This is a genomic window from Clostridium sp. TF11-13AC, from assembly GCF_003481065.1.
In the GTDB taxonomy this organism is placed as follows: domain Bacteria; phylum Bacillota; class Clostridia; order Lachnospirales; family Lachnospiraceae; genus Otoolea; species Otoolea fessa.
Map to the genome: position 1 here is coordinate 64,147 of NZ_QUKJ01000008.1, position 56,361 is coordinate 120,507.

Below are 56,361 nucleotides of genomic sequence, written 5' to 3' on the forward strand. Positions count from 1 at the left end.
TAAAAGTATCATAACATAAAAAGAAGCAAAAAAGGCATAGTTTTTACATCTTATGAAACAGACTTGATACGCTCTGCCGATCATGCGAAAATGTGTGATCGGCAGAGCTCTTTTTTGATGTCTGACAATCCCTTACAAATTTATGAAAAACCTATGAAAAATCCCCCCGCCCCCTCGCCAAGAGAAAAAAGTTATGTTATAATTTATGGAAGAATGCGTTTTTGGCGCAGCGGTTTCAGAAACGGGACGTATCGGACCGGAAGCCGCGGCATATATAAAAAAGGAACCATGTATGCTCAACGAAGACAAGATAAAATTAATGACCGAACTGGCACTGTTTGAGAAGAAGCATGCTTCCCAGATGAAAACAGTCAATCAGTATTTTAAAAGCGACTATATCAGCCGCAATCTGCTCCGGGGATTTATAAGCTATACATTGTGCAGCATACTTCTCTTTGGAATGTGGGTATTATTTAATGTAGAAGTAGTTCTGAGTTCGATAGGAATGGATGAACTGAAGGGACTGGCTTTTCGAGGAGGAGCTTTATACCTCGGGGGGCTTTTTCTGTATGTCGTCCTGACGATCATCGTGTATGGCGGGCGGTATGAGTACGAGGAAAGGATGAACCGGATCTACATAGCGAAACTGAAACATCTGGATAAGCGCTACGATATACACCGGCGCGCCAGAAAAATGGAGAGAGAGAGGAGAGGCAGATGAGAGGACTCCTTGCAGGGAAAGAAGCACTCAAGGCTTTCTATGCGAGATACAGTGCATTTGTGAATGCATTCCTGCGTTTTATAACTGCCTTTGCGGCGGTGTTTCTGATTAACCAGAACATCGGACTGATGCCGAAACTGAGCGGCGGTCTGGTGCCGCTGTTTGCGGGAATTATATGTGCATTTCTCCCATTTGGAGCCATTGCGTTTCTGATTGGGATTTTTTTGCTGGCACAGCTCTTTGCAGCATCGATGGAAGTGGCGCTCATCACCTTGGTGTTCCTTCTGATCGTGGTGCTGCTGTATTACGGATTTCAGCCGGGTGACAGCGCGTACCTGATTGTAACGCCGATCTTGTTTTTTCTGAAGGTGCCGTTTGCAGTCCCGATGATTCTCGGACTGACTGGAAGCCTCGTATCGGTGATTCCGATGAGCTGTGGGATTTTTCTGTACTACGTGATTCTGTATGTGAAGCAGAACGGAAGCTTCTTGGCAGGCAGTGAGCAGACTGAGATCACGCAGATGCTGGCGCAGGTCATCAAAAACCTGCTGGCAAACCCGGCGATGCTTGTCATGATTGCGGCATGCTGCCTGGGGGCGCTGACGGTCTGTGTGCTCAAGAAACTGTCGATCAACTACTCCTGGGGGATCGCGATCGGAGCTGGCCTTATTTTACAGATTCTGGTTGTGTTTATCGGCGATTTCCGCTTTGGCGTTCCGGTGTCAGTGCCGGAGCTGGTTGTGGGAATGATTGGTGCGGTCATTGCATCGCTGATCTATCAGCTGTTTGTTTTTTCGGTCGATTACAGCCGGACCGAGTACACGCAGTTTGAGGATGACGATTATTATTACTATGTGAAAGCGGTTCCAAAGATTGCGATCTCGAGGACGGATGTAAAGGTACAGGAAATCAATAAAGTAAAGAGAAGATAGACTATTTTATAAAAGAAACTTGTTGTTAAAAGAAATGCGTGACGGGTCATATGTACGTGACTGGTAACAGAAACGCAGCCCGAAAGGGAGGGAAAAGAATGGCAGAGATACTGACGGAGATTTATTCGTGGATCTCGTTCGTACCGAAGATAACCTTTAAAAATTTAATAGAGATCGCGATTATAGCAATTCTGGTATATGAAATGCTGATCTGGATCAAAAATACGCGGGCGTGGACGCTTCTGAAGGGTATTGTTTTTATTCTTGCATTCTTTCTGGCAGCTGCGATCCTGGAACTGGATACGATTCTGTGGCTTCTGGAAAAGACATCGTACATTGCGGTAACGGCGATCATCGTTATTTTCCAGCCGGAGCTGCGGAAAGCACTGGAGCAGATCGGAAGCCAGAACGTGCTGACGACGCTGTTTTCAACGGATGATACGAAGAAAAATGAGGATTTCAGCGAAAAGACGATTGCAGAGCTGGTGCGTGCTTGTTTTGAGATGGGAAAAGTCAAGACGGGCGCCCTGATCGTCATCGAGAGGGGCACGCCGCTCGGAGAGATCGAGAGGACGGGCATCGAGGTCGATGGTATCGTGACGAGCCAGCTTCTGATCAATATTTTTGAGCACAACACACCGCTGCACGACGGCGCGGTCGTGATTCGCGGTAACCGTGTGACAGCGGCGACCTGTTATCTGCCGCTCTCGGACAATATGGATATCAGCAAGGCGCTGGGAACCAGACACCGTGCGGCAGTCGGAGTCAGTGAGGCGACCGATAGCGTGACGCTGGTTGTATCGGAAGAGACGGGGCGTGTGTCGGTGGCTGTGTCCGGACGGCTTAAGAGTGTCAAGGATGGAGATGAACTGAGAGATATATTGTCAGTTCTGGTAAAACGGGAAACGGAAAACACAGGTCGTTTCAGAATATGGAAGGGAAGACGCAGAAATGAAAGAAAAGCTGACGAATAATCTTGCGATCAAGCTGATTGCCCTGTTCTGTGCTTTCTTTGTGTGGCTGGCGGTCGTGAATGTGGCGAACCCGATCAAGGTATCGACGAGGGAGGTTCCGGTCACGATCACGAACGATCAGGTGCTGGAGCAGGCGGATCTTGCCTATGATGTGGTAGGCAAAAAAACGGCGACGATCAGTTTCAAGATCCGGACGAAGGATGATTATAAGGTAAAGGCGTCGGATTTCAACGCCTATGCGGATTTATCGGAAATGTATGATGTGACGGGTGCGATCCCGATCCGAGTGGAAGTGGTGAACAATGAGGAACTGCTGGAGTCCACGCCGGTTGTGAAGTCCCCGGAGGTCATCAAGATCACGACCGAGGCTCTGCAGACCAAGGCATTTACGCTGAAAGCGTATCCTCAGGGCAAGGCGGCAGAGGGTTACGAGGCGGGTGAGGTGACAATGGTGCCATCTCAGGTGACGGTCAAAGGACCAACCTCCCTGATCGGACAGATCAGCAGCGTGGGTATCCGTTTTAATATTGACGGTGCTGCGGCGGATGTCGGTGGAACAGCAACACCGGAGTATTTTGACGCCAATGGAAATGTGCTGTCAGATTTGGGAGATTCTGTCAAGACGGTTGGCGGAGATGTCTCTTATACGATGCAGATCCTGAAAGTAAAAGAAGTACCGCTTGATTTTGACGTCAGTGGTGAAGTGGCGGATGGATACCGCTATACGGGTCCGAAGACGGATATCAAGTCGGTGTCTGTGGCGGGGCTTAAGACGGATCTGGCATCGGTCAGCACGCTCACGATTCAGGGACCGTCCCTTAATGTGCAGGGCGCGACGAAGAATGTGGAGTGCGAGATCGATCTGGATGATTATCTGCCGTCCGGGCTTACGATCGTGGGACTGGACAGCACGACGATCAACGTGACACTACAGGTCGAGAAGTTGATAGAGAAGACCTTTACGGTCAAACCGGAGGATGTGACTCTAAACGGAAAGAACAGCAGCTACAGCTATACCGTCGAAGATACGAAGATGGAAGTCAAGGTACAGGGACTTGAGGAGGATTTAAGCAGCCTGTCGGCGGCGAAGATGAATATCCGGGTCGATGTATCAGGCATGGGACTGGGCGAGCACACGGCAGCGGCGCAGTTCCAGCTGGGGGACGCGTATAAGATGCTGTCGGCGCCGGCTGTGACAGTGCGGGTCAGCGAACATGGAAGCTCCAGTGCCCAGACGACGGAAAGCACCGAGAGTGACCGTGGAGACATGGGCAGCCAGAGCAGTTCCAACCGGGAGAGCGGGGCAAGCTCGGCAAAAGAAAATGTGGATGCAGAGAGCGGCAATGCTGCATAAAGTATGGTATGCCATCCACAAATGAGGAGAAAGAAGTTAAACAATGGTAAAAGCAAAAATTAAATTAAAAAACCCGACTGGTCTGCATTTGAGACCAGCGGGAATCCTGTGTAATGAGGCGGTAAAATTCGATTGTTCTGTCCAGTTCCAGTTCCGTGGCACCGTGTCCAATGCAAAGAGTGTCCTGAGCGTGCTTGGGGCGTGCATCAAGAGCGGTGATGAGATCGAGTTTATCTGTGATGGAAAAGACGAGGAGGAAGCTCTGTCGGCGATGCTGAAAATAGTTGATGACGGGCTGGGCGAGTAGGAAAAACCGGTGCGGTAAAAGAATGTGTACAGACGTACAGATAGGATGAAACTATGATCGTTTATTTGGTTTGCTATGCGGCTTCGCTGCTTCTGGCGCTTGGCCGCCATTATCTTTTATCCGGCGCAGGGCTTCTGGCGGCGGCGGTGTATCTGTATGCGTCAGACTATATCCGGAGTGGAAATCTTCTGCATCTGCGGGGGATTTTCGCTCTTTCCTTTGTAGGTGGACAGGGACTGGCGTGTATGAAGCTTAGTTATTTAAGTCAGGCATGGAGTGCGGGAACGTGGCTGGGACTTTTGGCGGCGTTTGCGGGCTTTTATCTGGCTTTTTATTATCTGGAAGCATTTTCCGGTGAGGCGTCCGTCCGCGTGGGCGGTCATTCCGGCGCGGTGCAGCGCCGGGGGTTGGAATCTTATGCCGGAACCGTCTTTTTCTGCGCGGTGGCGCTGGCGGCGCTATCGGCAGGCTGTTTCGCGATCGAGGCGGTCTATATGGGCTATATTCCGCTGCTGCTCCGGGGCGTTCCGCATGCTTATTCCTATTTCCATGTGACCGGGCTTCATTATCTGACGGTGTCCTGTGTGCTGGTTCCGGCGCTCTCTGTGATCTATTTTTGCATCGAGGGCGGTCGCAGCCGGGGACGGCTGGTATGTATGCTTCTGGCAGATGCAGCGGCGGTGGCGATTCCGCTTCTGTGCGTGTCGCGCTCCCAGCTTCTGTTTGCGGTACTGCTGGCATTGATTACCTACATACAGATGGAACACCAGCTGAATCCGATTTATGTTGTTTTTGCGCTGGCTGGGCTGATTGTGCTCTACATTCTGCTGACGATCGCGCGCAGCCATGATACTGCCTACTTGAATACGGTTTTTGAGATGAAACGGCACCTGCCGATTTTTGTGACGCAGCCGTATATCTATATTGCAAACAATTACGATAATTTCGACTGTCTGGTCAAGGGACTTGTGAAGCACAGCTGGGGCATGAAGATGCTGGCACCGTTCTGGACGCTGACGGGACTCAAGTTTCTGGTTCCGTCGTTGACGGCATTTCCGTATTATGTGACGAAGGAAGAGCTGACGACGCTGACGATGTTTTATGATGCGTACTACGATTTCGGCATAATTGGCGTGTTCATCTTTTCTGCCATATTAGGAGCGGCGGCGTATCTGCTGATGCGGATGATGCGCCAGGTGCAGAATCCGATTACCTATCTTCTGTACGCACAGTTTGCACTTTACATGCTCTTATCGTTTTTCACAACCTGGTTCAGCAATCCGTCCACATGGTTTTATTTCGCGGTGACAGCGGTTGTGACATTTCTGGTATCGCATAAGGTTGCAGGGCGGTAAAAATATATGGATTAAGATATAAAAGTGAAATAAAATCTGCTATAATAACAAAAAGACGACAATTCAGTAAGTTAAAGTGCTGCTTGTATACAGATAGAATTGCCGCATTGATCAGTTTTACAGAAAAGAGGGCAAGCCAATGATTTCAGAAAAAATGATACCGCTTATGAAAAATAACTCCGCCATCCGTATGATGTTTGAAGAGGGCAATAAGCTGGCGGCGAAATATGGACGTGAGAATGTGTTTGATTTCAGCCTTGGAAATCCGAGCGTACCGGCTCCGGCAGAGGTAAATCAGGCAATTCAGGATATCGTAAAGGAAGAAGATTCCCTGTTTGTACACGGATATATGTCCAACGCAGGCTATGAAGATGTGCGTGAGACGATCGCTCAGTCGTTAAACCGCCGGTTCGGCACCTCCTTTCACGCAGGCAACATCCTGATGACGGTCGGTGCGGCAAGTGGTTTGAATGTCATTTTAAAGACCCTGTTAAATCCAGGAGAGCAGGTCATTACCTTTGCACCATACTTTGTAGAGTATGGTTCCTATGTCCGCAACTATGACGGCGAGCTGGTGGTTGTATCTCCGAATACGGTGGATTTCCAGCCGAATCTCGTTGAATTTGAGGAAAAGATCAACGAAAAGACCAAGGCAGTGATCATCAACACCCCGAACAACCCGACCGGCGTTATTTATTCCGAGGAAACACTGCAGAAGATTGCAGCAATTCTGGAAAAGAAACAGAAGGAATTTGGTACATCGATCGTGCTTCTGTCCGATGAGCCGTATCGTGAGCTGGCTTACGACGGCGCGGTTGTACCGTATGTGACAAAATATTACCGCAATACAGTGGTTTGCTACTCTTACAGTAAGTCTCTGTCCCTTCCGGGCGAGCGTATCGGTTATCTGGTAATCCCGTCTGAGATGGATGAGAGCGCAAACGTATTCCAGGCGGCAACGATTGCGAACCGTGTTCTGGGCTGTGTCAATGCGCCATCCCTGATGCAGAGAGTCATCAAGCGCTGCGTAGATGCGAATGTGAATCTGGAAGCTTACGACCGCAACCGTAACCTGCTTTACAACGGATTGAAAGAGTGCGGATTTTCCTGCATCAAGCCGGAGGGCGCGTTCTACCTGTTTGTGAAATCTCCAGTGGAGAATGAGAAGGAATTCTGTGAGGTATGCAAACAGTACAATGTACTGGTAGTACCGGGAAGTTCATTCGCTTGCCCAGGTTATGTGCGCATTGCATACTGCGTATCATATGGACAGATCGAGAGATCGCTTCCGGCATTCAGAAAGATTGCGGAACACTATAATCTGGTATAGCGAAATTGTATCATCGTCTTGGAAAGGAAAAGGATGAGATGAAACGATATTTTAGAATGATTCTGAATATTGTGATTCCGCTCCTTGGTTTATGTCTGGTCATCTTTTTAGGTCCCAGACTTCTGCATTTTTTCATGCCGTTTGTGGTCGGATGGATTCTGGCACTTTTAGCAAATCCGCTGGTGCGGTTTCTGGAACGGCGCGTGAAGCTGGTGCGGCGCCACGGCTCGATGCTGATCATTATTGCGGCGCTGGCGATTGTGATCGGTCTTTTTTACGGGGCGGGTCTTCTGGTTTACCGGGAAATGGGAAGTTTTCTGGCGGATGCACCGGAAATATATCAGAGTGTGATCGCTGAGATCGAGAATGCATTGCAGAATGGGCGCAAGCTTGCAGAATATTTTCCGCAGAATTTACAACCGCCGCTGCTGGCATTTTCGGATAATCTGGATGGTCTGTTTGGAAAACTGGTATCGCGGGCGGCGGAACCGACCGTGCAGATCGCCGGACATGTGGCGAAGAGTATTCCGAATCTTCTGGTAAATATGGTCATTATTATCCTGTCTTCGTACCTGTTTCTGGCGGACCGGGAGTCCATCATGCGGTGGCTGAAAGAGCATCTTCCGGCATTTGTATTCCGCTATATCGAGTATATGAAACGGGACGCAAAGGGACTGATTGGTGGATATTTTCTGGCACAATTCCGTATCATGTGTGTGGTGGCGCTGATTCTCGCGGCAGGATTTTTGGTGCTGGGTGTCCGCTACGGTGTCCTGTTGGCGTTTTTGACGGCGATTCTGGATTTTCTGCCGATCTTTGGAACGGGAACGGTGCTGTTCCCATGGGCGGTTGTGAAACTGTTTGCGGGGGAGTATGCGTATGCGACCGGGCTTATCCTGCTCTACATCCTGACGCAGGTCGTCCGTCAGATCATCCAGCCGAAGATCGTCGGGGAGTCGATGGGATTGCCGCCTCTGATGACGCTGTTTCTTTTGTATCTGGGATTTAAGCTGCGCGGGCTGACAGGCATGATTCTGGCGGTGCCGGTGGGGCTTGTCTTTATCAATTTTTATAAATATGGGGCGTTTGATTCGATGATCCGGAATTTCAGAATGCTGATGGAGTCGATTCAGAAATTCCGGAGGGAAGAATAGGGGGAAGTTTCCTTATTATATAGTAAAATTTTCTTGGTAATTTAATCTGGATAAATTATGCGGCGTATCGCGATATTTTTTCTTATATGCCCGGAGGAACGCAGCATAATTGCGGAATCCGGATTGATAGCAGGCTTCTGTGACGGGGGTGCCCCGGCGCAGGAGCTCGTTTGCGTTTTGGAGGCGTTTTTCAGTCAGGTATTCGGTAATGGTGTAGCCGGTTTCCTGGCGGAAGAGGCGCATCATGTGGTATTTGCTCATGTAAAAGCGGGCGGCGAGCTGGTCGATGGTGTGGTCTTCTTCTGGGTGTTCAGAGAGGTAGCGCATGAGTTCCAGGATTTTTTCGCCGGAAGGGGAGGTCGGAACGTATTCCCGATGGTTTTCGGAGGCGGCGCGATCAAGGTGTACCATAAATTCCAGGAATAATAAACGCAGAAGAAGCTCGGATCCATAACTGCTGCCACCAAGGGATTCAAAGTTAGCATTGTCTGTGCCATTGTCATTTGTACCACCTGCCTGATAGGCATTTTCCAGTCTTGACAGCGCCTCTAAGAGCGGCGTCATGGTAAGGGAACCGAGGCGCAGAACATCGGACTGCTGTTCTCTGGCAAGCTGGAAACAGAGGTCGAGCGCACAGTCAGCACAGGAGAATGCATCCAGGCATTCCGGCGACAGGTAGAGGATGATGCGCTCATATCGGCTTTTGTATGGCACGACCGGCTTGTGCAGGCAGTGCGCGCCGACGAGGACGATGTCGAGCGGACGGAGGTGGTAGGAACGGCCTTCCACGATGTAGTCTGCTTCGCCATTTAACAGGATCAGGACTTTGTGGAAATCATGATAGTGGTAGGCAACCGGTGTATCCATCTGCCCGCGCAGGTGGAAGAGGCGGAATTCGTGGTTGAGGTAGCCGCGTTTTTCGTAGGCGGGGGATTCGTGGGTGGTATTTTCTGACATAAGGGGACTCCTTTTTTGAGTGTATTGCAGGTTGATTGTTGCGGGAAATTATATCTTGTATAAATGCATTGAGTTTGTTGTTTTCCTCTGAGATAAATATGTTTTGAAACACAGATATTTCATTTCTTAGTTCATATTATATAGCATTATATGCAATATTTAAAGCATGATTCTTCTATTAAAAGCTGCTATATTTTCTTAAAATTGAAATTAAAGAAAGCATAGATGGAATATTATGAAAATGCAGACATATTCAAAATATAAATGGATATGCATGATAAAGTGATTTCGAGAACGGAAGTAGAATAGAAATCATTGATGAAAGGTAACTGTTCAGTAGGTCTGCGCATTTACTGCGCTGACCGTACGAAAACATGGGTCAGCAGGCAAAAATCCCATTGCCGTAGGCAATTTTAATGGATTTTTGCGCGTGACTGTGAAGGTACTGAACAGTTACGATGAAAGATTTTTATGGTATTGATTAAAAGGGGCAGGAGGTATCGCGATGAAACAGGTTGTGCTTGAAAAATATCACTGTATGGGAAATGATTACCTGGTGTTTGATCCAAATAAGAATGATTTGGAATTGAATGCGGAGAATATCAAGAAGATGTGCAGCCGTCATTTTGGCATCGGCGCGGATGGCATTCTGGCGGGCCCATATCTGGGGGAGAATGATTTTTATGTACGCATCTACAACGCGGACGGCAGCGAGGCGGAGAAGAGCGGCAACGGCATGGGTATTTTTGCAAAATATCTGCGGGACGCGGGATATGTGCAGAAAACGACGATCTCCTGGAAAACGCTGGGAGGCGAGGAGACAGTCTTTTATCTCAACGAGGATGCGACCCGTGTGAAAATTTCGATGGGACATCCGACGTTCTGGAGCGATGAGATTCCGGTGACCGGCGAGCGGCGGGAGATGGTAAACCAGACGATGGTATTTGGAAAGATTCCGTATGTCACGACTTGTCTTTCAATGGGAAATCCGCACTGTGTTATCTGGATGAATGAGATTTCGAAGGAAATGGTGTGCCGGATCGGCGAGCATTCGGAAACATCCGAATATTTCCCGGAAAAGGTCAATACGCAGATTTTAAATGTCCTTGACCGGACGAATATCCAGATCGAGATCTATGAGAGAGGCGTTGGATATACGCTGGCGTCCGGAAGCTGCGCCTGCGCGGCGGCGAGTGCGGCATACCGCCTGGGACTTGCCGATCCGCATATGTACGTCCATATGCCGGGTGGCACGCTGGAAGTGGAAATCAAGGAGGACGGCATGGTTTACATGGTCGGCGAGGTCGGCTATGTGGGACATATCCAGTTGGGAAATGAATTGAGCGAACAGCTGCGGATTAAATAAAAAAGTATTTGACAGAAAAATATCGGACTGCTATATTTTATTTATAAAAATTGTGAAAAGAATGACAGGGGCATTCTCACACAGCAAAACGATCATAAACGTATGCTTGAAATTTTTGGGGCTGTATAGGCAGGAAAATTTTGGGCGTATATGAAAAGAGGGCGAGGGGGCTGACTGGAAACAGAGACAGCTGCCTCGTTTTTTATAGGAGGAAATGGCGATGGGAGAGAATACGAACCGATCCGAACCTTTTTTTGATGAAGATGTTGATTTGGTAAAGCTGCAGTTTACCGATATTTTTGGACAGTGCAAAATGGTCCAGATGACGCGGAGGCAGGCGGAAAAAGCGATGAAAGAGGGGTATGCAATCAACCGGTTTGCGCTCGGCGGCTTACAGAAAGCTGGGATCGAGGGCGCGGCGGCGCCGGAGTATCTGACGGACCAGAGCGAGAGTGTGGAATTGTACTTGAAGCCGGATGCATCAACGTATCAGGTTCTTCCGTGGGATTCCGGGCAGGAAAATGTAGCGCGCGTGATCTGCCAGGTCTGCAATGCGGATGGGACGCCGTCCTGGACGGATTCGCGTCATATTTTACAGGAAACGGTAAAACGTGCCGAGAAGATGGGACTGGACTTTGATTTTGATTTCCAGTGTGAGTTTTATCTGTTTCACACGGATGATGATGGGAGACCGACGACGGTGACGCATGAGGTTGCCGGGTATTATGACGCGGGACCGATCGATTTGGCAGAGGGCGTCCGCCGGGACATGGTTCTGAGCCTGGAGGAAGCAGGATTTGCGGTCGAGAGCACGCATCATGGTCTGACTGCCGGACAGCACAGCTTCGTCCTTCCGGCGCGCCGGGGCATTGAGGCAGCAGATTATTTACAGACGTTCAAGGCGGCGGTCAAACGGATTGCGAAACGCCATGGTCTGCATGCGACTTTTATGCCGAAGCCAAACATGAGCGGCGACGGATCGGGGCTTCATGTGGGCGTGTCGATCTCTTCCAGACGGGGCGCCGAGGCGATGGCGCAGGCGAAGCAGTTTGCGGCAGGCGTGCTTAAAAATCTGAGCGATATGATGATTTTCACGAATCCGACCGTCAATTCATACAAACGTCTGGCGGCAGAGCGGAGCACGGTGTTCCAGCCGGAGTTCCCGGCGGCTGTGTGGGAAAAAGGAAGTGAAAAGGCAGTTCATGTGAAGGAAGACCGGAACGGACGTATTTCCGTGGAAGTGCAGTTCCCGGATCCGTCTGCGAATCCGTATCTGGCGCTGACGGCGATCCTGGCAGCAGGACTGGAAGGAATCGAGAAGGCGCTGGTGCTGGATGAAGAAGCGGGCGATGAGAATGCGCCGCGGTTCCCGGAGACATTGGGGATATTGCTCCAGAAGCTGGATCAGAATGAATTTGCACACCGTGTATTTGGGGAAAAGTTCTGCCGGATGTACGGCGAGGGCAAGAAAGAGGAGTGGGAACGCTTCTGTGCCTATGTGACGGATTGGGAGACAGCGGAATATCTGTATCGTTGTTAGGGGGTACGAAATCGCAGTGAGGTGAGACCACGTGGGAAACATCATAGTAGCATTTTCGAAGCCGCAGGACGGACGAAATATTAGAAATATACTCGTAAAACATGGAATACAGGTCACAGCCTCCTGCACATCGGGCGCGCAGGTTTTAGCGTCAACCGATGATTTGCGAAGCGGGATTGTGGTGAGCGGCTACCGGTTTGGTGATATGACCTGCCGGCAGCTTGCCGACCAGCTGCCGCCGGGATTTGATTTGCTTCTCATTGCTTCCCCGAGCCGGTGGAGCGGCGAAGCGATGGGAAGGATTGTCTGCCTGCCGGCACCGTTTAAAATGGGAGATTTAGTTTCGACGGTCCGCATGATTGAGCAGTCACAGACGGAAAAAAGACGGCGGATGCGTCGCCAGCCGCCGCAGAAGCGCAGGGAAGAGGATCAGAAAGCGATCGACACCGCAAAGGCTATTTTGATGGAGCGGAACCGGATGACGGAGCCGGAGGCGCACAAATATCTGCAGAAATGCAGCATGGACAGCCAGGTCAGCCTTATTGAGGCGGCACAAATGGTAATCAGTCTTTACAAAATGGCGTAAGATCCTTTACAATAGGATCAAAAAGGCAGAAGGAGCAGCAAAAACGATGAAATTTACAAAAATGCAGGGACTGGGCAATGATTATGTCTATGTCAACTGTTTTGAAGAAACGGTAAACGATCCGGAGAAGCTGGCGATTGCCGTCAGTGACCGCCATTTTGGAATTGGTTCCGACGGATTGATTCTGATTACCCCATCCGAGGTGGCAGACTGCCGCATGGATATGTACAATCTGGACGGTTCCCGAGGCGCGATGTGCGGCAACGGCATCCGCTGTGTGGGAAAATATGCGTATGACCACCATATTGTGGACAAGCCGCAGATTTTTGTTGAGACATTGTCCGGGATTAAATATCTGGATATGAAGGTCGAAAATGGCAAAGTAACGGCGGTCACCGTCGATATGGGCGAGCCGGAGCAGACTTCCGAGCTTCCGGAGAAGATCGAGGTAGATGGAACGGGGTACGAATTTACCGGAATTTCCATGGGAAATCCGCACGCCGTTCTGTTTATGGATGAGATTGATTCCCTGGAACTGGAGACGATCGGACCGAAATTCGAGTTCCATAAGCGTTTCCCGGATCGTACCAACACCGAGTTTGTCAAGGTCATTGACCGCACACACGTAAAAATGCGTGTCTGGGAGCGCGGATCCGGCGAAACGATGGCATGTGGAACGGGTGCCTGCGCGGTTGCCGTTGCATCTATTCTGGCAGGACATACGGAGGATGAGGTTGAGGTCGAGCTGTTGGGCGGCTGCCTGCAGATCCGCTGGGACCGCGAGAAAAACCGCGTGTTCATGACTGGACCGGCGGTGGAAGTGTTTAGCGGGGAGTATGAGGAATAATTAAACAGGAAACTTTGGGACTTCTTTCACATATGGTAGTAGTACAACGATATGTGAGAGGAGTCTTTTCTTTTGGAAGAAAAAAAGAAAGTGATGATAGATGCCGGGCACGGCGGAACGAAAGATCCGGGAGCAGTATTTGAGGATCGGATGGAAAAGGACGATACCCTGCGTCTGGCGTTGGCAGTAGGGCGGATTCTCGAGGAAAATGGGGTGAATGCCGTCTATACGCGGACGACGGACGTCTATGACACGCCTTACCAGAAAGCAGAGATGGGGAATGAGGCGGAGGCGGACTATTTTGTTTCCCTGCACCGCAATGCGGCGAGTGAGCCGGGAAAAGGTTCGGGCGTCATGACGCTGGTGTACAAGACAGGCAGGGAATCAGAACAGCTGGCGGATTCAATCCAGAGAGAGCTGGCGCGCACCGGATATGTGGATCTCGGCGTGATCGAGCGCCCGGATTTGATTGTGCTGCGGAAAACGCAGATGCCGGCGGTTCTGGTTGAAGTCGGATTTATCGACAATCCGGAGGATAACAAGCGGTTTGACGCGCAGTTTGACGAAATTGCGGCGGCGGTTGCATCTGGGATTCTAAATGTAATCGATGACGACATGGATCGCCGTCCGGTGGAAGAGAGCGACTATTATTACCAGATCCAGACGGGGGCGTACCGCATCCGATCGCTGGCAGAGCAGCAGTTAGAAGAACTGCGCCGTATGGGATTCCCTGCATTTCTGGTGTACGATGGGACGTATTTCAAGCTTCGGGTCGGTGCGTTTAAAAATCTCGACAACGCTGTGCGGATGGAACGGGAACTGCGGAAGGCGGGATTTCCGACGGTGCTTTTGTATGAGAGGGAGGTGAAGTAGGGGAGAAAAGCTGAAAAACAGGCACTATCTGAAAATAAGAATAGAATGACTTATTTGATTGATTTTTGCTGTGCTTTTTGTAAAAATGAATGGAAAAAATCCCCTCATTATGGTATGCTGAAGATAGAAAGCAATATGCATTTTCTTGTAGATAAAGGGAGGGGTTTGGTATGTCAGAGAAGAAAAAAATTATCATCACGATTGCGAGGCAGTATGGAAGCGGCGGTGCGGATACGGGCAAAAAGTTGGCGGAAGATCTGGGGATCAGTTTTTATGATAAGAACATTCTCCGTATGAACTCAGATGAGAGCGGTATCAAAGAGAGCTATTTCCATCTGGCAGACGAGAAGGCGGGCAACCGGCTTTTATACAAGATTATCAATACATTGACACCGGAAAAGGGCGCACCGTCGTTCGGTTCCGATCTCATTTCAGCCGACAATCTGTTTCGCTTCCAGTCGGAAGTGATCCGGAAGCTGGCGGCGGAGGAATCCTGCGTCATCATCGGCCGCTGCGCGGATTATGTGCTGGACGGCACCGAGGGACTGATTCGCGTGTTCCTCTACGCGGATATCAAGGTGCGCGAGGAGCGCGTGCGTGAGCGGAATCTCTACGCGGACAAAGATGTCCTCAAAAATATCCACCGGATCGACCGGGAACGCCGCGATTATAATCGTTATTATGCAGGGCGCGACTGGGAGAAGCCGGAGAACTACGACCTTTTGATTAATACGACACAGATTGGTGTGGACGGGGCGGTTCAGTTGATTAAGGATTATTTAAAAATGAGGGGGCTTTTGTAAGGGAAAAAGAATGACTTCCACTTGCAATTCAATATAGTATCGTGTAAAATGGCACATACAGCCGGGCGAATACGAGAGTGTTTGGACGGCTGTATGTGCTGTTTTGCTATTATTACAAGTAAGGGGAAAATATGAAATATCAAAATGATATTGACAAAATGAATACGAACCGGAATTTATTTCTGATGTCGCTGCCGATCTTCGTGGAACTGTTATTGCAGCTTTTGGTCGGAAACGTCGATCAGATGATGGTAAGCCGGGTGTCGCAGCCCTCGGTGGCGGCGATTGTCAATGCGAACCAGATCATGAACTTGGTGATTATCGTGCTGAGCATGGCATCGACGGCGGTTACTGTGATTTTGTCCCAGTATCTGGGCGCGCAGGATGAAAAAAATGCATCCCGGACCTGCATGGTCTCGCTCGTGCTGATCGGCGGCGTCAGTCTTGCGGCAACGATTCTGGTTTTTGCCGGGCACACGCCGCTTTACCGGGCGATCCATGTGCCGGAGGAGGTTTTTGATGAGGCGTCGCTGTATCTGCTGATTGTCGGCGCATTTATTCTGGTGCAGGGACTTTATCTGACCTTCTCAGCGATGATCCGCGCATTTGCCATGGTAAAGGAAGTCATGATTATATCAGTTATCATGAATGTCATGAATATTGTGGGAAATGCGATTTTAATCAACGGCTGGTTCGGAATGCCGCAGCTTGGGGCGGTCGGGGCGGCGATCTCGACGGATATCAGTAAGTTAGTTGGTTTGGCATTGATGATCGGAATGTTTTTCAAGAGCCGCCGCGTTAAAATGGGAATGAGTTATCTGCGTCCATTTCCGGTGCAGATTTTAAAAAATCTCTGCCTGTTGGCAATTCCGACAGGGGTCGAAAGTTTTTCATACAATCTCTCCCAGATGATTATTCTGGGAATTGTTAATTCCTTTGGCACGCTGGTTACTGTAACCAAGGGATATTGTACGATTTTTGCCAATATTGATTATGTCTATGCGATGGCGATCGCGACGGCAACCCAGATTGTGCTGGGCTACCTGATCGGCGCGCGTCGTTTGAATGATATACAGAAACGAGTGAATGCGACACTGAAGGTTGCGATTGCGGCATGTGTCGGTATGGCGGTGCTGATGTGCCTGGGAGGCAAATACATTTTCCTGATTTTCACAGACAACCCGGAGATCATTGCGCTTGGACGGAGGATTCTGGTGATTGAGATTGTGCTGGAGATCGGGCGCGCGGTCAACATTGTTATGACCAAATGCCTGATTGCGGTCGGCGATGTCCTGACCCCGACCACGGTCGGAATCACCTTCCAGTGGGTCGTAGCTGCCGCCGGCTCCTGGTTGCTCGGCAGCAAGCTCGGCTGGGGGCTGGAAGGCGTCTGGATTGCAATGGCAGCTGATGAATGCGTGCGCGGACTCATTTACGCGGTGCATTTTAAGAAAGAACGTTGGAAGAAGAATTTTAAGGGCGTGAAGACGGAAGCAGAGTTGGGAGAGGCGTAGAAGATAAGCGAAGAAAGAAAGTGTGAGAAAAAATGAAAGAAACAGGATGGAAGAAGACGGCAGGGAATGGTTCTGATGGAAAAAGAACGGAAGGAAAGAAATCGTTTGGCCGGGGGGAGAAAACAACTGGATTTTCCAAGAATAGTGCAAAAGTGGGAGTCAATGGGGAAAAACAGGGAAAAGCTGCTCGTAAAGTGTCTGGAGTTGAGGATAAATGGGGCACACATGGGGACAGGAAACGAAATGTAGGGGAAAAAGACGGTCAGAAAACGGTTCGTGGTGGACAGCGTGGAAAAACAAAATGTCCGATTTACCGTGAGTGCGGTGGCTGTCAGTATCTCCATTTAACCTATGATCAGCAGTTAAAAGAAAAACAGAAGCGCATGGAAGAACTGCTGGGCGGTGTCTGTCCGGTTCGTCCGATCATTGGAATGGAAGAGCCGTATCATTACCGCAATAAAGTTCATGCGGTATTTGGATTGGATCGGAAAAATAATCCAATTTCTGGCATTTACAAAGAGGGGACACATCGGATTCTTCCGGTGGATTCCTGTCTGATTGAGGATCAGAAAGCAGACGAGATCATCGTGACGATCCGGAGTATGCTTCGTTCGTTCAAGATCCGTGTTTTTGATGAGGACACCGGATACGGTCTGCTGCGTCATGTATTGATTCGCCGCGGCTTCACAACCGGCGAGATTCTGGTCGTTTTGGTGACAGCATCCCCGGTATTCCCGTCGAAGAACAATTTCGTCAAGGCGCTTCGTGAAAAGCACCCGGAAATTACTACGATTGTCCAGAATATCAACGGCAGAAGCACCAGTATGGTACTGGGGGACAAAGAACATGTACTGTATGGAAAAGGATATATAGAGGATGTTCTCTGCGGGCTCCGTTTCCGCATCTCATCCCGTTCCTTCTATCAGATTAATTCGGCTCAGACAGAGAAGCTGTATGGCAAGGCGATGGAGCTGGCAGAATTGACCGGAAATGAGACAGTGCTGGATGCATACTGCGGTATTGGTACGATCGGTCTCATTGCCAGCAAACACGCGGGCAAAGTTATCGGTGTAGAGTTAAATCAGGATGCAGTGCGGGATGCAGTGCAGAATGCGAAGAAGAATGGCATCACCAATGCACAGTTCTTCTGCAATGATGCCGGACGGTTCATGTCTCATATGGCAGCCAGAGGCGAGAGTGCAGATGTGGTATTTATGGACCCGCCGAGAAGCGGAAGTACCGAGGAATTTATCGATTCGGTAGCACTTATGCAGCCGAAACGGGTGGTATACATCTCCTGCGGTCCGGATACATTGGCACGCGATTTGAAAGTATTCGCAAAGCATGGTTATCGGGCGAAAGAAGCATGGCCGGTGGATTTGTTTGGGTGGACGGGGCATGTGGAGACGGTTGTCTTGCTTTCCAAGGGCGAGGTCGACTCGAAAAAGATTCGGGTTGAGTTCTCTTTGGAAGATATGGATATGTCAGAGTTCCAAGATGGAGCTACCTATCCGCAGATCAAGGAGTATGTGTTGGAGCATACCGGGTTAAAGGTGTCCAACCTCTATATCTCACAGATTAAGCGGAAATGCGGGATTGAGGTAGGCAAAAACTATAATCTGCCGAAATCCGAGGATTCCAGACAGCCCCAGTGTCCACCAGAAAAAGAGAAAGCAATCCGAGAAGCATTCAAATATTTTGGGATGATCTAACATCCCGCAGAATGGAGGTTTCTTATGGATAGATTGATTTCTTGTGAGTTCAACATGGATAACGCCTGTGTGGAGCTGAAATTTGCAGATGGCAGCATGATTGCGATTGACACGATTGCCGTGGAGAATGAGGTTGCCGATAATATGTATCAGCGGTCGGAGCTGGACTGGCTAATCTACAACAAGCCGCTGGAATATGCACAGCTTGTGTTTGGCGGTGATTTAGAACGGTTTGTGCAAGGCGTATCGGAACATCAGTTGATGGATTGAACTGAATAAACATAGCGCAGCCCACCGGTCAAAATGATCGGTGGGCCGTGTTGTTTCTAACAAGGTTTTAAATTGTAAACTGGAACTCCACACCCGTCTTCGTGTTTCGGACAGAACACTTGCCGCCGTGCAGTTCCACGATATTCTTCGCAATAGCAAGACCAAGCCCCGTGCCGCCTCCGGAGCGGGATTCATCAACTCGATAGAAAGTGTCCCATACTTTAGCCAAAGCTTCTGCGGAAAGAGGCTTGCTGTCATTTTCGATGGAGAATGTGGTTTTACCACGATTGTTCTGAATCCGTACTGTGACACTGCCACCGGCGGGGGTGTACTTGACTGCATTGGTCGCAAAATTCTCAACCACCTGTGCAATTCGATTCTCGTCCGCAACGATGGTGCTTTGCTCCGGGAACTCGTAGCTGATCTGCAGTTCCTTTGCCTCTGCCGCCATTTGGAGTTTCTCGAAGATGGCTTTCGTAAGATCGGCAAGCGAAAACTCATCCCGTGAGAGCTTCACTTTACCCGCTTCAAGTCTGGACAAATCCAGCATCTCCAAAACCATACCGTCCGTTCGCTCGGCTTCCGCAAGGATCACATCCACATACTTATCACGTTTGTCTTCTGCAATGTGTTCCTTCAGTCCCTCTGCATAGCTGTGAATCACCGCCAGCGGAGTCTTCAGTTCATGGGCAATATTAGAGGTCATCTGACGACGGTTTTCCTCAGCTGCTTTTGCATACTCAAGTGCCGTGTTCAAGCGTGTAATCTCGTTTCTTTGCATCCGGCTCTTATCGCTATGCTTGGCGAAACCCTCTTGTAGCAACTTGCTTTCATACCAAGCTTTTGACATTTCCGGATATAGGTAGTTCTTCTCTTCTTCGCTCATCAGCGCTTCTCCAACCGATAGGACAGGTTGGATTAAATGATTTTTTATTATGGAGCGTAATACGAACACAAGTGCCACTGCAATAAGAAGTGTAATTAAGTACACAACGCTCAGTTCGCCAAATGCGGTGCGCCAAGGAGAGCAGTACACGACACTCACGGTATAAAAATGGAGATCAGGCGCTTCTTCTGCATAGGCAGCCTCCCCATAATAGTATGGGTCATAATAGGTTTCTCCATCGAAGCTGTGACAGTAGTTCACACTTGGGATTAAAAGGTCAAGGCCATCGTAGAAAGTCAAATTCTTTGCTCCGGCAGCCAGTTCCGGTCCAAGTTTGGCAACAAGGGAAGCTACATTTTCATAGTCTGTTCCTTTGTACGAAAAAGCAGGAGATATCTCATTATAGCAAACATCAAACCAATCAGAGTAGAATACAACAACGTCCTCACTGGATAAAGCGTCAGAGGCATCTTCGTACATGGTGTTCCATTGAAGATCGTAATCCTCTACGATGCCGGAAACGGTATACTGACCACTTCCCTTTGAATCTAAGGCATGCTGGAATTCGTCCCAATCGATATATTCAATTTTGATGGGTGTGAACTCGACACCATCAAAAGTCCCGGTAAAGCGCATTGCGGCAGCATCGAATGTCAGAACGCTGTTGCTGAGTATCTCCTTACCTTTCTCAGTAAGCATTTCTCTATCAAAGAAAGCACGGGCATTATTCCCGGATCTTTCCTCTCGATTATCCCATTGGTTTTCTGTCAAATACTCGAAGTAAAAGAAATCCGACCAACTACATTCAAGAAGATTTCCTCCTGCATCATAAACAGCAGTAGCAGAATATACCTTGTTGCTGTTTGGCCGCTTTAGAAATTCATCATCTTCACCAACTATAAATCTCGCACCATAAAAAGTATCTGCATGTCCGCCGTCGTCTACCGCCTCCCACCGGCGATTTGCATCGTAGTTCGCATAACTGGAATCAAAACCTTTCCCCAACCAGTGTTCAAAGCTTCGAGTTGCGATGGTAGATGCAAAATCGCGATAGCCATTTAGATATCTTGTGGCGGCATACTCAGCAGTAACGGAGGTCAAGCAGAACATTCCTGCTCCCCAAATTACAAACAATGCGAGGGAAAGTAGGCAAGTAATAGCTGTCAGAGCGGTACGCTGTTTCTTTTTCCTTGCTCTGATTAGACCAACCACGATGATGGCGACAGCCAAAACAACCTTTACAATTCCTTGAAACAGTTTATCCTGTACTAATTCCCAAATAATGCTTTCACCAGAATAATAAGCTACAAGGTCTTTCCCGATTGTTGCATAATTGCGGAAATCAACAATCGCCCAGATTAGGAAAAGAGCTGATGCAATCCGATAGCCTTTGGAGATTTTTTTCATCGTCACCCCTCCAATCTATAACCCGCCTTAATAACGGTCTTGATGCATTCGGCATAGTCGCCAAGTTTTTCTCTCAATCGCTTAATATGGGTATCTACAGCCCGAGATTCGCCCTCGTAGTCGTAACCCCAGCACTTAACCAGAAGTTGCTCACGGCTCATGACAAGGTTTTTATTCTGCATCAGGCAGCGAAGGAGAGCAAACTCCTTCGGCGTCAAAAAGACTTCCTTGCCTCCAGCATAAGCTCTGCCTGCAGTCAGCTCCAGAGTGATCCCGCTGACCTCCATCCGGTCACCGGCAAGGACACTGCGCTGATTACGCTTGATGAGCGCCATAGTTTTTGCATAAAGGACAGACATGGTGAATGGCTTCGTCACATAATCATCTGCACCGAGTTCATAACCCAGCAGTTTGTCCTCCTCGTCGGAAAGGGCTGTGAGGAAAATGATAGGAACATCGTTTGTTCTGCGCACAGCACGGCAGACAGAAAGCCCATCAAGCTCCGGCATCATAATGTCAAGCAAAACTGCGTCAAATTCATTTTCATCAATCAGCTCAAGCGCCTGTATTCCGTTGCTTGCTTCAACAGGCAGTTCTCCCTTGCTGCTGAAATAGTCACACAGGATTTCCCGCAACTTGGCCTCATCTTCTACAATCAAAATCTTACTGTTCATAATACTTTTCCTCCTTTCGCCCTTACTGTACAACACCGATTTGTATTCTCTGTGTCAAAAGAAATGATTTTTAATATTTATAAGCTTATTCAAACGCTACTGTAGTTTCCTTTGGCAGCTTCTCATTCTCGCAGCTCAAAAGGTAGGATATTACCTTGTTGGCAAAGCGGTTTGTTTTCATGGTATCCCAATCGGCAAGTCGGATAATCTCCGCTGTGCCGTTTTCAAAATCCAAGGAAATCTCGCCCCATTCGCCGTCGCAGTCTGCCTGGTATTCGTAGATTGCGGCGGCAATTTTCTTTTTGCGCTTGGTTTTGGACTTCTGTTTCAGCCGGACAGCATGGATTGCGCCCTCGGCAACCAATAATTCCGTCAGCCTGTCCACCGCTTTCCGGTAGGCTCGCTCTGCACCGCTGGCTGTGCTGCCCTCGAACATAACTGCAAGTTCCTCAAAGGTGGGACGACCTTTCCATGAGCCGACACGCCCACAGGTCATGCAGATTGCCAGCCGCTTTTCAAGCAAGGTCTGCTCCCGGTAGTTCAGTTTCTCAAAAGCCCGCTGCACCTTTTCCGCCTGTATGCCGTTCCAGAGAATGTCGGCATAGTTCCAAGTATCATCAAGGGCAACATCTTCGTCGGTTTCCTCGCCGTCCTCGTCTGTCACATAGAAAGGCTGCTGATTGCGGATGCCACGGACAACTTTCAGATATTCTTCCGCAAGGGCAAGATCACAGTTGTACTTCTTGGCAAATTCGCTGACTGCATCCTTGCTGTTATGGTAGAGCCAAGCCATTGACCGCACCATTTTGTAATTGGTCAGGGAGGATACCGACCATTTTTCTTCTCCCATGCGAAAACGTAGCATAGCATCCCGAATGAATGGAAAAATGTATGTAGCATACTTCGCACCCTTGGCAGGATCATAGTCCATCAGCTTTTGGAGCATTTGCTCCCGGCAGGAGAGCTTTATATCTATAAATCGGTCTGTGTCGTACAGATCGCCGCCATCCACACCGAGAAAGTCTTTGATGCGCTTGTTAAGTTGCGGCTCGTAGTGGTGTAGGAAGAATGAGAAATATATCAAATTCTTTTCCTGCAAGGCAGACAGGATATATTCGTTCAGATTGCCCACCGCTGGAGGCTCCGGTTCCAGTTGGAAGATGCGCTCTGCCGCATAAGGAATGATGCCGTCACCGTGCGGATTGACAGCGTGTTTTGGTATGTATCCGGTCATGTCCCATGAAAAATCACTCAGCATAGCGCACCTCCTTTCGGTTCTTTCTCTATCAATATCGACAGTAATTATGCATCGAACTTTTTGTTAGTAGTATTATTTTCGTCGTCCATCATATCGCTTAGCACGGCAAAAGCTTGGCTCAGCGGCACAGCCTTAGAAGTCCAGTTTTTCAAACTAAACAAGTTGGAAGATTCATCAAACACATCAAATTCGTCTGTCCCATCAGTGATTTTCTTCAAGTACAACATTTCTATCAAATACAAAGCTCCCAAGATATTTAGTACATTCTCCTGCTTTGCTTGCTTCAACTGCTCATAGCGGTTGTGCTTGACATCTGTAAATGCTCCCCACCATTGCAACGACTGTGCGGGCTGGGTAATATCCCAATTCATAAACGGTTGTATTTCGATATCGTATTCCTGTACACTGATTTTTTGATTTTTTATATCCGGTGTGTTGGTCAAAATATACTGTGCATAGTCTGCAACCGTTTTTCGATCCGTTGTATTGAAACCGCAAAACTCTTTGAATACAGTATCCAACTCTGCCCCTATGGCTTGAATTAAGAGGGCATATCCGTTAGAAAATGCATCAAAATTGTCCTCATGTAGTTCTACAAACTCTATTGATTCAACAAAACGCTTTTCGAGCATTAAGTAGTATTTCCAATGATTCTGACTAAGTTCTTTTCTATTCATGTTTGTCCCTTTCTTTGTATATTTTTGCACTTGCTTCCTTTTTCAAAGCCGCCTGGTCCATTTCTTTTTCATAAGCTCCCTTGGCATAGGCTACATTGCTCAATGCCCGGAGCATCTTATCTTTTGCCAGCTTTTTCATAACCTCTGCAAGATCAGCGTCCAGAGTACCACGCTTCACATAGCGGTTTATGGTGTTCAGCCGTTTCTCATAAATCTGTTTCACCGGATGATCGTCCGCAAGCTCCCGTTGTTCTCTGCCTTTCAGGTTGCCGATCTGCCGACAGGTGCGGTGCAGCTTGTCCCCCGGTGCATAGCCGCCACAGTATTTGGTGTGCCGTGCGTTGGTGGTCAGAAACCACTTGCCGCAGATTTTGCATTTCTTCGGTGCATGACCAACACACAGGCCCTCAAAGAGATCAGACCGGAACATCCCTACAAAGGATACATAGTGCATCCGCTTGACCAGCTTCGCAACTTTTTCGCCGGGACGGATGACGGATACATACTGAACGGAATTGTTCAGGGTAGACATCCAGGCATTGCCTTCCGTGATGGAAAACTCCGGCGGGAAATAGCTGCCGAACATTTTTGCAAAACCCTCTGCGGTGCGGTCTGCTTCGTTGCCGTCTGTTTTTTCTGCAAAATCAAGCATGGCCGTTTGGTATTCCCCAAGGGAGTATGCCAGATGCCCGAAAACTGCGGTATAGCGTTGGAGCATCATCGCATCGGTAAAGTTCTGGATTTCTTCAAACTGCAAAGAATTGGTTGCGGCTTTTATGGCAAACTCCACATATTTCAGCGTATTGTCCACAGTAAAGACTTTTTCAATCCGTTTTCTGTGCTTTGGTATATCCATATAGGAGAACGGCGGAGTTTCGCTGAGAATATCCAACATCGCCAGAGTAGCTTCCCTTGCAATGGGACAGAGTGCAGAAGCATCCTGTCCGGCGTTTAATGTTCCGAGCAGCAGATTGATGTTCTCGCATTGCTCGTTCATCCTTGAAATGGTATCCGCAGGGACATTCAGCGCATCACAGGCAAGCGTGCCGACAGGAAGTGTTTTTCCCTCATATATAACCGTATCCTGCCAAAAATCCAATGTCATCAGTTCTTGGTTCATGCTTGCCCCTCCTGTCCTGTTTTTCTACTTTCTTGATTGTATCATGCAAATGTAAAGAAATCCATATTCTCTGAAAAGTTGTCCTGTTTTTTGAAACGGGGTTGTCCTCCGATTACCCTGTTTTTTGAAAAATCCGTCATAACCATAATAGAAGGAGCGAAGCACCTGCCAATCACGGCGGCTGCTTCGTGCTTTCCAGAATATTATGAACGGAGGGTTTTCTATGACAATCTATGAAACCATCAAGGCGGCAATCAGCGTCAAGCAAGCCGCCGAACACTACGGGCTGAAAGTGAGCCACAACGGCATGGCTTGCTGCCCGTTCCACAACGACAGGCATCCGAGCTTGAAGCTGAATGAGGACTATTTTTTCTGCTTCGGCTGCGGAGCCAAAGGGGATGTGATCGACCTTGTGGCAAGGCTGTTCAATCTGAGCAGTTATGAAGCAGCGCAAAAGCTGGCTTTGGACTTCGGGCTTGACCCGAAATCGCCCACTGCCGCAGCTATGGTCAAGCCGAAGCGTCCCTATATCCGTCAGTTCCGGGAGGATGAAATGCTGTGCTTCCGGGTGCTGACGGATTATTTGCATCTGTTGGAAGATTGGAAAGTGCGCTATGCTCCCAAGACACCGGAAGATGCTCTGGATGACCGTTTTGTGGAAGCCTGCCAGATGCACTGCCATATCGAATATATGGCAGATGTGCTGACGGTGGGTGATCTGGAAGAACGGGTGGCATTGGTGGACAAGCTGATGCTGGACGGCAAAATTGCTTTTCTGCAAGAGTATACCGCACGAAAGAAAAAGGAGGTGGCGCACCATGGCGAAGAACCGGAAAACGCCTGATATGAACTTGCCCATGTGGTTTGACGGGCAGAACATCAACGAAGCTCTGTTTTGTGAAGAATTTCTGCAAGAGCGCAGGATCATCTTCGCAAACGGAGCTTTTTTCACGCCCGATGGTCGAGTGACGGACGATCTTCCTCTGCGTGGGGAGATTTACGACAAGCTGAAATTCTGTGCCGTGAACAACATCCCCCGGAAGATCACCAACATTCTGGAAGTGCTGAAACTGGAAGCGCAAGTGCCTGACTTTCCACCGGAGCAGGATCGCATCCATGTGTCCAACGGTACGGTGCTGCTGGACGGCACATTTACCAAGGGCAGGCCGACTATCGTGCGAAGCCGTCTGCCGGTTGCCTACAATCCCGATGCTACTGCGCCGGTGATCTGGCTGAACTTTCTGGACGGACTGCTCCATGCGGAGGACATTCCCACCTTGCAGGAGTTCATCGGCTACTGCCTGATTCCCTCCAACAAGGGACAGCGTATGATGGTGATTAAGGGCAATGGCGGCGAGGGCAAATCCCAAATCGGAGCTGTGCTTTCGGCTATCTTTGGCACGAATATGAAAGACGGCAGCATCGGCAAGATTTCTGAAAACCGCTTCGCCCGTGCTGATCTGGAACACATCCTGCTGTGCGTGGATGATGATATGCGGATGGAAGCTCTGCGCCAGACCAACTATGTAAAATCCATCGTGACAGCACAGGGCAAGATGGATTTGGAACGCAAAGGCAAGCAGAGTTATCAGGGCTGGATGTTCGCCCGGCTGCTTGCGTTCAGCAACGGCGATTTGCAAGCTCTTTATGATCGCAGCGATGGTTTTTACCGCAGACAGCTTGTGCTGACCACCAAGGAAAAGCCAGTGGACAGAGCTGACGATCCCGACCTTGCGGAGAAGATGAAAGCCGAATCCGAGGGTATCTTCCTGTGGGCATTTGAAGGCTTGCAGCGGCTTGTTGCCAACAACTTTAAGTTTACGGAGAGTGACCGTATCCGGGAAAACCGGGAAGCGGTCAAACGTGACAACAACAATATCTTTGATTTCATGGATTTCGAGGGATACATCCGGCGTAAAGCGGATGCGTCCATCAGCTCCAAGGATTTCTATGAAATCTATCGGATGTGGTGCGAGGAAAATTCTCTTGCTCCGCTGAAAGTCCGCAGCTTCAGCGACGCCATGATTGCCAATGCCAAGAAATTCAATCTGGAGCATTGCAACAACATCACCAACTCAGCCGGACGGCGGGTGTGGGGATTCATGGGAGTGGAAGCCATTGCACGACCTCATATAAATGGGTTTTACGGAGATTCGCCGTGTACGTACGTACCGGAGGACATTCCGGAGGAATGGCGGCAGGTCGAGTAAATCCCATTGCTGGTATGTATGTACGCAGCAAAAGAGCGTAAAACGCTTGTTATAGAAACAGCACACATCCTCTCGTTCGGGCTGTTTCTATGTCCACAGGCTTTTGAAAAAGTGTCTGTGGACACCGGCTGCAAGAGGAAGTTGACACAGAACAGCTTCATGCAGACGGGCTGACCATGGGAAAAGGCGCAGACATTTTCGCCTTGGTCAGCAGAGGTCACCGCAGTGACCGCATTCCCCCTCGGGAGAGCCCTCGGAGAGCCCACGGCACTTTGCAGCCAGTATGGATGAAAGTGTCATAGTGGGTTATTACACTTTGAAAAAGTGCCTCTCCGTAGCTCCCCACTGTCTGCAAATCTCAAAGAAAGGACAAAAATTCAATGGCAAGAAATGATGGAATAGACCGTACCATAGCCAGAAATCAGGACTTGAAAACGCCTGCGGATGTGGCGAAGGTACAGGAACACAATGAGCGTGAAAAGGACAGCTACAGCAATCAGGACATCGTGCCGGAGCGCACTTCTCTGAACGTTCATTTCAAAGCACCCACGGATGATTATGTGAAAATGTTTGAGCAGATGGAGCATGATAATGTGATCTCCACAAGAGGTCTGAAACCGGATGCTGTGAAATACGGCGAGTTGGTGTTTGATGTGAACTCCGCCTATTTCTACAACCACGGCGGCTATGAATTTGCGAAACAGTTTTATACCGATGCCTATAAAGCCGCTGTGGAGATCGTGGGTGGTGAGCAGTATATCCTCTCCGCTGTGATGCACGCCGATGAGCGCAACCGGGCAATGTCCGAAGCTCTTGGCGAGGATGTGTACCACTATCACCTTCATGTGGTTTATATCCCGGTGGTGGAAAAGCAGATTCTTTGGTCGAAGCGGTGTAAGGATGAAGCACTCCGGGGAACGGTAAAGGAAACAATTACACAGGTCAGCCGAAGTAAGAAATGGGACTCCAAGCCGTTGCTTGATGAAAACGGAAATCCCATGCTCAACGCAAACGGAAAAAAGATTTTGAAGTCGTCCTACAGTGTGTTGCAGGATGACTTTTTTCATTTCATGCGAAATGCCGGATATACCGATGTGGAGCGTGGAGAGCGTGGCAGCACCGAGGAACATCTGACAGTGACACAGTTCAAGGTTCAGGCTGAACAGCAGCGTTTGGAAGCTATGACCGGACAGGTGGCACAGGCGGAGCGGGGGTTGGAGAATGCCAAAGATGCCACGGAGAAACAGAAAAAGAAACTGGAAGCTCTGCAAAAGGAAACCAAAACAGCAAAGACCGTTGCTCTGACGGTGCAGGAGATTGAAACGATGGGAAAGAAAGCCACATTCGGAAATAATATCACGCTGACACCGGATGAGTGCGACACGCTCAAACGCTATGCGGTCAACGGCATTATCGCCAATGCTGACAACAAGCGCTTGAAGGAGAAACTGGCTTCCGCTGAAAAGACGGTTTCCATCTGGAAACAGCGGTATGAAGCAGTAAACGAAAAATATATGGAACTGAAACAGAAAGCCCAGCCTTTTCTGGATGCACTGGAAATTGCATCCGAAAGGGTTCGGGCTTTTATCAATTCTATCCTCATCAGAGGAAAGGAAACGCAGGAACACAAACACCCTGACCGGAAGCGTGGACAGGATATGGAACTTTGATGGAGGAATCGCCTATTGAAGAAATATTATGAGGAAGCGAAATATAATGCGGCATTTGACCGCTGTGTGGATGTTATGAGCCAGATGCTCCAGAAGTACGGGCATCAGGTTTTGGATAAATTAGAGCAGGATACACCGCAAACGGTGGAGTGTTCCAAGGATGATAAGCAAGCGCAGCCTTTGACGGATAAGGCTGCGTAAAAATTTACAATTTACACGTTGCGTACTTGTTGCGGCTATGCTATAATATGTACGCAACGTGTATTTTTGCTTTTTGGGAGAAAAGACGAATGGATTGTAAAAACAGAATTATTAAGTTGCGTGAAAGCACAGGACTGAACCGGAAAGATTTTTGCAAGCTCGTCCATATTCCTTACCGGACTATGACCGAGTGGGAATTGGACAACCGCCATGCACCGGATTATGTGCTTAGACTTTTGGAGTATTATATCCGCAACGAGGGATTGATGGTAAAAGAAATGAGCGAAGGAGGTGGCGATTCTGAAAAAGAAGCAACTTAAATGTTATCTATATACGAGAGTGTCCACCTCCATGCAGGTAGACGGATACAGCTTGGATGCCCAGCGGGACAAGTTGCGGAAGTATGCGGCATACGAGGATATGGTCGTTGCCGGGGAGTATTCTGACGAAGGATTTTCCGGCAAGAACATCCAAGGGAGGCAGGAGTTTCAACGGATGCTGAACGACATCCAGGACTGCAAAGACGGCGTTTCCTATGTGCTTGTCTTTAAGCTCTCCAGATTTGGCAGAAATGCAGCCGATGTTCTGAACTCTTTGCAGCTCATGCAGGATTTTGGTGTCAACCTGATTTGCGTGGAGGATGGCATTGACAGCTCCAAGGATGCCGGAAAGCTTATGATTTCCGTGCTGTCTGCGGTGGCGGAAATCGAGCGAGAGAATATCCGCACACAGACAATGGCAGGACGGGAGCAAAAGGCTCGTGAGGGCAAATGGAACGGCGGTTTCGCTCCCTATGGATACAAATTGGAAAGCGGAAACCTTGTCATTGCGGAGGATGAAGTGGAAGTAATCCGTGTTATTTATGACCGCTACATCCATACCAATGAGGGCGTTGCCGGAGTTGCTAAATATCTCAACCGCAACGGGTTTGTGAAGAAGCTGCGGCAAAATAACACCATCCCCGGATTTTCAAGGAACTTCGTGCAGGACGTACTGGATAATCCCGTTTATATGGGTAAAATTGCTTATGGCAGACGGAGAACCGAAAAGAGGCAAGGTACAAGAAATGAGATGCACGTGGTCGAGCAGTCGGAGTTCCCTGTTTACGATGGTCAGCATGAAGCCATCATTTCCGAAGAAGATTGGTATCTGGCACAGGAAAAGCGCAAGATCAATTCCTTTAAGCGGGAAAAGGTCAACAATCCAGACCACGCACACATCCTATCCGGTATTTTGAAATGCCCGTGTTGCGGAAAGAGTATGTACGGCAATATTGCCAAGGCTCATAGCAAGGACAAGAAAACACGGTATTATTACTACTGCAAAAATACGGTTACGCCGACGGGACATGAGTGCAGCTTCCGGCTGAATATCGAGCAGACGGAAATCAACAAATTTGTGGCGAAGGTCATCTCCGCTATGGTCAGCAATCCCCGATTTATAGAAGCAATTCAAGCGAAAATTGGAACGGCGGTTGATACAGAGGATATGGAAAAGCAGATCGCCGTTCTGCAAGGACAGCTAAAGCAAGCCTTTGGAACGAAAAGCCGCTTGGAGCGTCAGATGGATACTTTGGACATCAACGATGCCCACTATGACAGAAAAATTTTGGATTTGCAGCGCCGATATGATGAACAGTATGATACGATAGAAGAAATCGAAGTTCAGATTGGCGAATTGCAAAGTCAGATACGCAGCATCCAGCAGGAGAAAATCTCCGGCGATAACATTTATCGGCTCTTACTGGCATTTGATGAAGTCTACCATTCCGCAACGGAAGCAGAACAGAAAGAGTTTATGAAAGCCTTTATTGAGCGAATTGAGATGTTCCCGGAAAAGAGAAAAGACGGAAGCTGGATAAAGAAGATTGTATTCAACTTCCCTGTGCCTGTTGATGGCGAGGAAGTGAAAGAACTTCCCTTGGAAACTGAAACAACAGTCGAGACGGTAGCTCTTTTAACTAAAAAAAGTGACTTAGGGAAGAAAAAGAGAGACTTCTAGGTTGAGATGGAAGTTCCTATTAGTCCTGATATGCATAAGGAGTATAAGGAACAGAAAGAACAGAAACCAACTTATGAGAATATCAAGAAATATATCCTGGAGAAGCATGGGGTGAAGGTGCATACTGCTTATATAGCAGAAGTAAAACGGGATTGTGAATTGGATATGCGTCCTAATTATAATGTTTCAAAGAAAGAGGAGCCTGTGATAAAATCTTGTACTCCAGAGAAAAGGGAATATATCATGGAGGCATTGAGGTATTACAAGCTGGTGGTGTAGTTTACTGGGTAGAGAAAAAATAGCATAAGATTCAAGAAAGCAGAAGCAGTAGGATTCCTCCTATGATAGCTTCTGCTTTTTTGATGCTTACAGTTATACACGCTTCGATGTACGTAAAGATAAAAATTTGATGACAGTAGGAAGAAAAGTTGATAAATCCCGAGGACGTTAAAGTATGTAGTATATATAAATATTTTTTTAATAGATGATTGCTTGTCACTTGTGAATGAGAACAGATAGGTCCATTTACTTATAGTATAAAAGGAGAGAAGGGGAGGATTTTAGAGATGTTCAGTGAATTTGAGAAGTTTATCTGGGTTCGCCCAAAGGGATTTTAATGGGTCAAAATCCCTTTGGTATGATACGCTTGTATACTCTCCTCTATGTGAGAGCTTTAAGAAATGAGATAGGTACGGCAAAATTTTGAGAAAGAACGTGGTAAAGAGAACATTAGGAAGAAGAACAACATGAGGAAAGGTGATTGCACATGATAGATTTGAAAAAGAATACTGTAGCAGAGTGGATGCTTAAAGAGGGATATACTGAAGTGACACCAATGGATTTTTATAGAGATATATACCCTGAAGAAGTACTCAGAGCTGATAATAAAGGATCAGCTAAAGATGAAGGAATGGGCAGGGTGCAGATAGTGGTTCATTCCACTAAAAAAGTAATGGGCAGTAATGAAAAAGGATATGCAAAACCATTCTTTAAAGACTTATCTGGGTTGAAAATGGCAATAGATAAATCAAATGAAACTTATGGATTACTAGAGGCAGCAGGTGATAAGAATTTTAGTGTTTTATGTATGCTAAATCCATGCACTTATTATGGAAAAAAGACAGAAGCTGTTTATATGTATGAGGTTCTTGCATTAGTAGTTGAAATAGATTCAATATTGGGTACTGAGGCAGCAGGTGATCCACCAGATAGGCAAGATTTCAGAGGATTGTCTAACATGTTTAAACAGATGAGGTCTGTTTATATAGCTAGAACAAACACTGTAAGAGAGCCCTTACTTCCTTCTCCAACATATATTACATGTTCAGGTCATGGAGAGCATTTATATTACTTATTTGATGAACCTGTTAGAGTGAACAGGGCATTTATTCTTGAACAGTACAATACTTTAAATAGTTATAAGCTTGCACTAATGAGGTGTATATGGAATGAAAGTTCTATGATTACCAAAAAGAAATTGGAATTGCAGTCAATCAATCAGAGATACAGGACTGTAGGTACTCCAACTAAAAATGGTTCTGTTTGTAGGGCTTTTAGGTTTGGAGATAAAGTTTCAGTTGATTACATGAACTCTTTTTGCAAAAGGCTTAAATATACAGACCCAGACACTAAGCAGCTTGTATGTGCTCCAGAGATATATAGGTTAAAACCTAAAACTGGTGGACCAACAGGAAAAACGATTAAATATCAAAAGACATATCCTAGATATGGGACTATGCACAGAGGGGCTTATGACAAGGCTTTAGAAAGAATCAAGTACTTTGCCAAAGAAGGGCTAAGATACAGAATGCTGTATTGTTTAGCTGCTACTGATCGTATGTGTAGCATTAGTGAGGATGAATTAAAGCAGGATGCATATAATTTACTGGATTTTTTAGATTCTAAAACAGAGAGTCCAGATAATAGGTTTACATCTTATGACATTCAGGAAACGGTCTTTGATGACCTGGAAACGAGGGTCGCGGCGATAGATGAGCAGCTTGCAGAGCTTCAGCAGCAGTTGGTCGACAACTCCGGTGATAGCGCGCTAGTGGATGAACTTGGAGTTCAGATTGATGACCTTCGAGGAGACCGTCAGGACATCCTTGCCGAGGCAGCAGAGCGAACCGACCTGCAGGCACGAATGAACGACATGATTTCTTTCCTGGAAGAAATGCCCGTAGCCGTTACGGAATACAGCGAAGTCCTGGCCAGAAGGCTGGTCGAAAGGATCACCATTTTCGATGAGAAGATTGTGGTGGAACTGAAATCTGGTCTCAAGATGGAAGTGGAAGAGTAAAGAAAATATGGACACAAAACGAAACCCGGAGCTAACTTTTCAGGTCAGTTCCGGGTGATTTATATTATGTGTAATCAGTATAAAATTAATATAGTCTGTAGAAAAAAGGTGGCAGTATGAACGTTTTGACGACATATTGACAATATAGCCGACATTATATAATATAGAATAATGGTGTATTGTACACTTGAGACGAATTTGAATGTGAAAGGAATAGTTATGACAGGAACAAAAGGACAATGGTTTATATCGGATGATACTAAGACGGAATGTATCACCGCTTTGGTTCCGGAACTTAAATTGTTGCGAGCGAAAGCAAATATCTCTCAAGATGATTTGGCGAAAATACTTAGCATCTCAAGGCAGACGTACTGTCAAATAGAAAATGGGAACAAAGATATGTCTTGAAATATTTATCTTTCACTAATATTTTTCTTTGAGTCTATAGAAGAAACATCAAAGTTGATTTCGTTATTTGGAATATACCCAGAGGAATTTGTTAGGCAATTTGGAGTAAATTCACAAGATAAATTATGATATGATACATAAGCGCTAAAGAGTTTTTTTACACATATAGCGTTGCTGGGAAAAATAGGCTAATGAATAAACTATGGAGGGATAGAGATGATTCAACTTCATCATGTGGCAATTGCAGTAAACGATTTTGATAAATATGTTGATTTATTTGTGCATTTAGGACTGAATATACAAAGAATTACAGGTGAAGCACCTAACAGACAGCTTTGGTTTGATGAAGGAATTCAACTGAAAGAGTCGTGCAATGATATTAGTACAGATGGCATTGATCATATAGCGTTAGGTACTGACAATCGTACCGATATTCTTAAAGCCGCGATAAGAAGCAATTGCAGTTTGATTAAGGAAAAGGATAATTGGTTTAGACTTCCTAACGGAATCTGTATCGAACTGATGGAGGATTGATGGACATGAAAGTAGTGGTGATTACGGGAAGTGGTAGACGCAGAGGCACTTCAAGTTATCTCGCTGATGAGTTTATTCGTGGTTGTATAGAAAATGGTAATGAGGTGTTTCGGTTTGATTCAGCTTTTATGAAAGTGAATCCTTGTATTGGTTGCAACAGATGCAGAAAAGAAGGAATATGTGGTTGGAAAGATGATTTTCAAACATTAGTCCCGCATCTTCTTGAAGCGGATGAAGTTGCTTTTGTAACACCTGTGTATTATATGTGCATGACAGCACAACTGAAAATGACCATAGATAGAATGTACCAACTAGAGAAAACTGATGGATTTAGAGGTGATAAGAAATTCATTGTGCTTAGTAGCGCCTGGGATTGTAATGAATCTGTTTTTGATCCTTTGATGAATACTGTGAAGAATTTTTGCAAGTTCCTCAGGTGGAATTATGGAGGATCGGTATTGGCGGCTGGAGTAGATGCAAGAGAAGAAATTGAAAGAACTTCTTATGGAAGGGACGCATATGAATTGGGAAGACAGCAATAACATTCTTAAGATTGGTATAATCGGGGCTGGATTTGCAGCAGGAGTTCACTCTAAAGCATTAAAATCAATAGATTGTTCTATAAGACAATACATATTTGATGTCAATGGTGAAGTTGCTAAGAGATTTTCAGATGAATATGACTGTAAAGTTGTAAAGACCTTAGATGATTTATTTGATTCTGTGGATGCTGTGATTATTGCCACCCCTGTTTGGACTCATTCTGATCTGGTGAGAAAAGCGTTAAATCATAACAAGCACATTCTCTGTGAAAAACCAATGGCGCAGAGTTGTGCTGAAGCTAAGGAAATGTGCAACTTAGCCGAAATAACAAATGTGATTTGTGCGGTTGGATTTAATTATAGGTTTTTTGACATTACAAAAAGCTTACAGAATGAGATAAAGAATACAACTGTTGAAGAAATACATCTTTCAGTTCGAAGATTATTTAGAAATGATTGGCGAAGGGATGAAAATAGTGTACTCTCAGATTTGGGCATTCATTTAATTGATCTGCTCTCAATTTTAAGTGGTGGGGAAATTGATGCGGATCGTTGCAAAACGCAAATGAAATACATTAATGCATGTGATTACGAATCAATTGTTAAGGGGTACACTGACAATAACATCGCATTTTGCTTAGAAGCAGCAAGAATTGATAATCCTAAAGATGTGCGGTTCTTTGTTCAAATAAAATGCGACAAGAAAATAATTGAGTATGATTCAAGAACTATGCAAATATATTCTGTTACAGAAGGCGACAAGACACACACGAAATCATTATCAAAAGAAATCAATAAAGTAGATTTTTTCGATTTTTATGATTCTATAATGTTGCAGGATAAAGAATGGGTGGCGGCTATTCGCGGTAAGAATAATTTTGTAGTTGCTTCTTTTAATGATGGCTACCAGTCTCAGATCGCTTTGGACAGATTATTTCAGTTAAATGATTCGAGGTAAAAATGAAAAAAATATTTATAGGATGTCCAATTACAAAGTATATAGATAACAATACATTTACAGATGAAATATTCAGGTGTTTTATGAAAGAAATGTATGATCTTTGTACTCATTATGCTGACGAAGTTTTTTTGGCTCTGAAACGAGAACAATATGGCAAAAACTTAATGACCGATACTTGCACAGAATTGGATTATAATGAGATGAAAACTGCTGATATTATCGTTGCAATTCCTGAAGATTCTAAAGGAACTGCAGTTGAATTAGGATGGGCTAGTGCTATGAAGAAAAAAATAGTTCTCATTCTAAATAAAGGCAAAAGATACACTCCTTTAATTTCTGGGCTTGAGGATATTACAGATACTCTTATTATTTGGTACGACAAGTCATTGAACGACCAAGTGTTACACAATGTTTCATTGGCATTAGATACATTAAGTGAAGGATTGTAAAAATTATGAACAAAATATTTATTGCTTGTCCATTTATTAAATACGTTGATGGAACAGGTTTTACTAATGAGAGTTACAAAAAATTTACAGAAGATTTATATGAATTGTGTTTGAGATTTGCACATAGTGTTTTTTTGGCACTAAAAAGAGAGGAATACGGTGCTAAGCCATTAGATGTCTATTCGTGCAAAATGGATTTAGATGAATTGATAAATTCAGATATAATCATCGCCTTGCCAGATGATTCTATGGGAGTAGCAGTAGAATTGGGGTGGGCCAGTGCGTATAATAAATTTATTGTGTTATTGTTAAACGAAAAACAAAATTATAGTGCTTTGGTGAAGAATATAACTACAATTACGCCAGGACATATTATTTGGTATAACGATGAAGGAAAAAATGCATTGCCAGAAATAGATAGTTTCTTGGAAACAATAAGGGTTAGCAAAGGTGATATCTAAAATGAATTCAAAAGTTTTGTATATAAGAGTAAATAAAAATTGCAATGCACAATGTTTGATGTGTGACTTTTGGAAAAACCCAAAGATGGAGATATCAGAAGATCAGTTTAGAAATGTATTGTCTCAATTTGAGTCTATAGAATTAGTACGTTTTACAGGTGGCGAACCGCTTCTGTGCGATCGATTGCCTCAATATATCAGAATGTGCCATGAACTAGGTATAAAAACCTCTGTTATTACTAATGGTTTGTTGTTGGAAGATAAGCTTAGCAGTTTAGTTGATAACGGTTTAAATCAAATTATCATTAGCGTTGATGGACCGCTACCTGGAGTTCACGATAGAATCCGTGGAACGGATGGCCTATTAAAGAAAATTGAAAATTCTTTGAGTCTAATTAATCGTTGTTACCCAGATTTACATACGCGTGTAAATACAGTTGTAAGTCATAATAATATTTCACAGTTATCTTTACTTGTGAACTGGTTGAAACAAAACCGAGTAGAACAGTGGTCTATTATACCTATCAAGATGGATGGATATATATGGAAAGACAAGATTGGTTTGAATGAGTTTCGCCAGTATTACGAGGAATTTCAAAGGGCAATTCTACAAACAGAAGTGAAACTATTGGGGTATTCTAGAAAATGGGCAGGAAGTATAGATGGCTTTTGGAATGGTCAATATACAATTCACTCGCAGAATAAATGCAATCTGGTAAAATATATGTCATTTTATGACCCGTTTTCAAATCATATTTTCCCTTGCAATTGTGTACCACACCGAAGTCGTGCTTTCGCTGATGTACAGGAGGAAAGAGATTGGTATTATGAGAATGGATATATGTACTGTAAAGGTTGTGAACCACTAAATGCATATTGTTCTGATTTCCCGGAAGTGGTTGAAAATGATGTTCTTGATATATAGGGAGTAATCATGAGAGTATTAGCATGTGCGGTTGGTTTTGGGTTAGGACCAAGTGGAAAACTCTGTTCTGTGGTTGAAAATAATAAACATTATGAATGGTATGCTTGTGGGGATGAGCTAGATTTATCAGTATATGATAGCAACCCGTTTCTTGACGTATGCTGGTCGAGAGACAAAAAAGAAATTCACACATTCATAGAAAGATATGATATCCACTTTGCAGTCAATGTATTGGATCCAGAGTTAGCAACTTTTCTTGAAGACATGGGGGTAAAAGTTCTTTATATTGATAGTTTATCATTTATGTGGACTGGAGCAGACTATATTCCTAATAATGTATATACTTATTGTGGACAAAAATATCCAGGTTACAAACCTAATCCTGCATTAAGTTATGTGAAGAATTATATTTGGGTTGAGCCAATTATTCCGAACTATACGACCAAAGGGCAAGAGGATTACATAGTACTTAATTTTGGCGGGCTTCATTCCCCTTTTGGAGATGGTACAGAATATTTTAATTTAATAATGGATGCGCTTATAAAAGTGGTTGGCAGCGAAAAGCTATATATTACTGGTGGGAGGAATGTTGTTGAGTTAGCAAAGAAAAACTATCCGCAATACTGTTGTAAAACATATTCACATTTAGACTTTTTAAAACTTGTGTCTGGTGCAACAAAGTTTTTTACATCGCCAGGCTTAACAACGATTTATGAGACATACGGAATGAATATCAAAACAATTATTCTTCCTCCACAAAACCTAAGCCAGTTTTATAATGTATCTGTTGCTAAAGATATTTGTAAAGAAGTTAAAGCGCTTGACTGGGAGTATGATTCTCTGAGTGTAAAAGCACTCGAACAATTTAAAGATGAACCTGAAGAAAAAACAGTTCAATACATATACGAGCAAATAAAGTCTTTATTTTACAATGCTGATTATCGAAGTGCGTTAGAATTGCGGCTACATTCTTTTATGAATGAATCCTATAAGAAAAATAGCTTTACTTCGTTTGGAACAAATGGTCTGCAGCAAATATCTGTAATATTGAAAAAAATGGTGGAGGAATTATGATTATACTTGGAGTTAATTTTTTCTTTGAACACTCATCAGTTTCGGTGATTATAGATGGAAAATTAGTTTATTCAGCAGAAGAAGAACGGTTTAGTGGCATTAAGGGCGGTAAACGATATAGCCCGTATAGTGTTCATTTTCCCTATAAAGCTATGTATTCAGCTTTAGATTATTTAGATATTAATATTAAGAATGTAGATGCAATAGCATTGTCGTATGATAAATGGGACCACATAAAGGGACTATTTGCAAAAAGATGGTCATACTACGATGATTTTTACGCACTTCGTTCTTTATTCCACACCAAAAGGATTCTATGTAGCGATTACGAAATGTTCCAGTACATGTCTGATCGTATGCTACCGGAAGATATAAAAAAGGTGCCATTATTATTTTTTAATCACCACATGTCTCATGCTGCATCTGCATATTGTTTCTCAGGATTTGATAGAAGCCTTGTTTTCGCAGCAGATTGTTGTGGTGAAAAGAGTTGTACATCGTTATACATTGGTTCACCAGATGGCTTAAAAAAGATAAAATCATTTGATATTCCGGATTCATTAGGTATTTTGTACACTGTCGTCACAAAGCATCTTGGTTTTAATTCATTTCAGGACGAGTTTAAAGTGATGGGACTTGCTTCCTATGGGAATAACACCTATTTGGAGGCTTTTAAAAACATCATCACCTTTAATGAGAAAGGCGAATATAAAATAAATGCACAGAAAATGTTTAATTTAAGTGCATATTTAGGACCAGCTCGAAAAAAAGGAGAAAAGATAAATCAGCGACATAAAGATATAGCAAAATCACTTCAAACTATTTTAGAGACAATACTAGTTAAATTGTTTACATATTATAGAAACAAAACAGGAATTACAAATCTTTGTATGGCTGGCGGAGTTGCACTAAATTGTGTGGCAAACGGCAAAATAGCGGATGAGAAAATATTCGACAGAATATTTGTTCAGCCTGCTTCAAGTGATGCCGGAAGGTCTATGGGAGCGGCTGCATTAGCGTAAAAAAAATACAGAGGGAATATGCAAATTTCTTTTGACAATATGTATTTGGGAACTGAATATAAAAATGAGATGATAGGAAAATTGATTTCTGACGCAAAACTTAAAGCCACCTTTTTGAATGATGATGAGTTGGTTGTCGAGGCTGCAAAAAGAATGGCTGATGGTCAGATTGGTGGAATTTTCAGAGGTAGAATGGAAGCTGGGCCACGTGCTCTTGGAAATCGAAGTGTAATAGCTAGTCCGGCACCGAGTGATATGTTAAAACGAATTAATAACATTAAGGGTCGAGAGATGTTTAGACCTATTGCTCCAATCGTCAAAGAAGATAGATTTGAGGATTTTTTCATTGGAGAAAAGAATCAATATATGTTGTTCACTTGTACTGTACGAGATGATAGGGCAAGTTGCATTCCTGCAGTAACACATGTAGACAAATCATCACGAGTACAGACGGTTACAAAGAAATCAAATAAGTTTGTATATTCTTTAATTGACGAATTTGAAAGAATTACAGGTCTGCCTGTGATTGTAAATACATCTTTGAATTTTAGAGGAAAACCAATTGTAGAGAACCCAACAGATGCAATTGGTAGTCTCTACTCTTCTGGATTAGATTTTTTGATTCTTGGAAATTATCTATTGGAGAAATAATATGGAACGCATATGCTATAACGAACAATACATTTATGTTATAAGAGATAGGGACTATGCTTTGTTTTATAACAATCAGAACGGGAAAATTGCCTACTCAAAATCAATGGAAACATCGGTGTACAAGGGGTACAAACAAGATAAAATAGAAATGAGGGGCGATAGAGCGGAAATGTCAGATTTTCCACTCTATCTGAACACGGTCGCTGGTGGCCTTGATCGTAGAGATCAAACCATCGGCGGCTTTTCTTTTGTCGTCAAAATCTATGCTGTCCCAGTTGTCGAGATAATAGGATAACTTCTTTATCTGCTGGGGAGATATGGTTTCAACGCTCAATTCGGCGATTGCCTTTGAAATGGTCTGGCGTCGGGTGTCCAGTTCTTCAATTTTTTTGTTGGCGTAGGCAAGCAAGGTCGCATTGGCTCCGGTCAGCGTATCCAGTAGCTTTTCAATTTCTGCCTCCACCTGTGCCAGCTCCACTTGATAGGCGGTCAGCTTCGGATTGACTTTTTCCTCTCTGCCGTGGAGTATCTGAAAGTCTTTGAACTTTTCCTGCATGGCCGAGAAAATGAATTGCTCAAATTCTTCTTTGCGGATTTTCCCGCAGCCCGGACAGCCTTTGTTTTCCGTCCGTTTGGTACAGCGGAAATATCCGGTGCTGTTTGGTACATGGGTGGCTTTCAGAGCATACCCACAATGCCCGCATTTGATTTTTCCGGCCAGCCAAGTGTTCTTCGGTTTCCGTCCCTGCTGGAAGGTGGTATTTGCCATAAGTTTTTTCCGGCATTTCAGCCATGTGTCAGAGGAAATGAGTGCTTCATGGGGAGCGATAACAAGTATCTGGTCTTTTAAGCACCTGTCCTTGTCCTCCTTCACATCCCGCCCCTGATAGAGATAGCAGCCGTTTGTCCCGGCAAAGTCGGAAGCATCATTGACAATCGCTGCGCCCTGGCTCTTGAAAAATTCGTACAGCTCCAAATCGGCCTGTGCGTAAACGGGGTTTCTTAAAAGCTGGGAAAGAAATGTACGGAACATGGATTTGCCATAAATTTTTATATCATGTTCCTCGAAGTATCGGGTAATATCTCCGAAAGAGGTTTCCGGTTCAGCGTACATTTCAAACATCAGCCGAACATGGTCGGCGGCTACGGGGTCGGCAACCATTTTCTTTGTGCGGATACCCTCTACCACAGTAGGCTCTAACTGATAACCGTATGGTGCCTGCCCGCTCATGTGGAAGCCTTTCAGGCACCGGGAATAGTAGGCGTCTGTGACACGCTTCTGAATTGTCTCACGTTCAAGCTGGGCGAATACAATGCAGATATTCAGCATGGCCCGGCCCATCGGGGTCGAAGTATCAAACTTTTCTGTGGATGATACAAACTCCACATCGTACTCTTGAAACAGCTCCATCATCGTTGCAAAGTCCAGAATAGAGCGGCTTATACGGTCCAGCTTGTACACGATGACCCGCCGAACCTTTCCCTTGCGGATCTCGCCCAGCAGCTTTTGAAACTCCGGCCTGTCCGTGTTCTTACCGGAATAGCCTTTGTCCTTGAATACCCGGCAGCTCCCACCTTTCAATTCATACTTGCAAAAGTCGATCTGACTTTCAATGCTGATACTGTCCTTGCGGTCTACTGACTGTCTTGCGTAAATACAATCTTCTCTGATAAATTCCATATTGGGCTCCTTTCCTTGTTGGAATGGAGCTACCAACCTTACAACTATATTATACCATCAGCAGCCCCGGACAACAATGTTGCGAATGATTAGGGAAATCTGTCCCCATATTTACTGAACACCTCGTAAAGACAACGCTCAATTTCTTTTTTGCGCTGTTCTTTCTCCTTCGGGGGAAGTACCGGCGTGAGGCTTTCCAGCACAATGATCTTCCCTTGAAATGCGACAGACTTTGTTTCTCGTTCATAAGTGACAGCTTGCGTCATTGAAAACCTCCTTTGCGAAAGTGCGTGTATATGCCAGCCTTTCCCACTTGTCCCGTGGGGAAATGTCAAAAGACGGCACCCAGCAGGTGCCGCCCTTTGAGCTTTCTCCACTTCGGGTCAATGTGGCCCGAGGTCAGTAAGGACTGGAAAGGTACTTTTCTTTGGCGTCCTCCACGCTGTTGAGGTCGAATACTTCATAAAGCTGCCCCACAACACGCCGTATATCCTTCTTTGAAAATCCGCAGTCCTCCATTGCCATAATGACATAACCACGGCAGGCGTCATTGCTCCATTCGTCCGGTTCCAAGCCGGGGATCATTCCAAACGCATTTCCCATAAAGTGCTCCTTTTTTGAAAAGATGGGGAGCCACGCCGGATTGGTTGGCCTATCATCAGACAGCATTGCCGGGGGCTCCCCATAGGTTTTCACTTCATTTCAGACACACCGGACGGGCATAGGCTTCATGCCCCATAGTATTTCAACTCTCCCCATTCTGATGGCAAGGCGTTCTCATTGCCTGCGACGGCTCACGGCTTGCAAGGCCGCTTCAACGCTCGGACTGTGACTAAACGCAAGTATCCGGGTTCTGCGCCTGTTCCGGTGGAGCCAGCCTTGCCCCACCTATGGCATGGACCTGTTCGCTCGCTCAGTTTTACAAAGACTGTATTCTCTGAAATCCGAGGTCATGGCGGGTCTGTCACACAGCGCGTTCCCCTTCGTATCCGGGTGTCTTTTTATTCAATTTTCAATCTGCATGAGGCTTGTCTGAACCTCGGGCCATTGTGACCCGAAGTGTTTTGCCTCTCATAAGCCATTTCATTTTCCGGCCTAAATCGGTACGCCTTACAAAGAATTTTTCAAAATTTTTTCTAAGCGCCGCAGACCTCGCTCGATTGCGACACGAACCACTTTTTCATGGACGCCCTCTGCCCGGGCAATGTCCTGTTTGGTCATGCCGAGAATGAAATGAGCATAAATCCGTTTTGCCTGTTTGTCCGGCAAACTGGAAATCGCTGCGTGAAGCTCCTGCATGGTCACTTTCCGCTCATACAGTTCATGGGGCGATAAGGCGACAAAGACAGCTTCGTGCTCCAGCCCGTCGTCCCGATCAAGGGAATAGTAGGCTTTGTGGCGGTATGTACGCAGCCGATAAGCAGCCTCTTTACGCTCAAACTCTTTGAACATTTCTGCAACTTCTTCCGATACTTCCATGAAGCAATCCGATGTATAAAATGGGTAATAGTCCCGCAAATTGATAATAGCCATATTGACCTCCGTTTCGGTTGTTGGTTGACGAGTGACCGAAACGAAGGCGGCGGGGAGCGGCACCGGGGAATGACTTCGGGCCAACATGACCCGAAGCTAACGCATAAGAACGCAAAAGCGCCCGGGCGGCATGAAGCCACACGGACGCATGAAATGACATAATAATTAAGGTTCCAACAAATTTCGCATACATAGCCGGAATAACCCGGAGGCGGAGCTATGCTTTTTTTAACTGATGTAGGTCATGGGTGCTATGAAAAAAGGCAAAAATAGACACGGCGGCAATCCTCCTATATGCCGCCGTGGATTTACACGGTGTTAGGTCGTCGTTGGTTTAGGATAGACGAAAAGAAACGGCGGCTCTGATTTTCTCAAAACCGCCGTATCAGTCGATGATACAGAAAAGCGCACGAAATCCTCTGCCCGTCAGCGGTTTTTTTCTTTTCCCCGCTGTGGAGGCAGATGTTTGAATATGCAGGTATGTTTCATGCCGCAAAGGCCACAAAACATACCATGTTAGTCATTCAATTTGAATTAGAGTTCAATTCTTGCTTTCGATGGCTTATCTTCACAATAGATAACTTTAATCGTTGTTCCCTTGTCAGGGACTTTGTTTCCTGCGCCAATCCATTTTCGGCAGATGTAATCTTTGCCGTCTATCGTATATTTGACCTTGATAGTATGCGGAAAGGCTGCGCCATCCATCGCATGAACGCGGGCAGGTTTACGATTCACTTTTAACCACCATTGTTTTATAACTGAAATTACAGTTCCCATTGTTTCTTTTTCCATAAGTTATACCTCCAATGATATTTTTGATTGATGATACCTATTTTCTATTCAGCCTTTTCTTTGTTTGTAGTAAAAGCGGAACGCTGCTGCGCCGGTGGCCGCCAACTGTACCAGAATCAGCACAGCAAACAGACCGAAGCTCTCATAGTAGAACAGTTCATCCCAAAAATATAGTCTGTTCAAATGATGCCATTTATTGTATTCTAAATTTGTAGGTAAGCTGAACGGGTAACTTACCAAGGGATAGCGGCAACAGATGTCTATCTAACCATACTACCATTGAGATCGAAAAGTATGAATTGAAGAGTACAATAATAGGGTTGATTGAGGATCAACTTTTATTTTTTGTACCTTCATGTTAGAAGCCGTTGTGGACTATTACCTAAAAATAATAGATATAACACAAAGAGAATTATTCAATCTGTCCAAGCATAACAGGAAGGAAAAGATTGAAATTCCATAGGTAGTGGCTTCGTTGACGCGACTAAGTTCAATACGGAAAAATCGGTCTGCAGGTGTGTCAAACAGAAGACACTATTTTTTTATATCTGAGACCGATTGTTTCCGATACAATTTATGGAACATTCAGCACATCATGGACAAACCAAGTCTGAGCCGTGACCATAATGGCAAATGTGCAAATAGCAAAGAGAAGTACTTCAGCCACAGCATTGACACGGCTGGATTGAAGTTGCTTTTTCAGATTGGCAGGCAAGATTCTTGACAGCAGACAATAAACTAAAAATCCAATACAGGCTCCAGCGGTATTTGTCATCAAGTCATTGATGTCGGAAGAACCCCAGCCAAACATCTGGACAATTTCAACAGCCAAAGAAAACAGAAAGCCAGTCAATGCAACCGTCTTCATGTGATGATATTTCTTGTACAGCAGCGGCAGGAAAAATCCCAACGGGACAAACAGAATAATATTCAGAATGGTATCAATTGGCCCAGTTATCATACCGATAAATGGAGTCCAAGAAATGTTCGGGCGAAAGGTCATTGTGCTTGTAAAGCCGATGCCTGTGACGGTCAAAAGTCCGAATAAATAATAACCAAAAACAAACACTGCAGCGGTATGGAGAAAACTTTGTGTTCTCCCCAATTTTTTGAGCCATAAGAAATACAGTACGAAGACTGGAACCATAAACACATACCCACTAATTGAGCGGATGAGAATATCAGAAATTGGTATCATTATTATCTCCTTGTCAAATTCAAATTTATTGCCCATTCCAGCATTGAGCATTTTCTCATAAAGCAAACAGAATACTGTCATTAGTAACGACGGTATTCCCATAATGCTAATCGTAAGTCTAATTGTTCAATGTCGATTAGACATTCACTTTTACATTTTGGACAAAAGAGAGGAAAATTTTTAAGTACGGTATCTTCCCGAATTTTGTCGCGTGTTTTATTCCCGCAGACTGGGCAGCGGATGAACTCTGTTTTCTCCATATTGTTCACTCCGAATTGCGATCATTCTTTTTCTTATCCCGATATTTCCGTATGAGTTTATTACGGATAGGAACGCCAACACCAATCAAAAGCACAACTGCCAAAATTGTGAAATCCATACAATCACCTCACATTTCCTTATTCTTCATAACCCGAATGGACAAGAAGATTGAAACCGCATACATCACGACAATAGCAAAAACCGCAAGGAAAACGAGAAGTATCGGAGAAGATTCAACGACTGAAATAATTGAGTTCCCGATAGCTGGCATTTTAGAGAGAAGAAGTAAAGTCACCAAAAAACCGGCCACTGGAATATACATAAATACCCGTCCTTTGATTGAGCCGTACTTGTAATATCCCGGAATCTGGAACACGGTATAGAGTGCAAATAAGAATACTCCTGCAATAGCGGCAGTTACAATATCAAATACGCCAACTGTTTCACCCAGCACTTTCAAGACAAGCGGCTGTGCAATCAAAGAAATAATCAAGGAAAGAAGCCCCATTGCAAGGACAAAAACATAGCGTCCGATCACAAGCTCGCTTTTACGAACAGGTAAAATACCAAACAGACGATCCATGCTGTTTTTTTCTGTGATGGAAAAGGTATATCCCGTCGTCATGGCAATAAAGCACATAGCAAATGATACCCCTGTCAGCAAAGAACGATTGATTGCGGCAAACACAATCGGCAGGAGCAGGGTAAAGCAAATCGTCTTAAAATATGGTTTTACCAATGCAATATCTAATTTTGTGGATTTCAAAATATTACTCATAATCGTCACCTTTCTTGCTTGTAAACACTACAATTTCATCAATGGTGGCAGGATCAACGGTCAGGTTAGGGAAACCGCTAATATCTTCGGTTTTCATCAGAGCCTCAAATCCCGTAGGGAATGTACGAATACCAGCCGCCTTATTTTTCAGATCATCGGACAGTTCCTCAATTCCACCTTTTACAATGCGGAACATATCTACAAAATCATCTTTGCTGCCAGTAAAGTACAGCTCGCCATAACTGATGTAGGTAATATAATCGGCTGCACGCTCCAAATCGCCTGTGATATGGGTGGAGAACAAAACACTATGCTCGCCATCTTCAATATACTCTGAAAGAATTTTCAAAAGTTCATCTCTGGAAACCGGATCAAGTCCACTGGTCGGCTCGTCGAGGATCAGCAGCTTGGCGTCGTATGAAAACGCACAGGCAAGCATTAACTTCATCTGCATACCTTTGGAAAGTTCTTTTACCTTTTTGGTTGGTGCAATGTGAAATTTCCGTAACATATCCGCAAATTTCTGGCTGTCCCAATTTGGATAAAATACCGAAATGGATTTTTCAACCTGCGACACTTTCCAATCATCACTGAAATAATTTGTATCGAAAACAACGCCCAGCTCTGATTTTACTTTTTGTTCTTCTGCGATATTATCCAGCCCCATCACTTTGACTGTGCCGCCGGTGCGCTTGAGCATATTCAAAATCAGTTTGATTGTCGTTGTTTTGCCAGAACCATTCGGGCCGATCAAGCCCATAATATACCCCTTTGGCAAAGTAAAGCTGATATTGTGAAGTTGAAAAGAATCAAAAGATTTTGAAAGATTCGTTACCTCTAAATAATTAGTCATCTGTTTTTACCTCCGTTAAAATGTCCAAAAGGCGATGTAATTCCTCTGTGGATAGATTTGCCATTCTTGCAGCTTTTATTGCTTCGGTGAGATTGTTTTCTACTTTGCAAATAAGCTGCTCCTTAATCAGTTCTGAACCAGACCCCATTACGAAACATCCGCGCCCCTGCACATTTTTAACAAAGCCCTCTTGCTCTAATTCTGTGTATGCCTTTGTCACTGTTAAGACGCTGATCTTTAAGTCTTTGGCAAGTGTTCTAAGGGAGGGCAAAGTTTCTTCGGCTTGAAGCTCGCCAGATAAAATAGCCGCCTTGATCTGCTGTTTAATCTGCTCGTATATGGGGACGCCAGATACATTTGAAATAATCAGTTTCATTGCTGCATCCTCCGTATGTTTTAACTGTTATGCTGTTGTGTATAACAGTATAACACAGAGAAAAAATAATGTCAATGAATGAATGGATGTTTGTGTTTTCAAGGTTCAAGAAAACATAGCGGAAATAAAATACCACCTTACATCATATTTCATTACATTTTCATAATCCAACCCGAAATGTACAATGATATAGGGTGATATGAGAATGAACCAAGATGAAAGAAGGTTTGACTTTCACGGCCTCGGGGCGGCTCTCAAAAGAGCCAGAGAAGAAAAGGGCTGGACACAAGCCTATGTTGCGGAATTAGTAGACCGTGACTCCCGTACCATTATGAATATTGAGAACAAAGGTCAGTATCCCAGTTTCGACCTTTTTGTTAAACTCATTACCATGTTTGACGTTTCAGTTGACCAATTTATTCATGCGGACGGAGGGGCAAGGTCAAGCTCTTGCAGAAAGCACATTGATGTACTTCTAAACTCCATGAATGAAAAAGAGCTTGTCGTGATAGAAGCCACAGCCGAGGGCATTAAGAAAGCCAGAGAAACGGAGGTTCCAGAATAAGGGCCTCTGTTTTTTTGCGCCATTTTAGGGGCTGCCGCTAAGTGGCAAGCAATGCCTCTGTGGCCACAAGTGGCACAAAGGCGGCTTGTTGGGGCTCGCCCCAAACCCGTATCTTCGGGCCAACATGGCCCGAAGTGTCAGCGTCGCTTTGCTCCTTGTTTTCATAATCTCAACGCTCCTTTTCCTGCTTTCTTCCCGGCTCGGTGTAGCCCATCAGAGTGTCAATGTTCGCCTTGATCGTGACGATCTCCTGCATATCCCGTCGTGCCTTCTGGTATTCTCCATAGAGCTGTTTTTTCTTTGCTGTGAGCTTGCGGCCTTCCTCCTTCAGCACATCCATTTTAGGGAGCTTCGCCCCGCCCAGCAGAGAGCGCATTTCCGCTTGTGCAGCCCGGTACAGTTCAAGGTCGGCCTCATGCTCCGCAAGGAATTTCCGGCTGTACTTCGTCGCCTTATACTGCTCAAAGACTGGGCGGGTTTTGGCATACTGAACCGTTGCGGCCTTTAGCCCGGCATTGGTTTTCATGGCCTGCTCCGTCTGCTTGACCTGTTCGGAAATAACATGGAAACGGTCTGCCGCCTCGGTGGCTTTCTTCGCCAACTGCTCATAATCGGTCAGGTTATTGTCCTGTATATAGGCAAGAGCGGCGGCCATCTGCTTAATGTTAAATACTTTCGCCCAGCGTTCATATCCCGGCCCCTTACCGGCAGCCAGCTTTGCTTGAATATCCACCGCCAGACTGATTTTCCGCTCCGAGCGCCCGGGGCGTTTTTCTTTGCCCTCAATGGCGGACAGAACATCTTGCAAGTCGTAGCCGTCCCCCAGCGTGGAGGCACGCAGACGGGTGAAGCGTTCCTGTCCCTGCCCGGTCAGCCGGAAGCTGATACCGCCGCCCCGAACCGTCTTGACCTCATACCCGGCCCGCTTCATCAAATTGAGAAATTCGTCCAAATCAGCGGGGCGTTCCGCCAACGCAGTATCAATGGCAAGGCGCAGCCTGTCCTGATAGGAAAGCGGCCCTTTCCGGTCTTTCTGCCACTCTCCATAGTTCCGATACTTGCCCTTGCTCCGGGGCTTTGGGTTCTCCACGATGGATAGCCCGTTTTCAAGGCACAGCCTGTCAGAGAGCCGCCGAAGGGCGAAGCTGGAGCCCCAAAAATTTCGGAATTTCCGGGTGCAGTCAAGGGTGGTGGAGTTGTAATAAATGTGACAATGGATGTGCTGCTTATCGGTGTGCGTGGTAACGATAAAAGCGTGCCGCCCCTTTGTCCAGCGCATAGCCAGCTCATAGCCGATACGGTTCGCCTCCTTCGGGGTGATCTCGCCCGGATAGAAGGATTGTCGTATCTGATAGCACAGCACATTATTTTCTTTCTTCTGTTCCCGGCCCGTCATAGCGGCATAGCTGGCCTTTGCCAAAAGGAACTCGTCCGCCACGGTGGCCGGATCACATTCATAAGCGGAGATATACTTTCCGCTTTCTGTTTTCTCCGGGTCCTTGCCATAGTCCAGACAATCCCGGATAGCCTCAGCAATCGTTTCGCCTTCGCCCGCATGGCGCTGTAACAAAGTTGTGGTAGCCAAAAATCATTCCTCCTTTCCTTGAGAAAGGGGCGGCCCATTCAGACCGCCCCGACTTCGGGCCAGTATGGCCCGAGGCTGCTTAACTTGCCAGAAACCGGTACAGAGCGGATTTGCCTCCGTCCAGCGCCCAAAGAAGGGAGCCCGCCGCCGCTTGCAATCCATACGGCGAAAGAAGGAAGGCAAGAAACAGAAATACAATCCCGCCTATGGGCGTCGGCGTGAAAAAGAGAGCGACACCCAGCACCGTCAGGATCACAGAGGCAATCGTCAGCAGGACGGCACAAATATCAAATAGGAACACCAGCAGAGCCGCCAGAAGGGACAACGCTAAAGCAAAGGGAGCAACCAATATTTTCAGCAGTATCTTCATCTTCAAAACCTCCTTTATCTATCCTTCCTACCTCTATTTTATCATGCCTGCCCGGGGACATAAATGTTGCGAAAGATTAGTAAATCCTGTCCCAAACTTTCGGGTCATACTGGCCCGAAGTGGTAAAAAAAGAGCAGGGCGGCAAGCCCCGCAACGGAAGCCTGCCGCCCTCGTCTTACTTTGCCACCAGCTCGGAAAGCTCCCGCAGCACCTTTGACACCTCGCCCCACAGCTTTTCATAGTCCCGCTTCAATCCGTCGATTTCCTCCGGGTACACGCCATAGGTATGTGCGTGTATGGCAACCTGATTGAGATTGTTAGAACAGCGCCGTTGCAGAGAGATCAGCTCTTTTACGGGCGCAAGGTCGATGTGCAGGATATACCCATTCAGAGCCATTTTCCGTACATAAGCCCCGGCGTTGGAAATGCCCGCCTCAGCCATCCGTTCATGGATGGCTGCCAGCTCGTCCGGCGTTACCATGACGTGCAGATGGACATTCCGCTTGCGGTTCTCCATCAGCGTTCCAGCTCCCGGCCTTTCCGGCGCTCTTTGGGTTCCTTTACCTTATCAAGCGGTTTTGCGTCCAGCTCCGGGGGCGTGGGCGGGATGGGCGTGTTGTTGGGTACGCCGTCGATCATGTTGCAGTTCTGCTCTGTGGAGAGCTCGGCGGTTTTCAGATAGTTGTCTTTTTCGTGCATGGCGATCCTCCTTTATCGTTCCTCATGGTTTTTATGGCTCCGCTTCTGGCCGGGCTCCTTCGGGGGTTCCTGCCCTCTGGTTTCATCTTTGAGCCGGGCAGTAATGGATGGGCGCACCCGGTCAGGATTGCCCGGTGCTGGTTTCAGCTCATAATCCTCCATCTGCTTTTCGGTCAGCGGCTTTGCGTAGGTCAGTTCGCCCCATGCCATCAGCCTGCCGTCTGCCACAGGACGCCGCCTGTCATCATCGTAGTTGACGATGGAAAGAGGCTGGTTATCCGGCGGCTTCGGGTAAGTTCCTATGTCCACGGGCCGCTGGGTGGAATAATAGCGGTAAACGCCCTCCGGTCCCAGCTCGGTATGCTTGACCGCCGCATGGTAAAACTGCTGATAGTCGTCCACCCGGCGGTCAAAGTCCCTCTGCGCCCATGCCTGACTGGTTCCATAGCGACCCCAGTAGTAATCCCGATGGCCGTTTTCCCCCTCGGTAAACTGCCAGGTCACAAAGGGGCTCGGCGCTCCCGGATTATGCCCCAGCGCAAAGCCGTGTCCGGTTTCAAAGGTGGCAGCTTTCAAAATCACATATCCTTGTACTGTCTCCAAGAGATACCTCCTTTCTGTGCCTCGGGCTAACATGACCCGAAGTGCTGGATGTTACGAAATAAGAGGGCAGACCGGGGAGAAATGTAATAAGATATTCCCACCCCGGAAACACCCTCAAAAAAGCCCGGAATGTCAAGCCTTTGGAGGCGGCAAATCGTAACAGCCGCCCGGCCTTTTCTCCCGCATTTTCCTCATGCGTTCCCGGCTTTTCCGGCGGTTCCCTTCGGCCTTGCAGGCGTCGGAACAGTAGGCTTGACGCCCCTCGGGCAAAAACGCCTTTCCGCAGACCGCACAGGCTCGCAGCTCCGGGGAGATGCCTTCCGTTGTCAACGACGCTTGAAGCTCCGGGTTAAGAGGCAGGACAGCCTCACGGAAATAACGGCAGTACGCCCCTGTCCAGCACTTGTGCAGCATATAGCAGGCACAGTCAAGAGGAAGGCACAGGCCGCTTTCCCGGTCATAGTTGGCGCACATCCCCGTGACAAGAGAACGGATTTTCTTCTTCTCGTCACGGGTCAGCTCCCGGGCGTCCATTTAAGACTTCGGGCCACGATGGCCCGAAGGGCGGGGCTCCACGATCAGCGCCCGGAACTTCTTCCGGCACTGTTTTTTCTTTCCTTTGCACTCCTTGTAATAACGGCATCCCTTACAAGGGTCGTCATTGTCCCAGCCGGGGTGCGGTACTTCCTTCATCATTCGTTCAAAAGGGCTGCTTGTAAAATTCATTCTCATTCCTCCGTATCTTCCTCCCATGGCGGGGTATCTTCGTCCTCGGGTTCCTCTGCGATCTCCTCCAGCTCCCCGTCCTCATATTCGCAGTAATCATCTTCCAAATCCGGGGCTTCATGCTTCGGCTTGTAAATCTTGAAATAGTAACCAATTCCACCGCCGGCCAGCACCACCGCACCGATCAGGAGCAGAGAGAGAAGGGGGCTGTCCTTTTTCTCCGGCTTGGGTTCCGGTACTTCCTCCACCGGTTCGGTGGGCTTTGGCTCTGGCTCAGGGGTCACTTCTTTGGGCGGTTCCTTACCCTGTTCAGCAAGAGGCAGAAGGTCGTCTGTGGTAACGGTATTGAGGAAATAGACGTTCTCGCTGGTTTTCTGTTTGTCGATCACCAGATAAAACACGCTCTCGTCTGCTGTGGTGATGGTGTAGAACTCCTTTCCATCCTCGTCGGTGGCGTTGTCCACCACGGTTCCCGTCCCGTCCGGGGTAAAGGGGTTCTGGGTTTCCGGCTCTGCTTCGGTTTCTGCCGGGGAGGGAGCTGTCTCCGGCTGCGGCTCGCTGCTCTGTGCATAAGCCGGGACTGTAAAGATCAGGCAACACAAAAGGCTGGCAGCCATTGCCGCCAGCCTGCGAAATTTAGTTTTCTTCATGGGCCGTGTCCTCCTTTTCGGGTGCCTCCGGCTTCGGGTCAGTATGGCCCGAAGCGGTAAGGCTGTTTTTGGGGTCATTCAGAAAAGCCATAAGCTGGGCGGGCGTCAGTTTGAGGGAGCGCACCGCCTGCACGATCTGGCTGTTTTCTTCCTCCTGTTTCTGCTTTTCCAGCTCCCGGATTTTGGCCTGCCATTCGGCGGCCTTCTCCCGGGCTTTTTCCAGTTCCTTATCGAGCTTGTCGATTTTGTTCATGCAAGGACTCCTTTCCTCTGGCTCACAAACGCCCGAAGGCATAGAAATGTGTCTGCCAGTAGCTTGAATTGATGTTTGCGTATTGGATGGGCGAACCACAATGGAGCATCATCCCGTCGCCCACATAAATCCCCACATGGGACACAGGGCCGGGGCTGTCATAGGTTCCCGTGAAAAAGATAATATCGCCGGGCTTTGCCTCGGAGGGGGAAATGATAGCACACTGGTTGTAAATGCCCTGCGCCGTGGTACGGGGCAGGTTGTGGACGCCGCTGGCCGTGTACACCCAGCAGACAAAGCCCGAACAGTCAAAGGAGGTGGACGGGCTGGAGCCGCCCCACACATAGGGCCAGCCGATGTACTTTGTGGCTTCTTCCATGAGCGCCGCAAAAGCCGGGTCATCCAGCGCCTCGCCGGGTATCTCATAGCTGGGGCCGGTATCTTCGCCGCCGTTGTAAATCCCTTCCCACAGATAGGGTTTGTTGCCTTTGAGCTGCTGCATAACGATGTAGATTTCCCGCTGCTGTTCGTTAAGCCTCGGCAGGATCACGGCAGGCAGCGTCTTGTTTGTGAGGGTCACATTGAGAATGTAATACTCATAGGGAACTTCCTCGGTGGTGGTTTCCCCGGTCTCCGGGTCGGTGCTGGTTTCGGTGCGGTAGCGTATCTCGACTTCCTCCGTCAAGGTCAGTTCATACTGTGCCTCGAAGATCTCCCGCAGCTCGTCCTGCACCTGTTCACGGAAATACACATGGTACTTTGCCGAGAGATAGGACGCCAGCTCATAGGGGTTATGGCCGATCTCGTCCACGGAATAGCGGTACTCGTCATAGCCGGGATGGGTGCTTTCGATGTTCGCTACCGTCTGCGCCAGCTCGTTTTCCAGCGCTGTGTAGTCCTCGTCCACCCTCAGCAGGTCCGTATCCTCCGAGGCGTAGGAGGTGCCGGATAACGCATTGGCGAGGCCGCTGCCAAGCGTGGGGAAGATGGAACTTACCGCCGACACAAGAAAACAGAGCAGCAACAGCAGGAGCAGGACCAGCACCGCCACGGGATGACGGGTCACAAACTGCGCCGCCCGACGGGTCGCAGTTCCCGAAGCGGCAGCGGTTTTCTTTGCGGCCTTTGCGCCCTGTTTTGCAGCCGCCTTTGCTTCTTTGGAATACCGGCGTTTCAGTTTCCATTTCTGCTGCACACGGGAAAGCGGATTGCTGGCAAGCTCCGGGTGATCGGAGGCCATCTTTTGAAAATCCACATTGGCCCGGGCTTTTATGTCCTTCCGTTCCCACTTTGCCACCTTCCGGGCCGGGTGTTCCCGGTATCTCCGTTTGGCATACCGGGTCAGTTTCCGGGCTCCGGCCTCGGCCACAAGTTCCGACTTATGGGCTCCTTCCACACCCACATTTTCATGCTCAACTTCGTGGATTTTGTTGTGGAGATAAAACCATGCTTCGGTACGGGCTCCCCGGACAGCTTTCTTCGCAAGCCCCGGCGGCTTCTTCGCTGCCCGTTTTGCCTCGGTCTTGTCCAGTTTCTCCCGGGCCTTTCCCAGCTTTTCCCCGGCGTGTTCCGCTTTTGCCTGTGCTTTCTGGTACTTGTCCTTTTTGCTCCCGGCCTTCTCGGCGGAGCCCTCCGGCTCCTGTGCCTTGCCGGTATCCTGCGGCCCGTCCGCTTCATCTTCCTGCCTCATGCGGTCAGAGGGACGGCTTTTCCGTCTGTCCTCTTGAAACTTGCCGCTTTTGGACTTCGGGCCATCATGGCCCGAAGGACTGTCCTGCCCGGTATCCTCGTCCTTAAACCGCAGGCGTCGGGATGGTGCGGGGGAAGGCCCTTCCCGTTCAGCCGGTCCGGGGCGATTGCTCCCGGTATCCTCCGTCGGCCCCGGCCTTTGAAAATTCCATTTATCCGGTTTCTTTCCGATGATGTATCCCTCCTTTCCAAACCTCGGGCCAGCATGGCCCGAAGTGCGTTATGCCCGGTTCATTTCCTGTTTTTTGTCCTCCGGGCGGGTGGTCATAATGGCGTACAGCTCGGTATTCTGCGGGAAGCGGTCAACAAACGGGATGGTGGTATTCCCGAAGAACAGCAGCCCTTCGCCGGAATTGGTATGGGTCACATAGGAAAGCTGGTGGGGGCTGATCCCAAGCTGTTTGGCTAAAATCTGCCGGTCGCCCTGTGCCTGCGAGAGCAGCACAAGGAAGTCCGAGTTTTCAAAGATATTCTCGATCTCCGGGCTTGCCAGAAAATCCTTCACGTTCTGCGTTAAAGCACTGGGAACGCACCCTTTTTTTCGCAGCATTTTCCAGATCGCCACACAATAGCTTGCCGTCAGACGGTCACGGAGCAGCACATGAAATTCGTCGAAGTAGCACCATGTAGCGATACCGCGCAGGAAATTCATGGACACCTGCGAGTTTACCAAGTCCTGCATAATGAGCATGGCAATCGTCCGAAGCCCGGCCCCCAGCTTTTTTAAGTCAAGGCATACCAGACGGCGGTTCAGGTCCACATTGGTTTCATGGTTGAACACGTTAAGGGAACCCGACACATAGATTTCAAGGGCAGTTGCCAGCCGTACCGCCTCGCCCTCCGGCTGGGAACAGAGCAGGTCATACAGGGTTTGGAGGGTCGGCATTTTGCTTGTTTCCGGGTCCTGCAAATGTTCCCGGTACATCTGGCGTACACAGCGGTCAATGACGGTCCGCTCCACCGGCTGCAAGCCATCCTTGCCGCCAACGATCAGCTCCATCAGCGATAGGATAAAGTCGGCTTTCAGCGCCATCGGGTTTTCCTCGTCAAAGCTCAGGTCAATGTCCATCGGGTTGATGTGGTGGGGGCTGTCCGGGGCGATCTCGATGACCTGTCCGCCCAGCCGCTTGATAAGGGGCGAGTATTCGCCCATCGGGTCCACCACAATGATCCGGTCACGGGTGGCAAGGAACACGTTCACAAGCTCCCGCTTTGCGGCAAAGGATTTGCCGGAGCCCGGCACGCCGAGGAACAGGCCGTTGGGGTTTTTGAGCTTTTTCCGGTTTGCCATGATGACGTTATGGGAAAGTGCGTTGAGCCCGTAATAGACGGCTTCGCCATCCATGCGGAGCTCCTGCGTCATAAAGGGAACGAAAATGGCCGTGGAGCTGGTCGTCATGCCGCGCTTGATCTCAATGCCGTTATGGCCCAGCGGAAGGCTGGAAAGAAAACCATCCTCCTGCTGGAAGTCCAGCCGCTTCAAGGTGCAGTTGTATTTCTGGACGATACCCGACACCGTGAACAGGTCATTGTCCAGCTCCCGGCGGGTCGGGGCCATGTTTACCACAAGGAAGGTCAGAAGGAACATTCGCTCATTCCGGCTCTGTAAATCTTCCAAGAGGGTCTTTGCGTCGTTGCTGTACGTTACAAGGTCGGGTGGA

Annotated in this window: 63 protein-coding genes (1 of these 63 only partly in view); 35 read left to right on the plus strand and 28 right to left on the minus strand. The window is 47.0% G+C overall.

Features of this window, described 5'->3' with window-relative positions; genetic code table 11:
- Positions 1-205 precede the first annotated feature (205 nt).
- The 8 genes from DXD12_RS13470 to ytvI all read left to right on the plus strand — a co-directional run bounded on the left by DXD12_RS13470 (position 206) and on the right by ytvI (position 8,127).
- Positions 206-721, plus strand: coding sequence for a hypothetical protein (locus tag DXD12_RS13470; RefSeq protein WP_227589619.1), 516 nt, complete (start codon positions 206-208; stop codon positions 719-721).
- On the plus strand, positions 718-1,653 hold the full coding sequence (locus DXD12_RS13475; RefSeq protein WP_022359167.1) for a hypothetical protein: 936 nt from the start codon (positions 718-720) through the stop codon (positions 1,651-1,653). Before DXD12_RS13470 ends, DXD12_RS13475 begins: the two co-directional genes overlap by 4 nt.
- Positions 1,654-1,751: 98 nt before the next feature.
- Complete coding sequence (gene cdaA / locus DXD12_RS13480) at positions 1,752-2,627, plus strand: diadenylate cyclase CdaA (protein ID WP_118467076.1); 876 nt, start codon at positions 1,752-1,754, stop codon at positions 2,625-2,627.
- Positions 2,605-3,981 (plus strand): CdaR family protein, encoded by a 1,377-nt coding sequence (locus DXD12_RS13485; RefSeq protein WP_118638523.1) that lies wholly within the window; start codon positions 2,605-2,607, stop codon positions 3,979-3,981. The genes cdaA and DXD12_RS13485 overlap by 23 nt, the downstream gene beginning before the upstream one ends.
- A gap of 43 nt (positions 3,982-4,024) precedes the next feature.
- Positions 4,025-4,288, plus strand: a complete 264-nt coding sequence (locus DXD12_RS13490) for an HPr family phosphocarrier protein (protein ID WP_107001249.1) — start codon at positions 4,025-4,027, stop codon at positions 4,286-4,288.
- 53 nt (positions 4,289-4,341) lie between these two features.
- Positions 4,342-5,643, plus strand: a complete 1,302-nt coding sequence (locus DXD12_RS13495; protein WP_118467080.1) for an O-antigen polymerase — start codon at positions 4,342-4,344, stop codon at positions 5,641-5,643.
- 139 nt (positions 5,644-5,782) lie between these two features.
- Positions 5,783-6,973 carry a pyridoxal phosphate-dependent aminotransferase gene (locus DXD12_RS13500; protein WP_107001247.1) on the plus strand — a complete coding sequence of 397 codons (1,191 nt, stop codon included), beginning with the start codon at positions 5,783-5,785 and terminating at the stop codon, positions 6,971-6,973.
- A 38-nt stretch (positions 6,974-7,011) separates the two neighbouring features.
- A complete protein-coding gene (gene ytvI, locus DXD12_RS13505; protein WP_118638524.1) occupies positions 7,012-8,127 on the plus strand; it encodes a sporulation integral membrane protein YtvI in 1,116 nt (371 codons plus the stop codon).
- A 15-nt stretch (positions 8,128-8,142) separates the two neighbouring features.
- On the opposite strand, the gene DXD12_RS13510 is transcribed toward ytvI, so the two are convergent.
- Complete coding sequence (locus DXD12_RS13510; protein WP_118467084.1) at positions 8,143-9,084, minus strand: AraC family transcriptional regulator; 942 nt, start codon at positions 9,082-9,084, stop codon at positions 8,143-8,145.
- Between the two features lie 505 nt (positions 9,085-9,589).
- On the opposite strand from DXD12_RS13510, the gene dapF (DXD12_RS13515) reads away from it, so the two are divergent.
- From dapF (DXD12_RS13515) to DXD12_RS13555, 9 genes are all read left to right on the plus strand, one after another.
- Positions 9,590-10,450: a diaminopimelate epimerase gene (dapF, locus tag DXD12_RS13515; RefSeq protein WP_022358537.1), complete on the plus strand. Its 861-nt coding sequence runs from the start codon at positions 9,590-9,592 to the stop codon at positions 10,448-10,450.
- A 220-nt stretch (positions 10,451-10,670) separates the two neighbouring features.
- A complete protein-coding gene (locus DXD12_RS13520; RefSeq protein ID WP_118471874.1) occupies positions 10,671-11,990 on the plus strand; it encodes a glutamine synthetase family protein in 1,320 nt (439 codons plus the stop codon).
- Positions 11,991-12,021: 31 nt separating this feature from the next.
- The gene (locus DXD12_RS13525; RefSeq protein WP_118467088.1) at positions 12,022-12,576 is read left to right on the plus strand and encodes an ANTAR domain-containing protein; all 555 of its coding nucleotides are present in this window, start codon (positions 12,022-12,024) and stop codon (positions 12,574-12,576) included.
- A 46-nt stretch (positions 12,577-12,622) separates the two neighbouring features.
- Positions 12,623-13,423, plus strand: coding sequence for a diaminopimelate epimerase (dapF, locus tag DXD12_RS13530; protein ID WP_118467090.1), 801 nt, complete (start codon positions 12,623-12,625; stop codon positions 13,421-13,423).
- 72 nt (positions 13,424-13,495) lie between these two features.
- Complete coding sequence (locus tag DXD12_RS13535) at positions 13,496-14,296, plus strand: N-acetylmuramoyl-L-alanine amidase (protein WP_118467092.1); 801 nt, start codon at positions 13,496-13,498, stop codon at positions 14,294-14,296.
- A gap of 170 nt (positions 14,297-14,466) precedes the next feature.
- A complete protein-coding gene (locus DXD12_RS13540; protein WP_022358543.1) occupies positions 14,467-15,099 on the plus strand; it encodes a cytidylate kinase-like family protein in 633 nt (210 codons plus the stop codon).
- Positions 15,100-15,230: 131 nt separating this feature from the next.
- Entirely contained in the window at positions 15,231-16,613 is a 1,383-nt protein-coding gene (locus DXD12_RS13545) for an MATE family efflux transporter (RefSeq protein WP_118523264.1), read from the plus strand.
- A 32-nt stretch (positions 16,614-16,645) separates the two neighbouring features.
- On the plus strand, positions 16,646-18,325 hold the full coding sequence (rlmD, locus tag DXD12_RS13550) for a 23S rRNA (uracil(1939)-C(5))-methyltransferase RlmD (protein ID WP_118638525.1): 1,680 nt from the start codon (positions 16,646-16,648) through the stop codon (positions 18,323-18,325).
- Positions 18,326-18,349: 24 nt separating this feature from the next.
- Positions 18,350-18,595 (plus strand): DUF6061 family protein, encoded by a 246-nt coding sequence (locus tag DXD12_RS13555; protein WP_117484580.1) that lies wholly within the window; start codon positions 18,350-18,352, stop codon positions 18,593-18,595.
- A 67-nt stretch (positions 18,596-18,662) separates the two neighbouring features.
- Here DXD12_RS13555 and DXD12_RS13560 read toward each other — a convergent pair whose 3' ends face one another.
- From DXD12_RS13560 to DXD12_RS13580, 5 genes are all read right to left on the minus strand, one after another.
- Positions 18,663-20,888: a HAMP domain-containing sensor histidine kinase gene (locus DXD12_RS13560; RefSeq protein ID WP_117515283.1), complete on the minus strand. Its 2,226-nt coding sequence runs from the start codon at positions 20,886-20,888 to the stop codon at positions 18,663-18,665.
- A gap of 2 nt (positions 20,889-20,890) precedes the next feature.
- Positions 20,891-21,562 carry a response regulator transcription factor gene (locus DXD12_RS13565; RefSeq protein WP_117515285.1) on the minus strand — a complete coding sequence of 224 codons (672 nt, stop codon included), beginning with the start codon at positions 21,560-21,562 and terminating at the stop codon, positions 20,891-20,893.
- A gap of 85 nt (positions 21,563-21,647) precedes the next feature.
- Positions 21,648-22,820 carry a hypothetical protein gene (locus DXD12_RS13570; protein WP_117515287.1) on the minus strand — a complete coding sequence of 391 codons (1,173 nt, stop codon included), beginning with the start codon at positions 22,818-22,820 and terminating at the stop codon, positions 21,648-21,650.
- A 44-nt stretch (positions 22,821-22,864) separates the two neighbouring features.
- A complete protein-coding gene (locus DXD12_RS13575) occupies positions 22,865-23,497 on the minus strand; it encodes a hypothetical protein (RefSeq protein WP_021683574.1) in 633 nt (210 codons plus the stop codon).
- Entirely contained in the window at positions 23,490-24,617 is a 1,128-nt protein-coding gene (locus DXD12_RS13580) for a DUF6076 domain-containing protein (protein WP_117552066.1), read from the minus strand. The genes DXD12_RS13575 and DXD12_RS13580 overlap by 8 nt, the downstream gene beginning before the upstream one ends.
- A 223-nt stretch (positions 24,618-24,840) precedes the next feature.
- On the opposite strand from DXD12_RS13580, the gene DXD12_RS13585 reads away from it, so the two are divergent.
- The 17 genes from DXD12_RS13585 to DXD12_RS13670 all read left to right on the plus strand — a co-directional run bounded on the left by DXD12_RS13585 (position 24,841) and on the right by DXD12_RS13670 (position 40,025).
- A complete protein-coding gene (locus DXD12_RS13585) occupies positions 24,841-25,461 on the plus strand; it encodes a CHC2 zinc finger domain-containing protein (protein ID WP_117552067.1) in 621 nt (206 codons plus the stop codon).
- Positions 25,436-26,827, plus strand: a complete 1,392-nt coding sequence (locus DXD12_RS13590; protein ID WP_118638526.1) for a phage/plasmid primase, P4 family — start codon at positions 25,436-25,438, stop codon at positions 26,825-26,827. Before DXD12_RS13585 ends, DXD12_RS13590 begins: the two co-directional genes overlap by 26 nt.
- 380 nt (positions 26,828-27,207) lie before the next feature.
- A complete protein-coding gene (locus DXD12_RS13595) occupies positions 27,208-28,497 on the plus strand; it encodes a plasmid recombination protein (protein ID WP_117552069.1) in 1,290 nt (429 codons plus the stop codon).
- 15 nt (positions 28,498-28,512) lie between these two features.
- Positions 28,513-28,698: a hypothetical protein gene (locus DXD12_RS13600; protein WP_007488117.1), complete on the plus strand. Its 186-nt coding sequence runs from the start codon at positions 28,513-28,515 to the stop codon at positions 28,696-28,698.
- A gap of 89 nt (positions 28,699-28,787) precedes the next feature.
- Positions 28,788-29,018: a helix-turn-helix transcriptional regulator gene (locus DXD12_RS13605; RefSeq protein WP_007488123.1), complete on the plus strand. Its 231-nt coding sequence runs from the start codon at positions 28,788-28,790 to the stop codon at positions 29,016-29,018.
- Positions 28,999-30,699 (plus strand): recombinase family protein, encoded by a 1,701-nt coding sequence (locus DXD12_RS13610; RefSeq protein ID WP_347561393.1) that lies wholly within the window; start codon positions 28,999-29,001, stop codon positions 30,697-30,699. Before DXD12_RS13605 ends, DXD12_RS13610 begins: the two co-directional genes overlap by 20 nt.
- 6 nt (positions 30,700-30,705) lie before the next feature.
- On the plus strand, positions 30,706-30,978 hold the full coding sequence (locus DXD12_RS13615; protein ID WP_118638528.1) for a 23S rRNA methyltransferase: 273 nt from the start codon (positions 30,706-30,708) through the stop codon (positions 30,976-30,978).
- 487 nt (positions 30,979-31,465) lie between these two features.
- Entirely contained in the window at positions 31,466-32,998 is a 1,533-nt protein-coding gene (locus tag DXD12_RS13620; protein WP_118638529.1) for a hypothetical protein, read from the plus strand.
- 624 nt (positions 32,999-33,622) lie between these two features.
- Positions 33,623-33,940, plus strand: a complete 318-nt coding sequence (locus tag DXD12_RS13630) for a hypothetical protein (protein ID WP_118638531.1) — start codon at positions 33,623-33,625, stop codon at positions 33,938-33,940.
- A 5-nt stretch (positions 33,941-33,945) separates the two neighbouring features.
- Positions 33,946-34,482: a flavodoxin family protein gene (locus DXD12_RS13635; RefSeq protein WP_182457092.1), complete on the plus strand. Its 537-nt coding sequence runs from the start codon at positions 33,946-33,948 to the stop codon at positions 34,480-34,482.
- Complete coding sequence (locus DXD12_RS13640; protein WP_182457093.1) at positions 34,460-35,440, plus strand: Gfo/Idh/MocA family oxidoreductase; 981 nt, start codon at positions 34,460-34,462, stop codon at positions 35,438-35,440. Before DXD12_RS13635 ends, DXD12_RS13640 begins: the two co-directional genes overlap by 23 nt.
- A 2-nt stretch (positions 35,441-35,442) precedes the next feature.
- Positions 35,443-35,892, plus strand: coding sequence for a nucleoside 2-deoxyribosyltransferase (locus DXD12_RS13645; protein WP_118638534.1), 450 nt, complete (start codon positions 35,443-35,445; stop codon positions 35,890-35,892).
- Positions 35,893-35,897: 5 nt separating this feature from the next.
- Complete coding sequence (locus DXD12_RS13650) at positions 35,898-36,353, plus strand: nucleoside 2-deoxyribosyltransferase (protein WP_118638535.1); 456 nt, start codon at positions 35,898-35,900, stop codon at positions 36,351-36,353.
- Position 36,354: 1 nt separating this feature from the next.
- Complete coding sequence (locus DXD12_RS13655) at positions 36,355-37,278, plus strand: radical SAM protein (protein WP_118638536.1); 924 nt, start codon at positions 36,355-36,357, stop codon at positions 37,276-37,278.
- Between the two features lie 9 nt (positions 37,279-37,287).
- Entirely contained in the window at positions 37,288-38,352 is a 1,065-nt protein-coding gene (locus tag DXD12_RS13660; protein WP_118638537.1) for a hypothetical protein, read from the plus strand.
- A complete protein-coding gene (locus DXD12_RS13665; protein WP_118638538.1) occupies positions 38,349-39,374 on the plus strand; it encodes a carbamoyltransferase N-terminal domain-containing protein in 1,026 nt (341 codons plus the stop codon). The genes DXD12_RS13660 and DXD12_RS13665 overlap by 4 nt, the downstream gene beginning before the upstream one ends.
- 18 nt (positions 39,375-39,392) lie before the next feature.
- Positions 39,393-40,025: a carbamoyltransferase C-terminal domain-containing protein gene (locus DXD12_RS13670; protein WP_118638539.1), complete on the plus strand. Its 633-nt coding sequence runs from the start codon at positions 39,393-39,395 to the stop codon at positions 40,023-40,025.
- 175 nt (positions 40,026-40,200) lie between these two features.
- Here the strand turns inward: DXD12_RS13670 and DXD12_RS13675 are convergent, their stop codons facing one another.
- From DXD12_RS13675 to DXD12_RS13715, 11 genes are all read right to left on the minus strand, one after another.
- On the minus strand, positions 40,201-41,709 hold the full coding sequence (locus DXD12_RS13675; RefSeq protein ID WP_005927564.1) for a recombinase family protein: 1,509 nt from the start codon (positions 41,707-41,709) through the stop codon (positions 40,201-40,203).
- Between the two features lie 89 nt (positions 41,710-41,798).
- The gene (locus DXD12_RS15385) at positions 41,799-41,975 is read right to left on the minus strand and encodes a hypothetical protein (RefSeq protein WP_015553872.1); all 177 of its coding nucleotides are present in this window, start codon (positions 41,973-41,975) and stop codon (positions 41,799-41,801) included.
- A 133-nt stretch (positions 41,976-42,108) separates the two neighbouring features.
- The gene (locus DXD12_RS13680) at positions 42,109-42,312 is read right to left on the minus strand and encodes a hypothetical protein (protein ID WP_117851693.1); all 204 of its coding nucleotides are present in this window, start codon (positions 42,310-42,312) and stop codon (positions 42,109-42,111) included.
- 507 nt (positions 42,313-42,819) lie between these two features.
- A complete protein-coding gene (locus DXD12_RS13685; RefSeq protein ID WP_015564337.1) occupies positions 42,820-43,242 on the minus strand; it encodes a sigma factor-like helix-turn-helix DNA-binding protein in 423 nt (140 codons plus the stop codon).
- 534 nt (positions 43,243-43,776) lie between these two features.
- A complete protein-coding gene (locus DXD12_RS13690) occupies positions 43,777-44,034 on the minus strand; it encodes a sugar ABC transporter permease (RefSeq protein WP_071441246.1) in 258 nt (85 codons plus the stop codon).
- 48 nt (positions 44,035-44,082) lie between these two features.
- Positions 44,083-44,217, minus strand: coding sequence for a hypothetical protein (locus DXD12_RS15810; protein WP_256186109.1), 135 nt, complete (start codon positions 44,215-44,217; stop codon positions 44,083-44,085).
- Positions 44,218-44,608: 391 nt separating this feature from the next.
- Positions 44,609-45,232, minus strand: coding sequence for a VanZ family protein (locus DXD12_RS13695; RefSeq protein ID WP_025580950.1), 624 nt, complete (start codon positions 45,230-45,232; stop codon positions 44,609-44,611).
- Positions 45,233-45,312: 80 nt separating this feature from the next.
- The gene (locus DXD12_RS13700; RefSeq protein WP_074021989.1) at positions 45,313-45,492 is read right to left on the minus strand and encodes a cysteine-rich KTR domain-containing protein; all 180 of its coding nucleotides are present in this window, start codon (positions 45,490-45,492) and stop codon (positions 45,313-45,315) included.
- A 128-nt stretch (positions 45,493-45,620) separates the two neighbouring features.
- Entirely contained in the window at positions 45,621-46,271 is a 651-nt protein-coding gene (locus tag DXD12_RS13705) for an ABC-2 transporter permease (RefSeq protein WP_015542934.1), read from the minus strand.
- Positions 46,264-47,124: an ABC transporter ATP-binding protein gene (locus tag DXD12_RS13710; RefSeq protein WP_004611597.1), complete on the minus strand. Its 861-nt coding sequence runs from the start codon at positions 47,122-47,124 to the stop codon at positions 46,264-46,266. The genes DXD12_RS13705 and DXD12_RS13710 overlap by 8 nt, the downstream gene beginning before the upstream one ends.
- Positions 47,117-47,500, minus strand: coding sequence for a GntR family transcriptional regulator (locus DXD12_RS13715; RefSeq protein WP_002578893.1), 384 nt, complete (start codon positions 47,498-47,500; stop codon positions 47,117-47,119). Before DXD12_RS13715 ends, DXD12_RS13710 begins: the two co-directional genes overlap by 8 nt.
- 199 nt (positions 47,501-47,699) lie before the next feature.
- Here DXD12_RS13715 and DXD12_RS13720 point away from each other — a divergent pair, with 199 nt between their 5' ends.
- Positions 47,700-48,065 carry a helix-turn-helix transcriptional regulator gene (locus DXD12_RS13720; RefSeq protein ID WP_004064252.1) on the plus strand — a complete coding sequence of 122 codons (366 nt, stop codon included), beginning with the start codon at positions 47,700-47,702 and terminating at the stop codon, positions 48,063-48,065.
- Positions 48,066-48,234: 169 nt separating this feature from the next.
- Here the strand turns inward: DXD12_RS13720 and DXD12_RS13725 are convergent, their stop codons facing one another.
- From DXD12_RS13725 to DXD12_RS13780, 11 genes are all read right to left on the minus strand, one after another.
- On the minus strand, positions 48,235-49,650 hold the full coding sequence (locus tag DXD12_RS13725) for a relaxase/mobilization nuclease domain-containing protein (RefSeq protein WP_008401432.1): 1,416 nt from the start codon (positions 49,648-49,650) through the stop codon (positions 48,235-48,237).
- A 79-nt stretch (positions 49,651-49,729) separates the two neighbouring features.
- Positions 49,730-50,020 carry a CD1845 family protein gene (locus DXD12_RS13730; protein WP_005927606.1) on the minus strand — a complete coding sequence of 97 codons (291 nt, stop codon included), beginning with the start codon at positions 50,018-50,020 and terminating at the stop codon, positions 49,730-49,732.
- Positions 50,021-50,195: 175 nt separating this feature from the next.
- Positions 50,196-50,537 carry a plasmid mobilization relaxosome protein MobC gene (gene mobC / locus DXD12_RS13735; RefSeq protein ID WP_012741672.1) on the minus strand — a complete coding sequence of 114 codons (342 nt, stop codon included), beginning with the start codon at positions 50,535-50,537 and terminating at the stop codon, positions 50,196-50,198.
- On the minus strand, positions 50,537-50,719 hold the full coding sequence (locus DXD12_RS13740) for a DUF4316 domain-containing protein (RefSeq protein WP_003500078.1): 183 nt from the start codon (positions 50,717-50,719) through the stop codon (positions 50,537-50,539). Before DXD12_RS13740 ends, mobC begins: the two co-directional genes overlap by 1 nt.
- A gap of 12 nt (positions 50,720-50,731) precedes the next feature.
- The gene (locus DXD12_RS13745; protein ID WP_199574569.1) at positions 50,732-51,322 is read right to left on the minus strand and encodes a hypothetical protein; all 591 of its coding nucleotides are present in this window, start codon (positions 51,320-51,322) and stop codon (positions 50,732-50,734) included.
- Between the two features lie 132 nt (positions 51,323-51,454).
- Positions 51,455-51,856: a cysteine-rich VLP protein gene (locus DXD12_RS13750; RefSeq protein ID WP_012741674.1), complete on the minus strand. Its 402-nt coding sequence runs from the start codon at positions 51,854-51,856 to the stop codon at positions 51,455-51,457.
- Complete coding sequence (locus DXD12_RS13755; protein WP_005927616.1) at positions 51,857-52,054, minus strand: hypothetical protein; 198 nt, start codon at positions 52,052-52,054, stop codon at positions 51,857-51,859.
- The gene (locus DXD12_RS13760; RefSeq protein WP_005927619.1) at positions 52,051-52,698 is read right to left on the minus strand and encodes a DUF4366 domain-containing protein; all 648 of its coding nucleotides are present in this window, start codon (positions 52,696-52,698) and stop codon (positions 52,051-52,053) included. The genes DXD12_RS13755 and DXD12_RS13760 overlap by 4 nt, the downstream gene beginning before the upstream one ends.
- On the minus strand, positions 52,685-52,951 hold the full coding sequence (locus DXD12_RS13765; RefSeq protein ID WP_005927622.1) for a DUF4315 family protein: 267 nt from the start codon (positions 52,949-52,951) through the stop codon (positions 52,685-52,687). Before DXD12_RS13765 ends, DXD12_RS13760 begins: the two co-directional genes overlap by 14 nt.
- 22 nt (positions 52,952-52,973) lie before the next feature.
- Positions 52,974-54,641, minus strand: a complete 1,668-nt coding sequence (locus DXD12_RS13770; RefSeq protein WP_118638540.1) for a C40 family peptidase — start codon at positions 54,639-54,641, stop codon at positions 52,974-52,976.
- Positions 54,642-54,920: 279 nt separating this feature from the next.
- Positions 54,921-56,361 carry the 3' portion of a VirB4-like conjugal transfer ATPase, CD1110 family gene (locus DXD12_RS13780; protein WP_005927628.1) on the minus strand. It continues 827 nt past the right edge of the window, so 1,441 of the gene's 2,268 nt are visible here — the last part of the coding sequence; its start codon lies off the right edge, out of view; its stop codon occupies positions 54,921-54,923.

Excerpts from the sequence above, each read along its gene's own strand:
- DXD12_RS13700 (WP_074021989.1), bottom strand. The coding sequence starts at position 45,492 with ATGGAGAAAACAGAGTTCATCCGCTGCCCAGTCTGCGGGAATAAAACA.
- DXD12_RS13645 (WP_118638534.1), top strand. The coding sequence starts at position 35,443 with ATGAAAAAAATATTTATAGGATGTCCAATTACAAAGTATATAGATAAC.
- DXD12_RS13575 (WP_021683574.1), bottom strand. The coding sequence starts at position 23,497 with ATGAATAGAAAAGAACTTAGTCAGAATCATTGGAAATACTACTTAATG.
- ytvI (WP_118638524.1), top strand. The coding sequence starts at position 7,012 with ATGAAACGATATTTTAGAATGATTCTGAATATTGTGATTCCGCTCCTT.
- DXD12_RS13710 (WP_004611597.1), bottom strand. The coding sequence starts at position 47,124 with ATGACTAATTATTTAGAGGTAACGAATCTTTCAAAATCTTTTGATTCT.
- dapF (WP_118467090.1), top strand. The coding sequence starts at position 12,623 with ATGAAATTTACAAAAATGCAGGGACTGGGCAATGATTATGTCTATGTC.
- DXD12_RS13680 (WP_117851693.1), bottom strand. The coding sequence starts at position 42,312 with ATGGGAAATGCGTTTGGAATGATCCCCGGCTTGGAACCGGACGAATGG.
- DXD12_RS13630 (WP_118638531.1), top strand. The coding sequence starts at position 33,623 with ATGATTCAACTTCATCATGTGGCAATTGCAGTAAACGATTTTGATAAA.
- DXD12_RS13695 (WP_025580950.1), bottom strand. The coding sequence starts at position 45,232 with ATGATACCAATTTCTGATATTCTCATCCGCTCAATTAGTGGGTATGTG.
- DXD12_RS13730 (WP_005927606.1), bottom strand. The coding sequence starts at position 50,020 with ATGAAGATACTGCTGAAAATATTGGTTGCTCCCTTTGCTTTAGCGTTG.
- DXD12_RS13750 (WP_012741674.1), bottom strand. The coding sequence starts at position 51,856 with ATGGACGCCCGGGAGCTGACCCGTGACGAGAAGAAGAAAATCCGTTCT.
- DXD12_RS13545 (WP_118523264.1), top strand. The coding sequence starts at position 15,231 with ATGAAATATCAAAATGATATTGACAAAATGAATACGAACCGGAATTTA.
- DXD12_RS13675 (WP_005927564.1), bottom strand. The coding sequence starts at position 41,709 with ATGGAATTTATCAGAGAAGATTGTATTTACGCAAGACAGTCAGTAGAC.
- DXD12_RS13715 (WP_002578893.1), bottom strand. The coding sequence starts at position 47,500 with ATGAAACTGATTATTTCAAATGTATCTGGCGTCCCCATATACGAGCAG.
- DXD12_RS13660 (WP_118638537.1), top strand. The coding sequence starts at position 37,288 with ATGAGAGTATTAGCATGTGCGGTTGGTTTTGGGTTAGGACCAAGTGGA.
- DXD12_RS15385 (WP_015553872.1), bottom strand. The coding sequence starts at position 41,975 with ATGACGCAAGCTGTCACTTATGAACGAGAAACAAAGTCTGTCGCATTT.
- DXD12_RS13580 (WP_117552066.1), bottom strand. The coding sequence starts at position 24,617 with ATGAACCAAGAACTGATGACATTGGATTTTTGGCAGGATACGGTTATA.
- cdaA (WP_118467076.1), top strand. The coding sequence starts at position 1,752 with ATGGCAGAGATACTGACGGAGATTTATTCGTGGATCTCGTTCGTACCG.
- DXD12_RS13585 (WP_117552067.1), top strand. The coding sequence starts at position 24,841 with ATGACAATCTATGAAACCATCAAGGCGGCAATCAGCGTCAAGCAAGCC.
- DXD12_RS13475 (WP_022359167.1), top strand. The coding sequence starts at position 718 with ATGAGAGGACTCCTTGCAGGGAAAGAAGCACTCAAGGCTTTCTATGCG.
- mobC (WP_012741672.1), bottom strand. The coding sequence starts at position 50,537 with ATGGAGAACCGCAAGCGGAATGTCCATCTGCACGTCATGGTAACGCCG.
- DXD12_RS13655 (WP_118638536.1), top strand. The coding sequence starts at position 36,355 with ATGAATTCAAAAGTTTTGTATATAAGAGTAAATAAAAATTGCAATGCA.
- DXD12_RS13555 (WP_117484580.1), top strand. The coding sequence starts at position 18,350 with ATGGATAGATTGATTTCTTGTGAGTTCAACATGGATAACGCCTGTGTG.
- DXD12_RS13760 (WP_005927619.1), bottom strand. The coding sequence starts at position 52,698 with ATGAAGAAAACTAAATTTCGCAGGCTGGCGGCAATGGCTGCCAGCCTT.
- DXD12_RS13640 (WP_182457093.1), top strand. The coding sequence starts at position 34,460 with ATGAATTGGGAAGACAGCAATAACATTCTTAAGATTGGTATAATCGGG.
- DXD12_RS13605 (WP_007488123.1), top strand. The coding sequence starts at position 28,788 with ATGGATTGTAAAAACAGAATTATTAAGTTGCGTGAAAGCACAGGACTG.
- DXD12_RS13470 (WP_227589619.1), top strand. The coding sequence starts at position 206 with ATGGAAGAATGCGTTTTTGGCGCAGCGGTTTCAGAAACGGGACGTATC.
- DXD12_RS13595 (WP_117552069.1), top strand. The coding sequence starts at position 27,208 with ATGGCAAGAAATGATGGAATAGACCGTACCATAGCCAGAAATCAGGAC.
- DXD12_RS13570 (WP_117515287.1), bottom strand. The coding sequence starts at position 22,820 with ATGCTGAGTGATTTTTCATGGGACATGACCGGATACATACCAAAACAC.
- DXD12_RS13755 (WP_005927616.1), bottom strand. The coding sequence starts at position 52,054 with ATGAGAATGAATTTTACAAGCAGCCCTTTTGAACGAATGATGAAGGAA.
- DXD12_RS13720 (WP_004064252.1), top strand. The coding sequence starts at position 47,700 with ATGAGAATGAACCAAGATGAAAGAAGGTTTGACTTTCACGGCCTCGGG.
- DXD12_RS13665 (WP_118638538.1), top strand. The coding sequence starts at position 38,349 with ATGATTATACTTGGAGTTAATTTTTTCTTTGAACACTCATCAGTTTCG.
- DXD12_RS13650 (WP_118638535.1), top strand. The coding sequence starts at position 35,898 with ATGAACAAAATATTTATTGCTTGTCCATTTATTAAATACGTTGATGGA.
- dapF (WP_022358537.1), top strand. The coding sequence starts at position 9,590 with ATGAAACAGGTTGTGCTTGAAAAATATCACTGTATGGGAAATGATTAC.
- DXD12_RS13500 (WP_107001247.1), top strand. The coding sequence starts at position 5,783 with ATGATTTCAGAAAAAATGATACCGCTTATGAAAAATAACTCCGCCATC.
- DXD12_RS13495 (WP_118467080.1), top strand. The coding sequence starts at position 4,342 with ATGATCGTTTATTTGGTTTGCTATGCGGCTTCGCTGCTTCTGGCGCTT.
- DXD12_RS13740 (WP_003500078.1), bottom strand. The coding sequence starts at position 50,719 with ATGCACGAAAAAGACAACTATCTGAAAACCGCCGAGCTCTCCACAGAG.
- DXD12_RS13705 (WP_015542934.1), bottom strand. The coding sequence starts at position 46,271 with ATGAGTAATATTTTGAAATCCACAAAATTAGATATTGCATTGGTAAAA.
- DXD12_RS13635 (WP_182457092.1), top strand. The coding sequence starts at position 33,946 with ATGAAAGTAGTGGTGATTACGGGAAGTGGTAGACGCAGAGGCACTTCA.
- DXD12_RS13770 (WP_118638540.1), bottom strand. The coding sequence starts at position 54,641 with ATGAGGCAGGAAGATGAAGCGGACGGGCCGCAGGATACCGGCAAGGCA.
- DXD12_RS13615 (WP_118638528.1), top strand. The coding sequence starts at position 30,706 with ATGGAAGTTCCTATTAGTCCTGATATGCATAAGGAGTATAAGGAACAG.
- DXD12_RS13540 (WP_022358543.1), top strand. The coding sequence starts at position 14,467 with ATGTCAGAGAAGAAAAAAATTATCATCACGATTGCGAGGCAGTATGGA.
- DXD12_RS13690 (WP_071441246.1), bottom strand. The coding sequence starts at position 44,034 with ATGGAAAAAGAAACAATGGGAACTGTAATTTCAGTTATAAAACAATGG.
- DXD12_RS13765 (WP_005927622.1), bottom strand. The coding sequence starts at position 52,951 with ATGAACAAAATCGACAAGCTCGATAAGGAACTGGAAAAAGCCCGGGAG.
- DXD12_RS13510 (WP_118467084.1), bottom strand. The coding sequence starts at position 9,084 with ATGTCAGAAAATACCACCCACGAATCCCCCGCCTACGAAAAACGCGGC.
- rlmD (WP_118638525.1), top strand. The coding sequence starts at position 16,646 with ATGAAAGAAACAGGATGGAAGAAGACGGCAGGGAATGGTTCTGATGGA.
- DXD12_RS13685 (WP_015564337.1), bottom strand. The coding sequence starts at position 43,242 with ATGGCTATTATCAATTTGCGGGACTATTACCCATTTTATACATCGGAT.
- DXD12_RS13565 (WP_117515285.1), bottom strand. The coding sequence starts at position 21,562 with ATGAACAGTAAGATTTTGATTGTAGAAGATGAGGCCAAGTTGCGGGAA.
- DXD12_RS13520 (WP_118471874.1), top strand. The coding sequence starts at position 10,671 with ATGGGAGAGAATACGAACCGATCCGAACCTTTTTTTGATGAAGATGTT.
- DXD12_RS13670 (WP_118638539.1), top strand. The coding sequence starts at position 39,393 with ATGCAAATTTCTTTTGACAATATGTATTTGGGAACTGAATATAAAAAT.
- DXD12_RS13485 (WP_118638523.1), top strand. The coding sequence starts at position 2,605 with ATGAAAGAAAAGCTGACGAATAATCTTGCGATCAAGCTGATTGCCCTG.
- DXD12_RS13490 (WP_107001249.1), top strand. The coding sequence starts at position 4,025 with ATGGTAAAAGCAAAAATTAAATTAAAAAACCCGACTGGTCTGCATTTG.
- DXD12_RS13560 (WP_117515283.1), bottom strand. The coding sequence starts at position 20,888 with ATGAAAAAAATCTCCAAAGGCTATCGGATTGCATCAGCTCTTTTCCTA.
- DXD12_RS13620 (WP_118638529.1), top strand. The coding sequence starts at position 31,466 with ATGATAGATTTGAAAAAGAATACTGTAGCAGAGTGGATGCTTAAAGAG.
- DXD12_RS13590 (WP_118638526.1), top strand. The coding sequence starts at position 25,436 with ATGGCGAAGAACCGGAAAACGCCTGATATGAACTTGCCCATGTGGTTT.